44 protein-coding genes and 4 tRNA genes are annotated in these 47,833 nt (G+C 67.3%); 22 read left to right on the top strand and 26 right to left on the bottom strand.

Annotation, left to right across the window (positions count from 1 at the left end; genetic code table 11):
• The 6 genes from AC5P60_RS20135 to AC5P60_RS20110 all read right to left on the bottom strand — a co-directional run.
• On the bottom strand, positions 1-321 hold a 321-nt coding region (locus tag AC5P60_RS20135; protein ID WP_495201811.1), incomplete at its 3' end, for a GTP-binding protein.
• A gap of 41 nt (positions 322-362) precedes the next feature.
• Positions 363-438: transfer RNA gene (locus tag AC5P60_RS20130), tRNA-Thr, on the bottom strand.
• Positions 439-487: 49 nt separating this feature from the next.
• Positions 488-561: transfer RNA gene (locus AC5P60_RS20125), tRNA-Gly, on the bottom strand.
• Between the two features lie 24 nt (positions 562-585).
• Positions 586-671 (bottom strand) — tRNA-Tyr (locus AC5P60_RS20120).
• A 137-nt stretch (positions 672-808) separates the two neighbouring features.
• A complete protein-coding gene (locus tag AC5P60_RS20115; RefSeq protein WP_049430290.1) occupies positions 809-1,825 on the bottom strand; it encodes an isoaspartyl peptidase/L-asparaginase family protein in 1,017 nt (338 codons plus the stop codon).
• 105 nt (positions 1,826-1,930) lie between these two features.
• Positions 1,931-2,950 carry a cyanophycinase gene (locus tag AC5P60_RS20110; RefSeq protein WP_005408200.1) on the bottom strand — a complete coding sequence of 340 codons (1,020 nt, stop codon included), beginning with the start codon at positions 2,948-2,950 and terminating at the stop codon, positions 1,931-1,933.
• 170 nt (positions 2,951-3,120) lie between these two features.
• Here AC5P60_RS20110 and AC5P60_RS20105 point away from each other — a divergent pair, with 170 nt between their 5' ends.
• Positions 3,121-5,859 (top strand): TonB-dependent receptor plug domain-containing protein, encoded by a 2,739-nt coding sequence (locus AC5P60_RS20105; protein ID WP_483693532.1) that lies wholly within the window; start codon positions 3,121-3,123, stop codon positions 5,857-5,859.
• Positions 5,860-6,451: 592 nt separating this feature from the next.
• On the opposite strand, the gene ychF is transcribed toward AC5P60_RS20105, so the two are convergent.
• The 8 genes from ychF to AC5P60_RS20065 all read right to left on the bottom strand — a co-directional run bounded on the left by ychF (position 6,452) and on the right by AC5P60_RS20065 (position 13,434).
• Positions 6,452-7,543, bottom strand: coding sequence for a redox-regulated ATPase YchF (gene ychF / locus AC5P60_RS20100; RefSeq protein ID WP_005408193.1), 1,092 nt, complete (start codon positions 7,541-7,543; stop codon positions 6,452-6,454).
• 141 nt (positions 7,544-7,684) lie between these two features.
• Positions 7,685-8,263 (bottom strand): aminoacyl-tRNA hydrolase, encoded by a 579-nt coding sequence (gene pth, locus AC5P60_RS20095; RefSeq protein WP_033833050.1) that lies wholly within the window; start codon positions 8,261-8,263, stop codon positions 7,685-7,687.
• Positions 8,264-8,311: 48 nt separating this feature from the next.
• A complete protein-coding gene (locus AC5P60_RS20090; RefSeq protein ID WP_005408191.1) occupies positions 8,312-8,929 on the bottom strand; it encodes a 50S ribosomal protein L25/general stress protein Ctc in 618 nt (205 codons plus the stop codon).
• Positions 8,930-9,038: 109 nt separating this feature from the next.
• On the bottom strand, positions 9,039-9,998 hold the full coding sequence (locus tag AC5P60_RS20085) for a ribose-phosphate diphosphokinase (RefSeq protein ID WP_005415400.1): 960 nt from the start codon (positions 9,996-9,998) through the stop codon (positions 9,039-9,041).
• Positions 9,999-10,138: 140 nt separating this feature from the next.
• Positions 10,139-10,215 (bottom strand) — tRNA-Gln (locus AC5P60_RS20080).
• 11 nt (positions 10,216-10,226) lie between these two features.
• Complete coding sequence (gene ispE, locus AC5P60_RS20075; protein ID WP_033833051.1) at positions 10,227-11,096, bottom strand: 4-(cytidine 5'-diphospho)-2-C-methyl-D-erythritol kinase; 870 nt, start codon at positions 11,094-11,096, stop codon at positions 10,227-10,229.
• Complete coding sequence (gene lolB / locus AC5P60_RS20070; RefSeq protein ID WP_033833052.1) at positions 11,093-11,752, bottom strand: lipoprotein insertase outer membrane protein LolB; 660 nt, start codon at positions 11,750-11,752, stop codon at positions 11,093-11,095. Before lolB ends, ispE begins: the two co-directional genes overlap by 4 nt.
• Positions 11,749-13,434 carry a tetratricopeptide repeat protein gene (locus AC5P60_RS20065; protein WP_172958434.1) on the bottom strand — a complete coding sequence of 562 codons (1,686 nt, stop codon included), beginning with the start codon at positions 13,432-13,434 and terminating at the stop codon, positions 11,749-11,751. Before AC5P60_RS20065 ends, lolB begins: the two co-directional genes overlap by 4 nt.
• Positions 13,435-13,497: 63 nt before the next feature.
• On the opposite strand from AC5P60_RS20065, the gene hemA reads away from it, so the two are divergent.
• The 4 genes from hemA (at position 13,498) to ppk2 (ending at position 18,532) form a co-directional block, all read left to right on the top strand.
• Positions 13,498-14,781: a glutamyl-tRNA reductase gene (hemA, locus tag AC5P60_RS20060; protein WP_005408187.1), complete on the top strand. Its 1,284-nt coding sequence runs from the start codon at positions 13,498-13,500 to the stop codon at positions 14,779-14,781.
• Complete coding sequence (prfA, locus tag AC5P60_RS20055; RefSeq protein ID WP_024957328.1) at positions 14,759-15,841, top strand: peptide chain release factor 1; 1,083 nt, start codon at positions 14,759-14,761, stop codon at positions 15,839-15,841. The genes hemA and prfA overlap by 23 nt, the downstream gene beginning before the upstream one ends.
• 5 nt (positions 15,842-15,846) lie before the next feature.
• The gene (locus AC5P60_RS20050) at positions 15,847-17,559 is read left to right on the top strand and encodes an O-linked N-acetylglucosamine transferase, SPINDLY family protein (protein WP_049430277.1); all 1,713 of its coding nucleotides are present in this window, start codon (positions 15,847-15,849) and stop codon (positions 17,557-17,559) included.
• Between the two features lie 190 nt (positions 17,560-17,749).
• Positions 17,750-18,532: a polyphosphate kinase 2 gene (gene ppk2 / locus AC5P60_RS20045; RefSeq protein WP_049404320.1), complete on the top strand. Its 783-nt coding sequence runs from the start codon at positions 17,750-17,752 to the stop codon at positions 18,530-18,532.
• A gap of 517 nt (positions 18,533-19,049) precedes the next feature.
• Here ppk2 and AC5P60_RS20040 read toward each other — a convergent pair.
• Positions 19,050-19,619, bottom strand: coding sequence for a TlpA family protein disulfide reductase (locus tag AC5P60_RS20040; RefSeq protein WP_005408183.1), 570 nt, complete (start codon positions 19,617-19,619; stop codon positions 19,050-19,052).
• Complete coding sequence (locus AC5P60_RS20035) at positions 19,616-20,890, bottom strand: YihY family inner membrane protein (RefSeq protein WP_005408182.1); 1,275 nt, start codon at positions 20,888-20,890, stop codon at positions 19,616-19,618. Before AC5P60_RS20035 ends, AC5P60_RS20040 begins: the two co-directional genes overlap by 4 nt.
• 77 nt (positions 20,891-20,967) lie before the next feature.
• Between AC5P60_RS20035 and wrbA the strand changes: the two genes are divergently transcribed.
• The 3 genes from wrbA to AC5P60_RS20020 all read left to right on the top strand — a co-directional run bounded on the left by wrbA (position 20,968) and on the right by AC5P60_RS20020 (position 22,458).
• Complete coding sequence (gene wrbA / locus AC5P60_RS20030; protein WP_005408181.1) at positions 20,968-21,561, top strand: NAD(P)H:quinone oxidoreductase; 594 nt, start codon at positions 20,968-20,970, stop codon at positions 21,559-21,561.
• Positions 21,558-21,893 carry a DUF2069 domain-containing protein gene (locus tag AC5P60_RS20025; RefSeq protein WP_005408180.1) on the top strand — a complete coding sequence of 112 codons (336 nt, stop codon included), beginning with the start codon at positions 21,558-21,560 and terminating at the stop codon, positions 21,891-21,893. The genes wrbA and AC5P60_RS20025 overlap by 4 nt, the downstream gene beginning before the upstream one ends.
• 79 nt (positions 21,894-21,972) lie before the next feature.
• Positions 21,973-22,458, top strand: coding sequence for an asparaginase domain-containing protein (locus AC5P60_RS20020; RefSeq protein ID WP_010481766.1), 486 nt, complete (start codon positions 21,973-21,975; stop codon positions 22,456-22,458).
• Between the two features lie 121 nt (positions 22,459-22,579).
• On the opposite strand, the gene AC5P60_RS20015 is transcribed toward AC5P60_RS20020, so the two are convergent.
• From AC5P60_RS20015 to sufT, 3 genes are all read right to left on the bottom strand, one after another.
• On the bottom strand, positions 22,580-24,322 hold the full coding sequence (locus AC5P60_RS20015; protein WP_005408178.1) for a S8 family peptidase: 1,743 nt from the start codon (positions 24,320-24,322) through the stop codon (positions 22,580-22,582).
• Positions 24,323-24,773: 451 nt separating this feature from the next.
• Positions 24,774-25,868, bottom strand: coding sequence for a branched-chain amino acid aminotransferase (locus tag AC5P60_RS20010; protein WP_049431421.1), 1,095 nt, complete (start codon positions 25,866-25,868; stop codon positions 24,774-24,776).
• Positions 25,869-25,927: 59 nt separating this feature from the next.
• On the bottom strand, positions 25,928-26,479 hold the full coding sequence (sufT, locus tag AC5P60_RS20005; protein ID WP_012479222.1) for a putative Fe-S cluster assembly protein SufT: 552 nt from the start codon (positions 26,477-26,479) through the stop codon (positions 25,928-25,930).
• Between the two features lie 122 nt (positions 26,480-26,601).
• Here sufT and AC5P60_RS20000 point away from each other — a divergent pair, with 122 nt between their 5' ends.
• Entirely contained in the window at positions 26,602-27,021 is a 420-nt protein-coding gene (locus AC5P60_RS20000) for a hypothetical protein (RefSeq protein ID WP_033834160.1), read from the top strand.
• A gap of 132 nt (positions 27,022-27,153) precedes the next feature.
• Here AC5P60_RS20000 and AC5P60_RS19995 read toward each other — a convergent pair whose 3' ends face one another.
• On the bottom strand, positions 27,154-28,614 hold the full coding sequence (locus AC5P60_RS19995; RefSeq protein ID WP_005408174.1) for an NAD(P)(+) transhydrogenase (Re/Si-specific) subunit beta: 1,461 nt from the start codon (positions 28,612-28,614) through the stop codon (positions 27,154-27,156).
• The gene (locus AC5P60_RS19990; RefSeq protein ID WP_033834162.1) at positions 28,611-28,931 is read right to left on the bottom strand and encodes an NAD(P) transhydrogenase subunit alpha part 2; all 321 of its coding nucleotides are present in this window, start codon (positions 28,929-28,931) and stop codon (positions 28,611-28,613) included. Before AC5P60_RS19990 ends, AC5P60_RS19995 begins: the two co-directional genes overlap by 4 nt.
• Positions 28,932-29,029: 98 nt before the next feature.
• On the opposite strand from AC5P60_RS19990, the gene AC5P60_RS19985 reads away from it, so the two are divergent.
• Genes AC5P60_RS19985 through AC5P60_RS19975 form a run of 3 tightly spaced genes read left to right on the top strand, consistent with a single transcriptional unit; the run spans position 29,030 to position 30,402 of the window.
• Positions 29,030-29,614 carry an RNA polymerase sigma factor gene (locus AC5P60_RS19985; protein ID WP_483693533.1) on the top strand — a complete coding sequence of 195 codons (585 nt, stop codon included), beginning with the start codon at positions 29,030-29,032 and terminating at the stop codon, positions 29,612-29,614.
• Positions 29,611-29,937: a hypothetical protein gene (locus tag AC5P60_RS19980; RefSeq protein WP_012479218.1), complete on the top strand. Its 327-nt coding sequence runs from the start codon at positions 29,611-29,613 to the stop codon at positions 29,935-29,937. Before AC5P60_RS19985 ends, AC5P60_RS19980 begins: the two co-directional genes overlap by 4 nt.
• Before the next feature lie 3 nt (positions 29,938-29,940).
• Complete coding sequence (locus AC5P60_RS19975; protein WP_012479217.1) at positions 29,941-30,402, top strand: DUF3106 domain-containing protein; 462 nt, start codon at positions 29,941-29,943, stop codon at positions 30,400-30,402.
• A 121-nt stretch (positions 30,403-30,523) separates the two neighbouring features.
• Here the strand turns inward: AC5P60_RS19975 and AC5P60_RS19970 are convergent, their stop codons facing one another.
• Both AC5P60_RS19970 and pacR read right to left on the bottom strand, forming a co-directional pair.
• A complete protein-coding gene (locus tag AC5P60_RS19970) occupies positions 30,524-31,603 on the bottom strand; it encodes an NAD(P) transhydrogenase subunit alpha (RefSeq protein WP_483693534.1) in 1,080 nt (359 codons plus the stop codon).
• A gap of 51 nt (positions 31,604-31,654) precedes the next feature.
• Positions 31,655-33,976, bottom strand: coding sequence for a PacR family protein (gene pacR / locus AC5P60_RS19965; protein WP_483693535.1), 2,322 nt, complete (start codon positions 33,974-33,976; stop codon positions 31,655-31,657).
• 331 nt (positions 33,977-34,307) lie between these two features.
• On the opposite strand from pacR, the gene AC5P60_RS19960 reads away from it, so the two are divergent.
• The 4 genes from AC5P60_RS19960 to AC5P60_RS19945 are packed head-to-tail and all read left to right on the top strand — an operon-like array spanning position 34,308 to position 37,162.
• Positions 34,308-34,889 carry a nitroreductase family protein gene (locus AC5P60_RS19960; protein ID WP_005412319.1) on the top strand — a complete coding sequence of 194 codons (582 nt, stop codon included), beginning with the start codon at positions 34,308-34,310 and terminating at the stop codon, positions 34,887-34,889.
• A complete protein-coding gene (locus AC5P60_RS19955) occupies positions 34,886-35,821 on the top strand; it encodes a 5'-3' exonuclease (protein WP_005408166.1) in 936 nt (311 codons plus the stop codon). Before AC5P60_RS19960 ends, AC5P60_RS19955 begins: the two co-directional genes overlap by 4 nt.
• Positions 35,818-36,372, top strand: coding sequence for an NUDIX hydrolase (locus AC5P60_RS19950; RefSeq protein WP_005408165.1), 555 nt, complete (start codon positions 35,818-35,820; stop codon positions 36,370-36,372). The genes AC5P60_RS19955 and AC5P60_RS19950 overlap by 4 nt, the downstream gene beginning before the upstream one ends.
• On the top strand, positions 36,365-37,162 hold the full coding sequence (locus tag AC5P60_RS19945; RefSeq protein WP_049402841.1) for an N-formylglutamate amidohydrolase: 798 nt from the start codon (positions 36,365-36,367) through the stop codon (positions 37,160-37,162). Before AC5P60_RS19950 ends, AC5P60_RS19945 begins: the two co-directional genes overlap by 8 nt.
• Before the next feature lie 138 nt (positions 37,163-37,300).
• On the opposite strand, the gene AC5P60_RS19940 is transcribed toward AC5P60_RS19945, so the two are convergent.
• Positions 37,301-38,719, bottom strand: coding sequence for an MFS transporter (locus tag AC5P60_RS19940; protein WP_049402842.1), 1,419 nt, complete (start codon positions 38,717-38,719; stop codon positions 37,301-37,303).
• Between the two features lie 105 nt (positions 38,720-38,824).
• Here AC5P60_RS19940 and AC5P60_RS19935 point away from each other — a divergent pair, with 105 nt between their 5' ends.
• Complete coding sequence (locus AC5P60_RS19935) at positions 38,825-39,709, top strand: LysR family transcriptional regulator (protein WP_033834184.1); 885 nt, start codon at positions 38,825-38,827, stop codon at positions 39,707-39,709.
• 375 nt (positions 39,710-40,084) lie between these two features.
• Here AC5P60_RS19935 and pip read toward each other — a convergent pair whose 3' ends face one another.
• Positions 40,085-41,026 carry a prolyl aminopeptidase gene (pip, locus tag AC5P60_RS19930; protein WP_014646006.1) on the bottom strand — a complete coding sequence of 314 codons (942 nt, stop codon included), beginning with the start codon at positions 41,024-41,026 and terminating at the stop codon, positions 40,085-40,087.
• A gap of 48 nt (positions 41,027-41,074) precedes the next feature.
• Positions 41,075-41,932 carry a peptide chain release factor N(5)-glutamine methyltransferase gene (gene prmC / locus AC5P60_RS19925; protein ID WP_033834170.1) on the bottom strand — a complete coding sequence of 286 codons (858 nt, stop codon included), beginning with the start codon at positions 41,930-41,932 and terminating at the stop codon, positions 41,075-41,077.
• A 354-nt stretch (positions 41,933-42,286) separates the two neighbouring features.
• Between prmC and ahpC the strand changes: the two genes are divergently transcribed.
• The 5 genes from ahpC to AC5P60_RS19900 all read left to right on the top strand — a co-directional run bounded on the left by ahpC (position 42,287) and on the right by AC5P60_RS19900 (position 47,249).
• Positions 42,287-42,850 carry an alkyl hydroperoxide reductase subunit C gene (gene ahpC, locus AC5P60_RS19920; protein ID WP_005408159.1) on the top strand — a complete coding sequence of 188 codons (564 nt, stop codon included), beginning with the start codon at positions 42,287-42,289 and terminating at the stop codon, positions 42,848-42,850.
• A 223-nt stretch (positions 42,851-43,073) separates the two neighbouring features.
• Positions 43,074-44,666: an alkyl hydroperoxide reductase subunit F gene (gene ahpF / locus AC5P60_RS19915; protein ID WP_033834171.1), complete on the top strand. Its 1,593-nt coding sequence runs from the start codon at positions 43,074-43,076 to the stop codon at positions 44,664-44,666.
• Positions 44,667-44,751: 85 nt separating this feature from the next.
• Entirely contained in the window at positions 44,752-45,714 is a 963-nt protein-coding gene (locus AC5P60_RS19910) for a LysR substrate-binding domain-containing protein (RefSeq protein ID WP_005412310.1), read from the top strand.
• A 123-nt stretch (positions 45,715-45,837) separates the two neighbouring features.
• Entirely contained in the window at positions 45,838-46,242 is a 405-nt protein-coding gene (rnk, locus tag AC5P60_RS19905) for a nucleoside diphosphate kinase regulator (protein ID WP_005408156.1), read from the top strand.
• Positions 46,243-46,292: 50 nt separating this feature from the next.
• Positions 46,293-47,249 carry a transaldolase gene (locus AC5P60_RS19900; RefSeq protein ID WP_111172415.1) on the top strand — a complete coding sequence of 319 codons (957 nt, stop codon included), beginning with the start codon at positions 46,293-46,295 and terminating at the stop codon, positions 47,247-47,249.
• Positions 47,250-47,833 lie beyond the last annotated feature (584 nt).

Here is a 47,833-nt window from a genome sequence, read left to right as displayed (position 1 = left end):
CGAGCACACCAGGATCGCGCCGTCCATCTGGGCGGCACCGGTGATCATGTTCTTGACGTAGTCGGCGTGGCCCGGGCAGTCAACGTGGGCGTAGTGACGGATCGGGGATTCGTATTCGACGTGCGCGGTCGAGATCGTGATACCACGAGCCTTTTCTTCCGGAGCGGCGTCGATCGAGGAGTAGTCCTTGAACTCGCCACCGAAGCGCTCGGCACCGATCTTGGTCAGTGCGGCGGTCAGCGTGGTCTTGCCGTGGTCGACGTGACCGATGGTGCCGACGTTGACGTGCGGCTTGGTGCGCTCGAACTTACCCTTGGCCATGGCTGCTTATCTCGAATTCGTCTGAGAGGTGATGCTTAAGATGGTGCTCACGAAAGGAATCGAACCTTCGACCTCTTCCTTACCAAGGAAGTGCTCTACCGACTGAGCTACGTGAGCCGAGTTTTGCATTATGACATGAACTCGATAATATTCAAAGTTCATTCAATGGAGCGGGAGACGGGAATCGAACCCGCACCATCAGCTTGGAAGGCTGAGGTTCTACCATTGAACTACTCCCGCGCCGGGAATGTCACAACGTGAAACTGGTGGAGGGAGGTGGATTCGAACCACCGAAGGCGTAAGCCAGCAGATTTACAGTCTGCCCCCGTTGGCCGCTTGGGTATCCCTCCTTACCACCCCATTCCGTTGCCGCCGAAGCGTTGCGGTGCGTGGTGGTGAGCCGCTTATTCTGCTGATGGGACGGGGGGCTGTCAACGCTTTTTTCCATTTTTTTCACACGCTGTCGCAAACCCATTGATACGCAAGGTTATTGCCCGGGAAGCGGCAGGGTCTCGTTGGCGAAAATTGCGACATGAGGGACGCCGTCGCCGCCGATCCAGCCCCGATACATGCCCTGGGTGTTGAACGGCGTGGCCATTTTTCCGTCTGCGCCGAGCACGATCGCACCGCCGTCGCCGCCCATCTGCGGAATCGTCTCGTTGATCACGCCCTTGCCGGCCTGCTCCGGGCTCTGCCCCTGGTAGCGCATGCGCGCACAGATCTCGTGCGCGGCCGCAGTGCGGATGTAGTACTCGCCCCACCCGGTGCCGGACACCGCGCAGCGTGCGTCGGCCCAGGTGCCGGCACCGATGATCGGCGAGTCACCGACCCGGCCGTAACGCTTGTTGGTCATGCCCCCGGTGGAGGTGCCGGCGGCCAGATGCCCCTGCGCGTCCAATGCGACCGCACCAACGGTACCGAAGTGCTTTGCAGTCTCCAGGTCGGCATGCGCCTGGCCGCTGGCCTCTTCCTTCAGCGCGCGCTGCAGCTGCTGCCAGCGCTTCTCTGTACGGAAGTAGGAGGGATCGACCAGAGGAATGCCCTGCTCGGCCGCGAAGGCTTCGGCGCCCTGCCCGACCATCATCACGTGGCGGGATTTCTGCATCACGGTCTGCGCCAGCAGGATCGGGTTGCGCACCCGCTGCACGCCCGCCACCGCGCCCGCCGCCTGGTTCGCGCCATCCATGACCGCCGCATCCAGCTCGTTGCGGCCGTCATGGGTGAACACTGCGCCCTTGCCGGCGTTGAAGGTGGGATCGTCCTCCAGCACGGTGATCGCGGCGGTGACTGCGGCCAGCGCGGGGCGCCCCGCCGCCAGTTCCGCATGACCCTTCAGCAGTGCCGCCCGCAGCGCGTCACGTGCGGCCTTTTCCTCGGCCGGCGACAGGTCCTTGCGCTCGACGCCGGCGCCGCCGTGGATGACCAGCAGCGGTGAAGTGGCCGGTGCGGCCTGGGCAAGCATGGGCAGGGACAGCAGCATAGACAGCGCCAGGCGCAGTTTCATCGGATACGTCTCCAGCAGTAACGGGGAATGGATTGCAGGGTAGTGCCGGCCGCTGGCCGGCGAGGGGCGTATCAGGAAAGGTGGGTTGCCGGCGAGCGGCCGGCACTACCGAAGCGTGAACTCAAGCTCGCCATCGCTGACGTCGGCCACGGCCTGATAGTCGGCCTCGGCCTGGACGTCATCCAGGCGCATGCGGCTGCCGCTGGCGACCACCGTTACCGGCACCGCGCGGAAGCGCAGCGGCTCGCCCTCGACCAGGCGGTCGGCATCGCGACCGGGGCTGACCACCCAGACCTTGCCCTCGCCATCAGCGCTGTAGACCTGCGCCTGGCCATCGGGCTCCACGCACAGGGCGGTGTCCTCGTCGACGCCGATGCCGACGATGTCGGGGTCGCCACTGTCCTGTGCGGCGCGCGCCACGAACACGATCAGGCGACCGAGCCGGTCGCGCTTGTCGAAGTGCGTGTCGGTGACTACGCGCTGCAGGTAGGGCATCTGCAGGAAGCCGCTGTCCATGGTCACCGCGCTGCCCATCGGGTCCGCCAGGGCACCGGCAGAGGTGATGCTGCCACCGTCCATCGCGCCGTAGGCATAGCCACCGAGGATGGCGAGCCCCGCACTGGTACCGGCAATCGGCTTGCCAGCGCGCACGTGGGCGTTCAGCGCGCGGTTGAGCGCAGTGCCCTTCCAGAAGCGGATGTAGCGCGATTGGTCACCACCGGCAATGAAGATGGCATCAGCTGCGGCAACCACGCGCAGCACGGCCGGATCGTCGGCGCCGCGGCGGCTGTCGAAGACCAGCGTCTGCACTGCGGTGGTACCGCCGATCTCGCGGTACAGGCGGTCCTGCAGCTCATCACTGCCAGAAGCGCGCAGGATCAGCACGCGGCCATTGCCAGCCTGCTTCAGCCACCAGTGGAAAGCCTCCGGCACCCATTCGCCACCGCCCATCAGCATCATGGCCGGTGCGCGCGGGCCGGGCCGGGGCGCGTCGAGATCGCCGGCTTCGTAGTAGGCGAAGCCCGGGCCCTGCAGGTCCTGCGCAAGGGCGACCAACGGCACGGCCAAGACCAGCAGCGCCAGCCAGGCGAAGGGGGCACGCAGGGTCCGATGGAGGCGTCGCATCTTGATCTCCCTGAACAAAATCGACTTGCAAGCGTTTCCACTCTTTGCCAGATAGGGACCCAGTAGTCAAGGACATGAAAAAGGCGTTAAATGCGCGCGCCCGTTCCGGAAATCTGAATGGGGGACAGGGCCCCTCCTCTGCGGGCCGGCTTCATTTCCGAGAATTCCTCATGCGTAGAAAGGCGATGGCGTGGTCGATCCAGCTGGCGTTGATGGGCGTGGCTGCTTCCGCGGCGGCCCAGGCACCGGCTTCCTCCCCGGTTCAACAACTGGATGCGGTGCAGGTCACCGGATCGCGCATTCCGCGCGCCCAGGTGGAAGGCCCCGCCCCGATCACGGTGATCAACGCCGAACAGATCCGCTCCAGCGGCTTCACCAGCGTGCCGGACGTGCTGCGTGCAATAACCCAGAACGGCGGTGAGACCCAGAGCCAGCAGTCTTCCAGCGGCGCCGACTTCTCGCCGGGCGCCCAGCAGGTGGACCTGCGCGGCCTGGGCCCGAACCACACGCTGGTGCTGGTCAATGGCCGCCGCATCGCCGACTTCCCGATGCCGTTCAAGGGCCGCAGCAACTTCACCGATGTCTCCAACATCCCGCTGGGGATGATCGAGCGCATCGAAGTGCTGACCGGCAGCGCCTCGGCCATCTACGGCTCGGACGCGATCGCCGGCGTGGTCAACTTCATCCTGAAGAAGAAGGCCGACGGCACCACGATCGACATGCGCATGGGCACCACCAGCGAAGGCGGTGGCGAGTCGTTCGACATGAGCCTGGCCAGCGGCTTCAGCCGCGGCAACTTCAACGCCGTGTACAGCGTCGAGCTGCAGTCGCAGACCCCGCTGTGGGCCTATGAGCGCGACATCCAGGATTCGACCCAGGACGGCCCCACCGAGGGCTCGCGCATCGCCCGCCGCGCTTACCTGCGTACGGACTACAACGACGACTACCTGGATCCGGGCGCGGCCACCTGCGAAGCGCTGGCCGGGCAGAACCAGGGCAGCACCTACCGCGCCTACCGCCCGCGCTACGGTTACTACTGCGGCAGCGACGGCTCGATCGGCTACGGCACCATCCTCAGCAAGCGCCGCGGCGCCAATGGCTACGCCTCGCTGAGCTACGACTTCGACAACGGCCAGCAATGGTTCGCCGATGTGCAGCTGGGCTACCACACGATGTCGCTGATGCGCGACGTCACCAAGTGGGGCCGCATGGACGCCAATGGCGATGAGTCGGGCTATTTCAACAACCAGGCCACCGGCGAGATCGAGTTCTGGCAGCGCCAGTTCTCACCCGAGGAAATGGGGGGCCTGCGCAATGCGATGGTACGCAGCACGCAGAAGACCTTCAGCGTGACCACCGGCTTCAAAGGCAATCTGGCCGGCAACTGGGACTACGAAGCGGCGCTGAGCCATTCTCAGTACCAGTCGCGGATCAGCTGGGCGCAGATCATCGCCGCCAAGGCCAATGACCTGTTCCTGGGCCCGCAGCTGGGCGTGGACGACGACGGTTTCCCGATCTACAACGCGGACCCGTCGCGGCTGTACCGGCCGCTGACCCGCGCCGAGTACGATTCGATTGCCGCACGCACTACCTATTCGCCGAAGTCGCGCACCGAGACGGCTGCATTCACGCTGACCAATTCCGCGCTGTTCGGCCTGCCAGGCGGTGATGCCGGGTTCGCCGCGACCGTGGAAGTGGGCCAGCAGGCCTATGCACTGAATCCCGATCCGCTGGCCACCCAGTACTACTACTACAGCTGGAAGGATTCGGACGGCCAGGGCTCGCGCAACCGCTGGGCGACCGCCGCCGAGCTGCGCATGCCGCTGCACGAGACGGTCAACCTGAGCGTGGCCGGCCGCTACGACCAGTACCGCTATTCCGGCCACACCATCGGCAAGGCGACCTGGAGCGGCGGTCTGGAATGGCGCCCGATCGACACGCTGCTGGTACGCGGTTCGTATGGCACCGCGTTCCGCGCGCCGGACCTGCACTACGTGTTCGCCGGACCGGGCAACGACGAGACCACCGCCGAAGACCTGTACAGCTGCCGCGCCGATGGCGCCAGCGACTGTTCCGACTACGAGCGCAACCTGATCCGCAGCCGCACCGGCAACCGCCAGCTCGACCCGGAAACCAGCACCTCGTGGAGCGCAGGCTTCGTCTGGTCGCCGGCGATCGGCCTGGACCTGTCGGTGGACTGGTTCGACATCGACATGCGCAAGCAGGTGCAGGACATGGATGTGCGCACCCTCCTGGCCAACGAAGCGAACTGCCGGCTCGGCAGTGCCGACATCAGTTCGCCGACCTGCGTGGACGCGCTCGACCGCATCACCCGTACCAGCGACGGCCGCCTGTACGGCGTGCGCGTGGCGCCGATCAACGTCGCCCGCGAGTCGACCTCCGGCATCGACGTCGGCCTGCGCTACCGCCTGCAGACCGGTATCGGCGACTTCATCCTCAATGGCACCCACACCTGGGTGAAGAAGCACGATTTCCAGCGCTACCCCGGCGATCCGACCCTGGACCAGTTCGCGGTCAACAGCGGATTCGACATCCCGCGCACCAAGACCAGCCTGAGCGTGACCTGGGAGAAGGACGCGTGGGCGGCCACGGTCTACGGTTCGCGCCTGGGCAAGCTGCCGACCTCGGACAACTACGACCAGTCGTTCGACTGGGAAAGCGGTGACAGCCCCTACGTGAAGGCGACCTACCGCTACAACGCCTCGGTGCAGTATCGCTTCGACGACCATTCGCGCCTGTCGCTGTCGGTGGTCAACGTGTTCAACAAGATGCCGCCGAAGGATGCCACCTACACCGCGTATCCGTACTACGACGTGTCCTGGTTCGACAGCGTCGGCCGCACCATCAACCTGCAGTACACCCACAAGTTCGGTGGCAGCGCGCTGTAAGGCACACCGTATTGCAGAACGTGGACAACAAGGCCCGCCACTGGTGGGCCTTGTTGTCCATGCACACTGCACCCGGTAGATGCCCACCTTGGTGGGCATTCGTTGCAGCGCACCCGCCCTGGGTTTTCCACACCGCACGTGGAAAGCGATGGGGGTTTGGTGTGGACAAGTCCCTGCGAGCCACGCATTGCAATGGTTTCGAAGGGTGGCAATTTTTTGTCCAGACAGAATCCGGGTTTTCCACATGCGCCGTGGAAAGCGATGGGAACTAGGTGTGGACAAGTAGGTGGGAGTGTTGCCACGCAAGCGTTTCGAAGCATGGCGAAAATTTATCCGCGCTGCGCGGGCAATCCCTGCAGAGCCGAGCCCACGCTCGGCTCCTGCTGGCATCAGCCGAGCATGGGCTCGGCTCTGCAGCGATACGCAGGGTTTTCCACACCCGACGTGGAAAGCGATGGGAGTTTGCTGTGGACAAGTGCCGGCGAACATCACACCACAAGCGTTTCGCAGCGTGGTGTTTTTTTGTCCATTACCGGAAACGCGAACGCCCCGCACAGGGCGGGGCGTCCGGGGTCGATCCGATGCCGCTGGATCAGACGTTGAAGCGGAAGTGCAGGATGTCGCCTTCCTGCACGCGGTATTCCTTGCCTTCCAGGCGCAGGCGACCGGCTTCCTTGGCGCCGGCTTCGCCCTTGTACTTGATGAAGTCGTCATACGCGATCGTTTCGGCGCGGATGAAGCCCTTCTCGAAGTCGGTGTGGATGACGGCGGCAGCCTGCGGGGCGGTGGCGCCCTTGCGTACGGTCCACGCGCGGACTTCCTTCACGCCGGCAGTGAAATAGGTCTGCAGGCCGAGCAGGCTGTAGGCCGCGTTGATCACGCGGTTCAGGCCCGGCTCGCTCAGGCCCAGATCGGCCAGGAAGGTGTCGCGGTCTTCGTCGTCAAGCTGGGACAGCTCTTCTTCGATCGCGGCCGACACCGGCACCACCTGCGCGCCTTCGGCGGCGGCGTGCGCGCGCACGGCTTCCAGGTGCGGGTTGTTCTCGAAGCCGTCTTCCAGCACGTTGGCGATGTACATCACCGGCTTCAGGGTCAGCAGGAACAGGTCGCGCACCAGCGCCTTCTCTTCCTCGTCCAGGCCGACCGAGCGACCGGCCTTGCCGTCCGACAGCGCAGCCTGCAGCTTGGCCAGCACCGGCTTGCGCGCCGCTGCGTCCTTGTCGCCGCCCTTGGCCGCACGCTCGGCACGGTTCAGCGCCTTCTCGACACTGTCCAGGTCAGCCAGCGCCAGCTCGGTGTCGATGGTTTCGATGTCAGAGATCGGATCGACCTTGCCAGCCACGTGCACGATGTCGCCGTGCTCGAAGCAGCGCACCACGTGGGTGATCGCGTCGACTTCGCGGATGTGCGCCAGGAACTTGTTGCCCAGGCCTTCACCGCTGGCGGCACCGGCCACCAGGCCGGCGATGTCGACGAACTCGACCGCGGTCGGGATGACCTTCTGCGGATTGATGATGCCCGCCAGCTCGTTCAGGCGCGGGTCCGGCACCGGCACGATGCCGACGTTCGGCTCGATGGTGCAGAACGGGAAGTTCGCCGCGGCGATACCCGCCTTGGTCAGCGCATTGAACAGGGTCGACTTACCGACGTTGGGCAGGCCGACGATGCCGCATTTGATACCCATGGGTGACAGCTCTCTGGGGTGAAAGTGATTGGGGAAACAGCGGCCTGGGCGCTGCTTTTCCAATCATTCTCCGTACCGACCAACGGTCGGTACCTACCGGATTGGATGGTTCCACACCGACCAACGGTCGGTACCTACAGCTTATTTCGGGGTGTGCAGCCGCTTCATCGCTTCGCTGAAATCGCCCTGTACCGCCAGCGGCATCACGTCGACCGCATCGTCGATGGCGCGTGCGATCAGCACGTCGTCCTCCTTGGACGGGCGCCCCAGCACCCAACCCACTACGCGGTCCTTGTGGCCGGGATGGCCGATGCCCACGCGCAGGCGATGGAACTTGCCGTGGCCGAGCAGGCGGATGGTGTCGCGCAGGCCGTTCTGGCCGCCGTGGCCACCGTCGAACTTCAGCCGCGCCACGCCGGGCGCCAGGTCCAGTTCGTCGTGTGCGAGCAGGGTTTCTTCCGGTTCGATCTTCCAGAACCGCTGTGCGGCGGTGACCGACTTGCCGCTGAGGTTCATGAAGGTGGCGGGCTTGAGCAGCCACACCGTCTGCCCGGCGATCTCGACCTTGGCGGTCTCACCGAACAGTTTGCTGTCCACATTCCATCGCGCACCGGCTTTCTCCGCCAGGGCCTCAACGAAATGAAACCCGGCATTGTGCCGGGTCCGGGCGTGTTCCGATCCGGGATTGCCCAGACCGACGATCAGTCGCAGTCCTGCCATGGTTCCTTCCAGTACGGTGCCTGCCCGGAGGCAGGCACCGTAACGGTATTACTCGGCGGCAGCCGCTTCTTCGTCAGCCTCGTCGGCCTTGCCGGCCTTGGCGGTGACGATGGCGTCGTCGTGGTCCTTGCCCAGCGCCAGGGCCGGGATTTCCACGCCCTTCGGCAGCTTGATGTCGGACAGGTACACCACGTCACCGGCCTTCAGCTCGCCCAGGTCGACTTCGATCGACTCCGGCAGGTCCTTCGGCAGGCAGGTGATGGTCACTTCCTTCAGTTCGTGGGTGACCACGACGTCGGCAGCCTTGCCGGCCGGCGAGGTGTCTTCGTTGACGAAGTGCAGCGGGACCGAAGCGGTCAGGGCTTCGTTCTCGTTCACGCGCTGGAAGTCCAGGTGCATGATCAGCTGCTTGTACGGGTGGCGCTGCATGTCACGCAGCAGGACCTTCTGCACCTGGCCATCCAGGTTCAGGTCCAGGATCGAGGCATAGAACCACTCGTTCTGCTGGGCCAGCCAGATTTCGTTGTGGTCCAGGCTGATGGCGACCGGCTCGGCGTTGCCGCCGTACACGATGGCCGGGATCACACCGGCGTGACGCAGGCGGCGGCTCGCACCCTTACGCTGCAGTTCACGCTTGGTGACCTTGATTTCATGGGTCTTCGACATTTTCGACTACTCAGGTTGTTGCCGCGCCCTGCGGCGTGGCGGTTGAAGATGCTTCCGCGACCAGAAGCATCCGGGTATGCCCCCGCCGTTGCCGGCAGGGGCGAAAAACTCAGTCGACGTACAGCGAGCTGACCGACTCGCCGAAGGCGATGCGGCGCATCGTTTCGGCCAGCATTTCCGCCACGCTCAGCTGGCGGATCTTGCTGCACACCCGCGCCGCGTCCTTCAGCGGGATGGTGTCGGTCACCACCAGCTCGTCGAGCTGGGAATTGGTGATGTTGTCCACCGCCGGGCCCGACAGCACCGCGTGGGTGCAGTAGGCGGCGACCTTGAGCGCACCGCGCGCCTTCAGGGCAGCGGCAGCGGCGCACAGGGTGCCGGCGGTGTCGACGATGTCATCGACCATCACGCAGGTCTTGCCTTCGACGTCACCGATGATGTTCATCACGGTGGAGACGTTGGCGCGCGGGCGGCGCTTGTCGATGATCGCCAGGTCGGCGTCATCCAGGCGCTTGGCCACGGCACGGGCGCGGACCACGCCGCCCACGTCCGGCGACACGACGATCAGGTTCTCGGTGCCGTAGGCGCGCCAGATGTCGGCCAGCAGCAGCGGGGACGCATACACGTTGTCCACCGGAATATCGAAGAAGCCCTGGATCTGGTCGGCGTGCAGGTCGACGGTCAGCACGCGATCAGCGCCAGCGGTGCTGAACATCTTCGCCGCCAGCTTGGCGGTGATCGGCACGCGCGAGGAACGCATGCGGCGATCCTGCCGCGAGTAGCCGAAGTACGGCACCACGGCGGTCACGCTGGCCACCGATGCGCGCTTGAGCGCGTCGATCAGCACCAGCAGTTCCATCAGGTTTTCCGCGCTCGGCGCGCAGGTCGGCTGGATCACGAACACGTCCTGCTTGCGGACGTTCTCTTCGATCTCCACCTGCACTTCACCATCGGAGAAGTGCGAGACCAGCGCCTTGCCCGGGCGAACCCCCAGTTCCTTGCAGATGTTCTGCGCCAGACGTTTGTTGGCGTTGCCGGAAAAGACCAGCAGGTTCGGGGACTCTTGCATCATGATTGTCTCGGGCGGGGACGAGTGGCGGGGATCCGGAGTCGGCAAGGACCCCGATGGACCCTTGCTGCTGACAACACCGCGGTTGTTTCCACGTCCCGCGCGGGCGATGCGCTGGAAGGCGCGGACACAGCCGCTATTGGCAGGGGCGGTAGGATTCGAACCTACGAATGCCAGGATCAAAACCTGGTGCCTTGGGCCTCTTGGCGACGCCCCTGCATTGATAAATCAGTGTTGCTCGAGTGCATCCAGCAGTGGCGAACGCGCAACGCCCGCTGCCACCCTTGCCCGCAACTCCTTCGGCAACTTCGACCGTCCCTGCTCTGCGGCAGACTGCGATGCGAACTCGACGAAACAACCACTTCCCGAACCGGTCAGCCGCGCCGTGCCGATATTGCTCAACGCGGCGAACGCTGCCTCGACGGCAGGCTCACGGCGGCGCAGCACCGGTTCGAACGCGTTCCCGACCAGGGTCCCGGAAGCGAAGTCCTCTATTTTCGCCACTGGGCTGCCGCGCGTCAAATCCGGGTCTGCGAACAGAGCCGGGGTGGGAACATGAACACCCGGTTCAACCACCACATACCAGGCCGGCTCCAGCACGATCGGCTGCAGGCGCTCACCCACCCCTTCGGCCCAGGCATTGCGCCCGCGCACGAACACCGGCACGTCAGCGCCCAGGCGCAGGCCCAGCGCAGCAAGCGCGTCCTCATCCAGACCGGCACGCCAGAGCCGGTTCAGCACCACCAGTACGGTAGCCGCGTCGGACGAACCGCCGCCAAAGCCACCGCCTGCAGGAACGTGTTTTTCGACGATGATGTCTGCGCCTTGCACGATATTGGCCACATCTTTCAGAAGCCGCGCGGCGCGGACCGCCAAGTCATCCGCCTCGGCCACGCCAGCCAGCCCCTCGCCCTGCCGGCGCACCTGGCCGTCTTCACGCAGGCGCAGACCGATGCGATCGCCCCAGTCCAGCAGGCGGAACACGGTCTGCAGCTCGTGGTAGCCATCGGCACGGCGGCCGTTGATGTGCAGGAACAGGTTCAGCTTGGCCGGGGCCGGCCACCAGGACCAGCCCCTATCATCGCGCCCGGCACTCATGGGGTGCCCTGCCCCCATTGGTCGACCAGCAGGCGCACCTTGGCGTCGCCATTGCCGGCCTCGATCCGGCGCGGCAGCGCCGGGCGCCCGGCCTCGGCCGGGTACCAGTCCAGGTACTGCACCTGCCAGCCCATCTGCTGCATGCGACGCGGCCGGCCTTCACCATCACGCTCGACCTTCTCCGGACCGGCCGCATCACCGGCCACCAGGCCACGGATCCACGCCGGCAGCTGGTTGACCGGGATGTCCCAGCCGGTCGCCTCCAGCAGCAGTTGCTGGGCGTCTTCGCCGTCACGCGGCCCGCCGGCCAGTCCTTCCAGGCGACCGGCTTCGGAATGGGTATCGCCGGTCAGCTTCCAGCTCTGTCGGGTCACCGGCGCACTCAGCTCAACCACATAGCGGCGTCCTTCCTGCTTCCAGTCGATGCGTCCGCTGCCGCCGTCCTTGCCCTTGCTGACCGCGACCCGGCCCTGGAAAGTCCAGTCCGGCTGTGCCTGCAGCGCGGCCACGCGCGCCGCCTCGGCCTGCGCCGCCTCGGCCGAAACAACCTCGACCACCGCCGGCGCCGGGGTCTTCTGCGTGCCCACGCTGGTACAGGCGGTCAACGCCAAGGCCGCAGTTGCCAACAGCAGCGGCCGGATCAGGGAAACACTCATGGATTGAATTTCTCGCGGGCGCGCAGCAGCGCGCGGTTTTCGGGGTCGAGCTTGGCCGCTTCGTCGAAGAAATGGCGGGCCTCGTCATGCTTGCCCAGCACCCACAACACTTCGCCGACATGGGCGGCGATCTCGGGGTCCTTGGCCAGGGTCCAGGCACGGCGCAGCTGCACCAATGCTTCTTCCTTGCGGCCCAGGCGGTACAGCACCCAGCCATAGCTGTCGACGATGGCAGCGTTGTCCGGTTCGGCTACGCGGGCGCGGTCGATCAGCTCCAGCGCTTCCTGCAGGCGACCGGTGCGATCGGCCAGGGTGTAACCCAGCGCGTTCAATGCCGGCACGTTCTCCGGGTCGGTCACCAGGATCTTGCGCAGGTCGGCCTCGGCGCGCGGGATCTCGTCGCGGCGTTCCCAGGTGAGCGCACGGGCGTACAGCAGGCCGTTGTCATCCGGGTAGGCGGCCAGGCCGCGGGCCAGCGCATCCAGCTCCCCGGCACTGTCGTCAGCACGCTGGCGCAGTTCGGCCTCCAGCAGGTAGGCATCGCGGCGCACATCGTCGTCGACCACCGCATCGGACTGGATCGCGTGCACTTCATCCAATGCCTGCGGCAGGCGCCCGGCCAGGGCCTGGGCGTTGGCCGCGCGCAGGCGCGCCTCGCTCAGTTCATCGCCACCGGGCACGCTGTGGTACCACTGCACCGCCTCGGGATAACGCTTCAGGTATTCGGCGATCTTGCCCAGCAGCAGGCGCTGCGCCGGGTCCGGCTTGGCCGCCTGCCGCGACAGTTCGTTGTAGAGGTTGGACAGCGCCGCCTTGTCGCCCTGCTTGGCCAGCAGCGAGGCGCGCATGCCCCAGGTCTGCACGTCCTGCGGGCCGAACGCGAGCACGCGCTCGGCGGCGGACGGCTGGCCGAGGCTGTCGTAGGCGATGGCCACTGCATTGCGCAGTTCCGGGTCCTGTCGGGTCTTCGGCTCCACATCGTGCAGCAGCGACAGCGCCTTGCCGGTCTCCCCGGCCTGCTGCAGCTGGCTGGCGCGCAGCAGCGCCACACGCGGTTCCTCGGGGAAGCGCTTGACCACTTCATCGATCATGCGCCGCGCCAGCTCGGGCTTGTCCATGCGCAGGGCAAGGCGTCCGAACTCCTGCCACGCCTCGATCTTCGGCGGAATGGCGTTGGCGTCGACCAGCTCGCCCAGCACCTGCGCCGGCACTGCCGGGTCACGGCCGCCGCCGATCAGGGCGGCCAGGGCGAACTTCCAGCCACGTTCATCCGGGTCGGCCAGCAAGGCCTGCAGATCGCCACGCGCTGCCTTCACATCGCCCTGGCGCATGGCCAGCGCGGCAGCGGCACTGCGCATGGTCAACGAGCTGGGCGCGCGCTGCTGCCACAGGGCCAGGCCCTTGGCGGCGCTGGAGTCATCGTTGGCGAGCATGGAAATGCGGGTCGCGCGCTCGGCCAGGCCGGCGTCGCCGTCGGTCTGCTGGGCGGCCTGCAGGTACCAGCGGGCCGCCTCGGCCAGCTTGCCGGCCTGCAGCGCGAACTCACCGGCCATCACCGGTTCCAGCGCCAGTTCCTCAGTGGCCGGGGCCCGTACGGGGGCCTTGGCCGGCACCGCCGCCAGGGCCTGGCTGCAGGCCAGGGACAGCAGCAGAACACTGGGGATGCGAATCAATGCGGGCATCGTCGGCATCGGGGCCTTAAAATGTCGTCCAATGGCCAGCAGCTTATCGCAAGCAACTGAACAATGACCCTGTGGGTGCTCGGACTGAATCACCAGACCGCACCGGTGGAGCTGCGCGAGCGCGCGGCCTTCGCCGGTGAGGCGTTGCCGCGCGCGCTCGGTTCGCTGCGCGACACTCCGCAGATCGCCGAGGCGGTGCTGCTGTCCACCTGCAACCGCACCGAGCTGTATGCCGTGGCCGATTCGGCACAGGCACTGGACCAGTGGCTGCAGGCCCAGGCCGGCGACCTGCAGGGCTACCTGTACCAGCATGCCGATGCAGAAGCCGTACGCCACCTGTTCCGGGTCGCCACCGGCCTGGACTCGATGGTGCTGGGCGAACCGCAGATCCTCGGCCAGGTGAAGGACGCATGGTCGACCGCGCGTGACCACGGCCTGCTCGGCCAGCGCCTGGACCGCCTGTTCCAGCAGACCTTCTCGGTGGCCAAGCGTGCGCGCACCGATACCCAGGTCGGCGCCAACCCGGTATCGGTGGCGTCGGCGGCGGTGCGCCTGGCGCAGAACGCGTTCGCGCGGCTGGACGATTCCACCGTGCTGCTGGTCGGTGCCGGCGAGACCATCGAACTGGCTGCACGGCACCTGAGCGAAGGCAAGGTACGCCGGCTGCTGATCGCCAACCGCACCCTCGCCCACGCGCAGGAACTTGCCAGCCGCCATGGTGGCGTAGCCCTGCCGCTGACCGAACTGGACCGCCACCTGGGCGAGGCCGACGTGGTGTTCTCGGCCACCGCTGCGCGCGAACCGGTGATCCACCGCGAGATGGTGGCCAAGGCCCTGCGCGCGCGCCGGCACAAGCCGATGCTGCTGTTTGACCTGGCCGTGCCGCGTGACATCGAGGCGGAGGTCGGCACGCTCAACGACGCCTTCCTCTACACCGTCGACGACCTGGAGCGCGCGGTGGAAGACAACCGCCGCGGACGCCGCGAGGCGGCCGCCGAGGCCGAGGCGATCATCGACCTTCAGGTATCGCGTTTTATCGAGACCCAGCAGGCCAGCGCCCACCAGGCGCCGCTACGACAGCTGCGTGCGTTCGGCGAGGCCACCCGCACTGAACTGCTGGAACGCGCGCGCCAGCAGCTGGCCAACGGCAAGCCGGCCGACGAAGTGCTGGAACTGCTGGCCCACGGCCTGACCAATCGATTGCTGCATCCTCCTACCGCTGCCCTGCGCGCTGCCGCACTGAGCGGCGATGCCGACCTGACCCGCGCCGCCGAGCGCCTGTTCCCGGCAACGCCGGGTTACCGCCACCCACCCGTGAGACCCGATGACGCCGACCCTGCGCCGTAAGCTGGAAGCGCTGGCCGAGCGCCGCGAAGAACTGGAACGCCTGCTCGCCGAACCCGACGTGGTCGCCGACAACACCCGTTTCCGCGACCTTTCGCGCGAATTCGCCCAACTTGAACCGGTTGCCACTGCACTGGCCGATGAAGCACGTGCCAAGGCCGATCTGGCCGCCGCCGAAGGCATGCGCGCCGACCCCGACCTGCGCGAGCTGGCCGACGAGGAAATCGCCGCCGCGCAGGCGCGCCTGCTGGAACTGGAGCAGGAGCTGGCGTTGCTGCTGGTACCGCGCGACCCGCGCGACGAAGGCAACCTGTTCCTGGAAGTGCGCGCGGGTACCGGCGGCGATGAAGCGGCGATCTTTGCCGGCGACCTGTTCCGCATGTACGCCCGCTATGCCGAGCGCCAGGGCTGGAAGGTCGAGATCGAATCGGACAATCCCGGCGAGCACGGTGGCTACAAGGAAGTGGTGGCACGGGTGGTCGGCCGTGGTGCGTTCTCGCGCCTGAAGTTCGAATCGGGCACGCACCGAGTGCAGCGCGTGCCGGCCACCGAATCGCAGGGCCGCATCCATACCTCGGCGGCCACCGTGGCGATCATCCCGGAGGCCGACGAAGTCGATGACATCGTCATCAACCCGGCCGACCTGAAGGTGGATACGTTCCGCTCCTCCGGCGCCGGTGGCCAGCACGTCAACAAGACCGAGTCGGCGATCCGCATCACCCACGTACCGACCGGCGTGGTGGTGGAATGCCAGACCGAACGCAGCCAGCACGCCAACCGCGACAAGGCGATGAAGCGCCTGAAAGCGCAGCTGCTCGACGCCGAGCGCCAACGCCAGGACGCGGCCCAGGCCGAGTCGAGGCGCCTGCAGGTCGGCAGTGGTGATCGCAGCCAGCGCATCCGCACCTACAACTTCCCGCAGGGGCGCATCACCGATCACCGCGTGGAGGGTCTGACCCTGTACGACCTGCCCAACATCCTGGCCGGCGACCTCGATCCGCTGCTGCAGCGGCTCAGCCACGAACACCAGGTCGACGCCCTGGCCCAGCTGTCGGCAGGCTGAGCACGATGTCGGCCTGGCAGCAGCGACAGCAACTGCAGCAAGCGATCGCCCGCCAGCCCGACGACTTCGTCGCCTGGGTGATGCTGGCCGACGTGGAACTGGAAGCCGGCGACATCGCTGCCGGCGAACAGGCCGCGCGACGTGCGCTGCAGCTGCGCCCGAATCACCCCGAAGCGCTGGCACGGCTGGGCCGCGTGGCGTGGATGGCCGGTGCACATGGCGATGCGGCCAAGCTGCTCGGCCAGGCCTCGGCATTGGCACCGCAGCATCCCGGCATTGCGCTGTGGCTGGGCCATGCACTGGAAGATGCCGATGATGCCGAAGGCGCGTCGGCGGCCTATCGACGCGCGCATGGGCTGATGCCGGCCGAGCCGTACATCGCCGCCCAGCGCCTGGCCTGGCAGCGTCGCCTGTGCGATTGGCAGGACCTGGACACGCTGGCGGCACAGGTGCGCGCCGCCGTTGCCAGCGGCCAGGGCGTGGTCGAGCCGTTCGCCTTCCTCAGCGAGGACGCCAGCGCTGCCGAACAGTTGGCCTGCGCGCACACCCGTGCGCTGGCCGTGGCTGCCTCGGTGCGGCCATTGCCGCCGGCAACGGTGTGCCCGCACGGCCCGCTGCGCGTCGGCTTCCTCTCCAATGGGTTCGGCGCACATCCGACCGGATTGCTGACCGTGGCGCTGTTCGAGCAGCTGCGTCGCGACCCCGCACTGCAACTGCATCTGTTCGCGCTGAACCGCGACGACGGCAGCCGCATTCGCCAGCGCCTGCAGGCAGCGGCGCAGCTGCATGATGTGGCTGGCCTGCGACACACCGATACCGCCGCACGCATCCGCGCACAGGGCATCGACCTGCTGTTCGACCTGCGCGGCTGGGGCGGTGGCGGCACGCCGGAAGTGTTGGCGATGCGCCCTGCCCCGCTGCAATTGAACTGGCTGGCCTATCCGGGCACGTCGGGGGCGCCGTGGATGGACGCGGTGGTCGGCGATGCCTTCGCCCTGCCGCCGGCACTGGAGCCGTGCTACAGCGAACGCGTGCTGCGCCTGCCACGAGCCTTCCAGCCGTCAGACAATACGCGCGTGCTGGAGCCTGCGCCGACCCGTGCGGACTGCGGCCTGCCCGCGCAGGGCGTGGTGTTCTGCTGTTTCAACAACAGCTACAAGCTCAACCCGCGCAGCATGGGCCGTGCCTTCGCAGTGCTGCAGGCAGTGCCCGGCAGCGTACTGTGGCTGCTGTCCGGACCGGGCCAGGCCGACGCCCGCCTGCGCACTGCCGCGCAGGCTGCCGGCCTGGACCCGGCGCGCCTGGTGTTCATGGCCAAGCTGCCGCATCCGCAGTACCTGGCCCGTTACCCGCTGGCCGACCTGTTCCTCGACACGCATCCGTACAACGCGCACACCACCGCGTCCGACGCACTATGGGCCGGCTGCCCGGTGCTGACCTGCCCGGGTGACACCTTCGCCGCGCGCGTGGCCGGCAGCCTCAACCACCATCTGGGAATGGCACGGATGAATGTCGCCGACGATGCGGCGTTCATCACCACCGCCAGCACGCTGGGCAACGACCCTGCAGCACTGGCGGCGTTGCGCGCTGAACTGGCACAGGCGCGCGAGCGCAGCGGGCTGTTCGACATGGGCGGGTTTGCCCGCGATCTGTCGGCGTTGGTGCAGCAGCTGGCGCGCGAACACGGCTGGCTGGGAACAACCGAACCGACTGGGTAATGTCGGCTGGGTAACGTCCATTGGATGACGTCGACTGGGTAGAGTCGACTGCTGGTCGACTGCCCTCGGCAGGAAGCCGAAAACCCCGCGCTGCGCGCGATAGTCGACTGACCGTCGACTGTACCCGGCGTCGACATCGCCTGGGCAGCCCCTGCGCTACGCTCGGGCTTCCTCCCCGCGTGGTGTGACGATGGCCAAGCTCAAGCGCAAGGACTACGACGAACTGCTGCTGCCGCTGCAGCTGGAACTGACCGCCATGGCGCGCTGGGTGCAGCACAGCGGACAGCGCCTGCTGGTGCTGTTCGAAGGCCGTGATACCGCAGGTAAAGGCGGCGCGATCCAGGCCATCAGCCAGCACCTCAACCCGCGCCAGTGCCGGGTGGTCGCGCTGCCCAAGCCCACCGACCGCGAAGCCACGCAGTGGTACTTCCAGCGCTACGCCTCGCACTTGCCCGCCGCCGGCGAGATCGTGCTGATGGACCGCAGCTGGTACAACCGCGCAGGCGTCGAACGGGTGATGGGCTACTGCAGCGAGACCGAGTACCAGAAGTTCCTGCGCCAGGCGCCAGTGTTCGAAGAGCTGCTGGTGGACGACGGCATCCTGCTGTTCAAGTACTGGCTGTGCGTGGACCAGGAGCAGCAGGAGAAGCGCTTCGCCGAGCGCCATCTCGATCCGCTGAAGGGCTGGAAGCTCTCCCCGGTGGACCTGAAATCCCGCAGCAAGTACAGCGCCTACACCGAGGCGCGCGAGGCGATGCTGCGCGCGACCCATCGCGAGGCGGCACCGTGGACACTGGTGGATTTCAACGACCAGCGGCTCGGCCGGCTGACGCTGGTGCGCAACCTGCTGGACCGGCTGCCGGACACGCGCGTGGATGCGCCGTTGCCGGAGCTGCCGAAGCTGAAGGGCAAGCTGCATCGCGAGCACTACGATGTGCTGAAGCCGATCGAGGACTTCCCGGTCGAGGATTAGGGTGGGTCGGCAGGGCCTGCGGCCCTGCACCTGCAGGGGCCAGAGCAACGGCAACAGCAACAGCAACGGCGGGCTTCCTGAGGGATGGCGGGGCGGGTCCGGGTGCGGGGGGCGCTGCAAGTACGTCCATGTAAGCTCGGTCGCCGCATCCATGCGGCTCACGCCCCCGCACCCGGACCCACCCCGCCTTCGACAGATTCTCGCGATCTGTCGTTGATCCACACCATGCGTGGATGCTCCTCATTCGATTGTCGAAATATTCGATTTGTCTGGAGAATCATCCACGCATGGCGTGGATCTACCAGACATGAGAAATCTGTCAGAGGCGGGGCGGTGTCGGAGTGCGGGGTGTCAGCCGCATGGATGCGGCTGCCAAGCCTACATGGACGTACTTGCGGCGTCCCCGCACTCCGACACCGCCCCGCCACAACACGGAAATCGCACTTTGGCTGTTGCTGTTGCCGTTGCTTGAATGTTTCGGCGGGTGCAGGGCCGCAGGCCCTGCCGCCCAACCCCATTACTTGGCAGCAGCGATCTGCTTTTCGATGTCGGCGGCCGTCACCGGGCCGAGGAAGGTGTGCGCCAGCTTGCCCTGTGGATCCAGCAGGTGCGTCAGCGGCAGGCCGCGCGGCGTGGCGAAATCGGCCGGCGGATCGAACGGGTCCACGATCACGATCGGATAGGTGACCGGATGCTTGGTCAGGAACGACTGCATTTCCGGCACTTCGATGTCCTCATAGGCCAGGCCGACCACTTCGATGTTGCTGCGCATCGCATGCAGCGCCGACAACTCCGGCATCTCCTTGCGGCACGGGGCACACCAGGTCGCCCAGAAGTTCACCACCACCCACTTGCCGCGGTGCGCGGCCAGGTCGTAGTCGCTGCCATCCACCGCCTTCATCTTCAGCGTCGGGAACTCGGCGGTGGTGCGCTCGGCCGGGGTTTCCTCGACCGGTGCCGGTGCGGTCGGCGTCGGTGCCTGCGCCGGCGGTTGGCTGCTGGCCGGCGTCGGCTCCTGGGCCGGCTTGCAGGCCGACAGTGCCAGCAGCAGGGCCAGCGGGAGCAGCAACGGGGTCTTGCGGGTCATGGCATGTCTCCAGAGTCGGTATAGATATCGCTGACCTTGCGCTTCAGGCGTTCACGCAGGGGCAGTCGCAGATCATCCAGCGCCGCCAATGCGGCACGGCCCAGGCTGTCGTCGCGATACGGCAGATGCTGCTCGGCTACCGGAATGCGCAACTGGGTACATTCGTAAAGATCGGCAAGGCTGACCTGGTCCAGGTCGCGCGAGAGCAGCCATTCGCCGCGTTCATCGCGGCGCAGCAGGCCGATCTCCTGCAGGTTGCAGGCCAGGTCCTGCAGCAGCGAATCGGTCAGCATCGGCTCCAGCCGCAGGATTTCATCGTCGGCCAGGCCCTTGCCCTTGGCACGGGCGTGGTGGAAGCGGCCGAGCAGGCGCAGCAGGCCATAGAACTCGTAGCCCTGCGGCAGGCGCAGTTCCACCGGCTGGTAGCGGAAGGCCGCCATCGACGAAGACAACGATGCGCCCAGCAGCACCGCCACCCAGCACAGGTAGATCCACAGCAGCAGGATCGGCACGAAGGCCACCGTGCCATACAGCTTCTGGTAGGACTGGAAGCTGCCCAGGTAGGCGCCGATACCCCACTTCACCAGCTCCAGGATCACCGCGGCCAGAATGGCGCCAGGCACTGCATGCCGCCACTTCACCGTGTGGTGCGGCACCACCCGGAACATCAGCGTGATGCAGACGAACTCGATCAGGATCGGCGCCAGCCGCAGTGCCAGTTCGGCCAGCCAGCGGCCCTCCTGGGTGCCGAATAGCGGCATCGCGAACACCCGCGCCGACACCGCCAGCGAAGCCGCCGCGAGCATCGCGCCCAGCGTCAGTACAGTCCAGTAGACCAGGAAGCGGGTCAGCTTGGGCCGGGTCGAGCCGACCCGCCAGATCTGGTTGAAGGTTTCTTCAACACTGTTGAGCGTGATCAGCAGCGACACCACCAGCGCGATGAAGCCGGCGGCGGTGAGCTGACCGGCACTGGCCGAGAACTGCCGCAGGTAGCCCTCGGCCGCGCGCGCGGCATTGGGCACGAAGTTGGAGAAGACGTAATCGCTGAGCTGGTCGCTCCAGCGGTCGAAGACGGGGAAGGCCGACAGCACGCCGAACACCACGATCGCCAGCGGTACCAGCGCGAACACCGTGGTGTAGGCCAGCGCCGCCGCTGCCTGGAACAGGCGGTCGTCGAGGAAGCGATGCCACAGGAAGCGGCCGAAACTGATGGCCCGTGCGCGATCCCGCGCGCGCTCCATCCACAGGTTGAGCGTATCCAAAGGTTCCATCGGTGGAAGGGTACCCGATGCGGAATGCTGGCAGGATAGCCATACTGGCGACCACACGACGAGGAGAAGCGGGCACGATGGGCGAGATTCTGGTGCTGTACTACAGCCGGGGCGGTTCGGTGGCACGGCTGGCGCGCCAGATCGCGCGGGGCATTGGCGAAGTGCCGGGCATGAGCGCGCGCCTGCGCACGGTGCCGCCAGTGGCCGCCGTGACCCAGACCGCGCAGCCGCCGGTACCCGACGACGGCGCCCCCTATGTGAGCGTGCAGGACCTGGTGGAATGCCAGGGCCTGCTGCTCGGCAGCCCGACCCGCTTCGGCAACATGGCAGCCCCGGTCAAGCACTTCCTGGATGGACTGGGCGCCGAATGGGTCAATGGCACCCTGTCCGGCAAGCCGGCCGGCGTGTTCACCTCCACCGCCTCGATGCACGGCGGGCAGGAATCGACCCTGCTGTCGATGCAGGTGCCGCTGCTGCACCATGGCTGCGTGATCGTCGGCATCCCGTTCACCGAACCGGCGTTGAGCCACACCACCAGCGGCGGCACGCCCTATGGCGCCAGCCACGTGGCCGGTGCCGCCGATGACCCGCAGCCGACCGACGACGAGGCCGTGCTGGCCCGCGCGCTGGGCCGCCGGGTGGCCGACATCGCGCAGCGGTTGGCCCGATGAGCCGCCCGCCGCGCACGGTCCTGCTGCTGGCCCTGATGGGGCTGGCCGCGCTGTTCGCCGGCTGGTTCATCAATGACAAGCACTGGCTGGCCACCCAGCTGGTGTTCACCGCGCCGCCGCTGGCGCTGGCCTTTGCGCTGCGCCTGGGCTGGCGCAAGGCCGGGTTCTGGGCCTCGGTGCTGGCGCTGGGCTGGTTCAGCCACGGCGTGATGAGCGCCTGGAGCCACCCGGAGACGCGCTGGCTGGCGCTGATCGAAATCGCCCTGGCCTTGCTGGTGATCTTCAGCGCCAGCCTGCCGGGGCTGCGCGCCCGCTTCGGCAAGCGACGCTGACGCTGCGCCCGCCGGGCCGTATCATCTGTGTCCCTGGCCCCGCGCCGCTGTACCTGTCCTGGTTTCGCGCATGCACATGATGGAAGAGCTCCTGGTCGTCACCACCGGTGGCACGATCGACAAGATCTACTTCGACGACAAGTCGGACTACCAGATCGGCGACCCCCAGATCGGCATGATCCTGCGCGAGCTGGGCGTGACGTTCCGCTTCAACGTGATTCCGATCCTGCGCAAGGATTCGCTGCACATCAACGATGAAGACCGCGAACTGATCCGCGCCACCATCGCCGCGCAGCCGACCCGCCACGTGCTGGTGACCCACGGCACCGACTCGATGGTGCAGACCGGCAAGGTGCTGGCGACGATCCCGGACAAGACCATCGTGATGACCGGCGCGCTCAGCCCGGCGCGGTTCCGTGGGTCGGATGCGGAGTTCAACATCGGCTGCGCGATCGGTGCGGTGCAGTCGCTGCCGAGCGGCGTATACATCGCCATGAACGGTCGTATCTTCGATCCGCAGCACGTGCGCAAGAACGTGGCCGCGAACCGCTTCGAGTCGGTCTGAGGAACAGCGTGCCGACCAAGGTCGGCACCCACCAAAGCGCTGCCCCTGCAAAGCCGGCACCTGCCCAAAGAGAAAACGCCCCGGCCTGAGCCGGGGCGTGCCCATGGAGAGGGGCTTGGGCTCAGTACTGGGCGTTGAGGGTCAGGCCCGAGAAGGTGCTGTAGGCCTTCACCCGCACATACCAGGTGCCAGCGGCAGGACTGTTGATGGTGCAGGTCTCGCTGTTGCCGCTCAGGTACGGACGGCAGGTGTAGGTGGTATCGGTCGGGGCACTGCCCTGGCGCACATACAGGTCGGCATCACCGCTGCCGCCACTGATCGCGACGCGCAGCTGGGTGCTGCCGGCCGGAACCGCGACGGTGTAGTTCAGCTCGGCACCGGTCGCAGCGCCCAGGCCGGTCACCGGCACGTTGTTCTGCAGCACGTTGCCACCCGGGTTCGGGTTGCCGCCACCGTTGATCGCCGCGGCCACGGCGGCATTGGCGTCGATGATGCCGGCGCCGCAACCACCCGAGCAGGCGCCCGGCAGCGGACGTGCCGTGCTCTTGATGATGCTCTCGACCTGCGCCGGGCTCAGCGGGCTCGGAGCGACCGACTGCATCAGCGCGACCACGCCGGCCACGTGCGGCGCCGCCATCGAGGTGCCGTTGTACGACGCGTAGGTCGCGCTGCCCGGCGTGGTGGTGCCGGTGTTGAGGGTGGACAGGATGCTCTGGCCCGGTGCCGAGATGTCGATGCCGGTACCGTAGTTGGAGAAGCTGGCACGTGCACCGGCCGAGGTGGTCGCCGCCACCGCGATCACGTTCGGGCAGTTGGCCGGCACCGACGAGGACACGTTGGTGTTGCTGTTGCCGGCGGCGACCACCACGGTGGTGCCACGGCCGACCGCGCCGTTGATCGCGTTCTGGTAGGTGGTCGAGCAGCTGCCACCGCCGCCCAGCGAGAGGTTGATGACTTCGGCCGGATTGGCGTTGGCCGGTACGCCGCTGACGGTGCCACCGGACGCCCACACGATCGCATCGGCGATGTCGGAGGTGTAGCCGCCGCACTTGCCGAGCACGCGCACCGGCACGACCTTGGCATTGAACGCGGTACCTGCCACGCCGGTACTGTTGTTGGTCACTGCCGCCACGGTGCCGGCAACGTGGGTGCCGTGCCAGCTGGAGTTGGAGGCCGGGATGCCCGAGCCACACTCGTTGGCGCCGTACCAGTCGCCTTCGTCGTTCGGATTGTTGTCGCGGCCGCCGCCATCACGCGCCATCGCGGCGTCGCTGATGAAGTCATAGCCCGGCAGGATGTTGGCGTTGAGATCGGCATGGTTGGTGATGCCGGTATCGATCACGGCCACCACCACGCCGGTGCCGGTGGCCTTGTCCCAGGCCGGCCGGATGTTGATGCCGGCATTTGAGGTGCCGAAGCCCCATTGCTCGCTGAAGCGGGTGTCGTTCGGGGTCAGCGTCGCGCGCATGATCTGGTCGACTTCGACGTATTCCACGTTCGGGTCGGCGGCCAGCTTGCGCATCAGCAGTTCGGATTCGGCCTGGTCGAGCGGACGGTCGGTCTTGACCAGGGTCGGGCCGACGGCCAGCTTGCGGACCTGCTGCAGGCCCAGCGCGCGGCCTTGGCTGCTGGCCAGGCCGGCGGCGGCCGTCTTCAGCGACGAAGCCAGCGCAGTAGTGTTGGCCACGGCGGCGCTGCCGTCGCGGTACTTGACGATGAAGCGCTGGTGCGTCGGCGCGGACTGCAGGCCGCTGAGCTGGACATCACCGGCCAGCGCAGGCGTGGCCAGCAGCAGCGATGACAGAACGGACGCACCAAGGACCACCCACACTCGACGCACACGCGGTTGCGTTACCTGGGACATCGTATTTCCCTTTCTTGTGGTGTGAATGCCGGAATCGGCAGAAGCACCGGCCCGAACCCTGGGCTGGCTTGCATTGGCGAGGTTCGAAGTCCGGTGAGTCAGCGGATCCCCCTAACGATCCGCCGTGCACATGACGCTAATGGCCGAAACCGGACACCACAAGATTTTCAGCGTCTTTTCAGCAAGATGAAATGTTCGTTCTGAGACTTTTCGGGTCGAGGGTTTGTGAAGGTGAAGGAACTTTCTCGTGTCCTGCACAGACCTGACTGGGCCGTCACGTGTCCCGGAATGACTATGCCGACATCGGCGTTCGCTGATTCGGGGTCAGATCCCTTTTCCCATGGAAAAGGGATCTGACCCCAGGCCGATAACGCAGAAAGCCCGTCACGGGGGACGGGCTTTCCGGAAGCGCAGTCGAGCGTGGCTAGACGCTACAGTTCAGCGTGGGCGATCAGCCCAGCTTGACCAGCCAGTTGTGGCGGTCCGGCAAGCGGCCGTACTGGATGTCGGTCAGTTCCTTGCGCAGCGACATGGTCACTTCGCCGGCCGGGGCGTTGATGTCGCCCACCGAGAAGCCCTCGCCCTTCAGCTGGCCGATCGGGGTGACCACCGCGGCGGTGCCGCAGGCGAACACTTCGGCGATCTCGCCGGAGGCCACGCCCTGCTTCCACTCGTCGATGCTGACCTTGCGCTCTTCGACCTTCATGCCGCGGTCGCGGGCCAGCTGCAGGATGCTCTCGCGGGTGATGCCCTCGAGGATGCTGCCCGACAGTTCCGGGGTCACCAGCGTGCCGTCCTTGTAGACCAGGAACACGTTCATGCCACCCAGTTCTTCCAGGTACTTGCCTTCGACCGGGTCGAGGAACAGCACCTGCGAGCAGCCCTGCGCCTGCGCCTTCTGCTGCGGCAGCAGCGACGCCGCATAGTTGCCACCGCACTTGGCGGCACCGGTGCCGCCCTTGGCCGCACGCGCGTATTCGGTGGACAGCCAGATCGACACCGGGGCAACGCCCTTGGCGAAGTACGGGCCGGCCGGGCTGGCGATGACGTAGTAGCCGGCCTTGTGCGCGCCGCGCACGCCGAGGAAGGCTTCGTCGCCGATCATGAACGGACGGAAGTACAGGCTGGACTCATCGGCCGACGGCACCCAGTCACTGTCGACCGCGATCAGCTGCTTCAGCGATTCGACGAAGATCTCCACCGGCAGTTCCGGCAGCGCCAGGCGCTGCGCCGAACGCTGCAGGCGACGGCCGTTGGCATCCGGACGGAAAGTCCAGATCGAGCCATCGGCATGGCGGTAGGCCTTGATGCCTTCGAAGATTTCCTGGCCGTAGTGCAGCACCGCCGCGGCCGGATCCAGCTGCAACGGGCCGTAGGCACGCACGTTGGCGTTGTGCCAGCCGGCATCCTTGTCCCAGCGCACTTCCACCATGTGATCGGTGAAGTGCAGGCCGAAGCCCGGCTTCTCCAGGATCTTGGCGCGCTCTTCAGCGCTGCGCGGGTGGTCCGAACGGGTAACGGCGAAGCTGGGGATGGACTGGGACACCGGAGGATTCCTGTTCTGGTTGCGGGTAGTGCCGGGCCCGCGTCACTGCGGGCCCTGGGTCAAAGCATGCCGGTCTCGAGCCGGGCCGCCTCGGACATCATGTGCTGGTTCCACGGCGGGTCGAACACCAGGTCGACGTCGGCCTCGGCCACCGTCGGGATCATTTCAAGCTTGCTGCGCACGTCGTCGACCAGGATGTCGCCCATCCCACAGCCCGGTGCGGTCAGGGTCATCTTCACGTCGATCTCGCGCTGGCCTTCGTCCAGGTGCTTGATCTCGACCTCGTAGACCAGGCCCAGTTCGACGATGTTCACCGGAATTTCCGGGTCGAAGCAGGTGCGCAGCTGCTGCCACACCAGCTGTTCCACCTGTTCATCAGTGGCGTCGGCCGGCAGTTCCAGCGGTGCCGGTGCCTCCTTGCCGATGGCGTCGCCGTCCTTGCCGGCGATGCGGAACAGGTTGCCCTCGACGAACACCGAATAACTGCCGCCCAGCGCCTGGGTGATGTACCCATAGCTGCCGGCGGGCAGGGTCACGGTATCGCCCTGCGGGACCATCACGGCCTCGCAATCGCGCTCGAAGTGGACAGGTTCGCTGCTACGGGAATACATGGGGACCGATATGGGGCCGTGGCCGGGGCCACGCAAGACGGCATTCTAGCCCAGCCGCTCCGGCACCGCCGGTGCACCGCCGCAAACCACAGTATCCTGTGGGTGATCTTCAGGGAGCTTCGATGTCCTCCAATGCCGCGCGTGCCAGGACCGTGACCTGGCTCTGGCCCATCATGCTGCTGCTGGGCCTGGTTGTTGCTCCCCTTGCCTGGATGGTGCTGGCGCTGATGACCGGCCGGCAGGTCGGCTGGATGGCGGTACTGACCGCCCTGGAACTGGTGTTCATGCTGCGCATGGGTACGCTCGGCCCGGGCCGGCTGCGCATCGTGCTGGTCGTGGTGGGCACCCTGCTGGTGGCCGCCGTGGCCAACTGGACCATCGCCAGCGCCTGGATGGGCGGCTCGATCGGGCTGGACCTGTGGGACGCCACGATGCGGATGGGCCCGCGCCTGGCCTGGACCCTGATCACCCTGGCCAATGGCGCGGTGGAGTGGCTGTGGCTGGCCGTGGCCGTGGCCGTAGGCGCCTGGCTGGCGCGCTGAGCGCGCCGGTTGCCACGCCCGCCGGGGACATGCAGGTAGATCCACGGATGCGTGGATGGGATGGTAGTGCCGGCCGCTGGCCGGCAAAGGGGTCAAAGCCCATTCCTGCGGAAAGGGATCCGCCCCCGGTCCTCAATGCCCGCCGTCGAGCGCCTTCAACTCGCTGACCAGCGAGGCTGCCGCTTCGGCACCGTCGCCATACAGCATGCGGGTGTTGTCGGCGTAGAACAGCGCATTCTCGATGCCCGCGAAGCCCGTGCCCTTGCCGCGCTTGATCACCACCACGTTGCGCGCATTGACCACGTCCAGCACAGGCATGCCGTAGATCGGGCTGGCCGGATCGGTTCGTGCGACCGGATTGACCACGTCGTTGGCGCCGATCACCAGCACCACGTCGGTGTTGGCGAACTCCGGGTTGATGTCGTCCATGTCCGCGATCAGGTCGTAGGGCACGCCCGCTTCGGCCAGCAGCACGTTCATGTGCCCCGGCATGCGCCCCGCCACCGGGTGGATCGCGAACTTCACCTTGACCCCGCGCTGGCCCAGCCGCTGCGCCAGTTCCCATATCTTGTGCTGCGCCTGCGCCACGGCCATGCCGTAGCCGGGCACGATCACCACGCGCTCGGCGAAGGCCATCATCGCGGCGACGTCAGCCGCTTCGATCGGCTTCTGCGAGCCGCTGATCGCCTGCGCTTCGCCACCAGCACCACCGCCGAAGTTGGAGAACAGCACGTTGCGGATCGGCCGGTTCATCGCCTTGGCCATCAGCCGGGTCAGCAGGATGCCCGCCGCGCCGACCATCATGCCGGCGATGATCAATGCTTCGTTGCCCAGCACGTAACCTTCGAACGACACCGCCAGGCCGGTGAACGCGTTGTACAGCGAGATCACCACCGGCATGTCGGCGCCACCGATCGGCAGCGTCATCAGCACGCCCAGCGCCAGCGCAAGTACGAAGAAGGCAACGATCGCCCAAGTGCTGAGCGTGCTAGCGGCGATGATCGCCAGTACCACCACCGCCAGCGCCACGAGCAGGTTCATCACCTGCTGGCCCGGCCAGGTCACGCGCTTGTCCAGGCGTCCATCCAGCTTGGCCCAGGCGATCACCGAGCCGGACAGCGACACCGCGCCGATCGCTGCGCCGACCACCGCCAGCAGCAGCACCGTGCCCGAAGGCTGGCGCGCGGCCAGATCGGCCAGCGCCTGTGCGCTCCAGTGGCTGGTATCGCGGTTGGCAAGGAAGGCGTAGCGCAGCAGCTCCACCGCGCCGATCGCCGCCGCCGATCCACCGCCCATGCCGTTGTACAGCGCCACCATCTGCGGCATGTCGGTGATGGCAACCTTGCCGGCCGACCACCAGGCCAGGCCCGCGCCGAGCAGCAGCGCCACCAGGATCAGCGGCACGTTGTGCAGTTCGGGAAGCAAGAAAGTGGCCGCCGTGGCCAGCAGCATGCCCAGCCCGGCCCAGCGGATGCCGCTGCGCGCGGTCAGTGGCGAGGCCATGCGCTGCAGGCCCAGCAGGAACAGCGTGGCGGCGACGAGGTAGCTGGCCTTGACCAGCCAGTCGAGCAGTTCGACGGTGCTGATGTTCAAGCCTGCGGCTCCTTCGGCTCGTCCTTGCCGGCCTTGGGCGCGCTCGGCTTGAACATTTCCAGCATGCGCGCGGTGACCACGTAGCCACCGGCGGCATTGCCGGCACCCAGCACCACGGCGAGGAAGCCCAGGGCCTTCTCCAACGGTGTCTGTGCGTGCCCCAGCACCACCATCGCGCCGATCAGCACGATGCCGTGGATGAAATTGGAGCCCGACATCAGCGGGGTATGCAGGATTACCGGCACCCGCGAAATGATCACGTGGCCGGCGATGGCGGCCAGCATGAAGATGTACAGCGCTACGAACCCGTCACTCACTGGCAACGCTCCCGCTCTGTCTTCGTCGGCCCATCATAACCATGGGCTGAACCCGGCGTGCACCCGGCGTCAACCGAAGCGGCGCTCACGCGTTGTCGATGGTGACCCCGAGCGAGGAACCGTACCCTGTGCTGGTGAGCAGCCCCGTCCCCCCGAGCGCCGAGACCGATGCCCTGCCGGCATCGCTGGAAGCGTTCCTGGCCAGTGTTGGCCCGCGTGCGTTCCGCTTCGCCGAGGCCGGCCTGCGCCAGCGCGAAGACGCCATGGACGCGGTGCAGGACGCGCTGCTGCGCATGCTGGACTACGCCGACAAGCCGGCAGCCGAATGGGCGCCGCTGTTCTGGAGCATCCTGCGCCGGCGCGTGATCGACGTGCAGCGCCGGCGCCGCTTCCGCCTGCCGTTCTGGCGCGACAACCAGGACGCGGAAGGCGGCGAGATCGACTGGGCCGATCCCGGCCCGGACCCGGCACAGGCGCACGAACAGCGCCAGCAGTACCAGCAGCTGGTGGACGCGTTGCGCCGCCTGTCCGCCCGCCAGCGCGAGGCCTTCACCCTGCGCGTGCTGCAGGACCTGGACGGGGCCACCACCGCCCGCGCCATGGGCTGCAGCGAAGGCGCGGTAAAAACCCATCTGGCACGCGCCCGGCAGGCGCTGCAGGACTACCTGGAGATCCACCCGTGAACCGCTCCCTGCCTTCCGATGACACCCTGCGCAGCCTGCACGCGCAGTCGCTGCACGCGCTGTCGCCGGCCACACTGGCACGCCTGCGCCAGGCCCGACACGGCGCCAGCGCGACCCGGCACGGGCGCCTGCGCTGGTGGCTGGCCAGCGCCTGTTCACTGGTGGTGGCGCTGGGTATCGGCCTGCAGTTCACTGGCCATGGCACGCTGACGGGCCCCGCGCCGGCACCTGTGCTGGCCTCGGTGGAAGACAACAGCGCGCTCTACGACGAAAATCCCGATCTGTACCTGTGGCTGGGCGATACCGACCTGGCGATGGAGTGAATCATGTCCCGACTGCACACCCTGCCCCTGCTGATGACCCTGTTGCTGCTGCCGGCCCTCCCGGCGCTGGCGCAGAGCGCCGCCCCCGCCCCTGCGGCACGCCCTGCGCCGGCCACGCCGCTGCCGGCCTGGGAACAGTTGAGCGAAGCGCAGCGGGAATCGCTGCTGGCGCCACTGCGCGACCGCTGGAACAGCGCCGATGCCGGCCAGCGCCAGCGCATGCTCTCGCATGGCCAGCGCTGGCAGACGATGAGCCCGGAGGAGCGCGACAAGGCCCGCCGTGGCCTGCGCCGCTTCGAGCACATGAGCCCGGAACAGCGTGAGCAGGCCCGGGCCCTGTTCGGCCAGATGCGGGAACTGCCGCCCGCGCAGCGCGATGCACTGCGCGAGCGCTGGTCGCAGATGACGCCGGAACAACGCAAGGACTGGGTGCGCGACAACCCACCGCCGGCGAAGCCGCGCTGAAACGCCGCGGGGAACGGGGTCAGAGCCCTTTGCTGAGGCAAAGAGATCCGCCCCCTGGCAGATTCCGGGAACCAGGGTCAGATCCCTTTGCCAGAGGCAAAGGGATCTGACCCCATGTCGTTCATGCCTGCCAGCGTGTCTTCGCCAGCAGCTCGTCGTCCCAGTCGAACGCCAGCTGCCCCTCGCGCACGAACAGCGCGACGAAGTTGAGCAGGTTGCGCGCATACATCTCGCTGGCCTGGGTCGCGCCCCGGCTGGCCAAGCCCAGCGGGCCGTCGATGGTCACGCCCTGATGCTCGATGCAATGCCCCGGTTGGGTCAGTGCGCAGTTGCCGCCGCTCTCGGCAGCCAGGTCCACGATCACGCTGCCGGTGGCCATGCCTTCCACCATCGCGGCAGTCACGATCGTCGGCGCCGGTCGCCCCGGTACCGCTGCGGTGCAGATCACCACATCCACGCTGCGCAGGTGGTCGGCCAGGCGGCGCTGCTGCTCGGCACGCTCTTCATCGGTCAACGCGCGCGCGTACCCGCCTTCGCCCGCCGCGCTCACCCCCAGGTCGAGGAAGCGCGCGCCCAGCGACTGGATCTGCTCGCGGGTTTCCGGACGCACGTCGAAACCTTCCACCTGTGCACCGAGACGCCGGGCAGTGGCAATGGCCTGCAGCCCCGCCACGCCGGCACCGATCACCAGCACCTTGGCCGGACGCACGGTGCCGGCAGCGGTGGTCAACATCGGGAAGAACCGTGGTGCGCGTTCGGCGGCGATCAGCGCGGCCTTGTAACCGGCCATGCCGGCCTGCGAACTGAGCACGTCCATCGCCTGCGCACGGGTGGTGCGCGGCAGCTGCTGCAGCGGGAACAGGTGCAGGCGGTCATCGGCAGCCAGTGCCGTCAGGCCCGGATCACTGGCCGGGGTCAACAGGCCAACCACGGTGGCACCCGGCTTGAGCTGTTCAAGCACCGCCGCCGGCGGCGCCTGCACGCACAACAGGATGTCGATTTCGGCCCAGCGGCCGGCGTCGAATGCGCGGGCACCGGCATCGTCATAGGCTGCATCGGTGAAACCTGCGGCCAGACCGGCACCGGCCTCGTACCAGACGGTAATGCCGAGGGCGCCGAGCTTGCGCGCGGTTTCCGGCGTCAGCGCCACGCGCCGTTCGCCCGGCGCGGTCTCCTTGATCCCCAGCAACGCCACGGCCATGCAGGTCCCCGCTGATCGGTGAGTTTTCCCGATCCTAGCAGGCGGCTCCACTCAGTGCAGCGTGGCGCTGCCCGGGTCCAGCCGATCGATCACACCCTGCATCGCGCTGTCGAACGCACCGTCATCCACATGGGCGCGCAGACGTCCCAGCCGCACCATCACCGCCAGTTCTTCCGGCGAGGCCACGCAGAAGCGCACGCCGCGACGGTTGACGAACAGCAGTCGCGAGGAAATCGGGCTGACCCAGGACAGCTTGCCGGCCTGCACCTTGCCGTCCTTGTCGACGAAGTCCAGCCAGTTGCCGATCTCCATGCGACGGAAGCGATCGGCGTCGGCATTGTCGAAATCATCGGCATCGATCTGCCCGCCCAGCTCGACCGCCGGCGATTCGGCCACCGGCGGGGCCGGTAGTGCCACCTGCGGCAGTTCCGGCAGCGCGCGTTGCAGTTCCGGCCGCGATTCGGCAATGCCCTGCAGGGTGTCATGCAGGGCATCGATGGCGCCGGTGGCGGCGTCGCCATGCACGCCCACGCTGGCGAACACCTTGGCCAGCACCGGCTGCCAGGCCTGCAGCCACGGCTTGCCGACAATCTGGCGGCGGGCCTCGGCAACTTCCTCCAGCAGCCCGTCGCCCAGGCTCAGCGCTTCGGCCACCGATGCGCCCTCCTCGCCCTCGCGCAGCAGCGCCAGGGTCAGGTGGTGCTGCCATGGCTGGCGCAGGAATTCAGCGATGGCCGGCGGCAGGGTGGCATCACCAATGCGGCGGTCCAGCTCGGCACCGGCACGGGTACGGGCCATTTCCAGCTTTTCCTGGCCACGCTGCGTTTCGGCGGCGCGACGCTCGGCGATTTCCACGCGGCGACGATGCTGCACGAGGAACTCGCGGAATTCTTCTTCCAGGGTCAGGAAGATCGCCAGGTTCTCGTTGAACTCGGCGACCAGGCGCTCGATGATCTCCTCGACCTTGGCCATCAGCATGCGCTCGGCCTGGCTTTCGCCGGTGTTGCCTTCGCAGGCCTCGGCCAGCGAGTTGAGCAGCTTGCGCGCCGGATGGGTCTTCTGCACGAACATGCGGCGGTCGAGCATGGCGACCTTGACGAACGGCACCACCAGGCGGCCGATCAACTCGCGGGAGCGGCCTTCCAGTTCGCGCTCGTCCAGCATCACGTCGAACAGCATGCCCACCAGGTCGATCGCATCCTCGTCCTGCGGGTCCAGCCGGGTCTGGCCCGGGTCGACACCGAGACGGGTGGCGCTGGACAGCACTTCGCTCTTCAACCGCTGCGCGAGTGATTCGCCGTCCTCGCCGATCGCTGCACGCAGGGTCGCACTGGGCGTGGCCTGCAGCAGCGACAGCACCGACATCATCTCGCGCTGGCTGAGCGGACGCTGCTGGCCGATCGCCACCTGTGCGGCCGACGTCGCGTCCTCGCGCACGTGGCGGGTCTGCTGCAGCAGTTCGTGCAGCGCCTCCAGCAGCATGCCCTGCTGGCCCGCATGGGCCTCGGCGGTGCCGCTGCCTTCGGCGCCCAGGTGCTGCTGCATGTGGCCACGCCGCTCGGACCAGCGTGCGGCAAAGCGCTGCGCCCAGGCCGGCGCGGCCCGCTCGTCATCACCGAATTCGCCGTCCAGGCCCGAGCCCGGGCGCTGCTCCACCAGGTCATCCAGGCCCGAGGCCATGCGCGGGTCGGGCGCGGCCGACGGTGGACGCCGCGGCGCCCCCATCTGCGACATCACCCCGGCCGCGGCCAGTTGCTCGTCCAGCTTCTCGTAGATGCGACCCACCGGCGCGCGCAGGTCACGCTCGCACAGCTTGATCAGCACCAGGTGCACTTCCGGGGCCAGTTCACAGCCGGCAAAGGCTTCGTGGATGGCCACGCCCAGGTGTTCGGGGCTGATGGGATTATGGTCGGCATCCAGTTCGGCGCCACCGACCAGACGGCCCAGGCGACGGTCGAGCCGCGCCAGCACCGGCTTGAAGTCACGCAGCAGCACCGTAGCGAAATTGCGCACCGCCAGCCGCGACTCCAGCACGTGCTCGGCCAGCAGGCTCAGGCCATCCTCGGCTGGGCCGGACAGCGTCGATTCGGCCGACATGGGCTCACCACTGGCCAGCGCATCCCAAGCCCGCTGCAGGTGGCCAGAGAAGGCACCGGCAATGTCCTCGCGGCGGCGGCGCAGTTCGCGCATCGCATCCAGGAACAGCAGCTGCGACGAACCGGCATTGCCGGCCCGGTCGAACAGGGCATCGTCGAAGCGCGCCAGTGCCGCGCCAAAGGCCTGGCACAGCGCGGGCAGGACCATGTCCCGGGCACGCTGGAGCTGGGCCGGGTCACGGCCCGGCGATCCCATCGGTGTGGGCGCGCTCATCATTCGGGAAGGCTCCCCACCTTCTCTGGTACGACAGACAACGTGGACATCGCGACAACCGGCACACCCCATGTACCGGTACGTCGATGGTAGGCCGGCCAGCCCGTCACGGACAGTGAAACAGTCCTCACTTCAAACCTCATGACCGGCGGCCCGGCAAGGTAGATATCGTAAGCCGTGCAAGGCCTGCGAGGCGAGGGGAAGCGGCCGCCCGTTTCCCGCCAGTGGCATGACGTTCATCACAGTTTGGTATTCAAAGGCCAGACGCGACACAGACGGTGTCTTTGACCACCCCGACTATAATCAAACCTTCGTGATGACCGGTTCAGACTCCATGCCCGATCCCGCCGCCCTGCTCGCCCTGGATGCCCGCCGCTCAGTGCCTTCGCGGCAACTGGCCGAGCCCGGCCCGGACCCGGCCACCCTGCAGCGGATGCTGGCTTCGGCAGTGCGCGTGCCCGATCACGGCAAGCGCGTACCGTTCCGCTTCCTGAAGATCGCTGGCGATGCACGTCACACTCTGGGCGACTTCCTGGCCGAGCGCAGCCGCCAACGCGACCCGCATGCGGGCGAGGCCGTGTTCGAGAAGGATCGCCAGCGTTTCAGCCATGCGCCACTGGTGATCGTGGTGGTGGCCAGCCCGCGCCCGGACCCGAAGGTCCCCGAACAGGAGCAGCTGATGACCGCCGGCTGCGTCTGCTTCGCCCTGCTGCAGGCCGCACAGGCGCTGGGCTTCGGCGCGCAGTGGCTGACCGCCTGGATGGCCTTCGACCCCGCCGTGCACGCCTACCTGGGCCTGGCCGAGGGCGAAGGCATCGCCGGTTTCATCCATATCGGCACGCCGAAGGCCGCCGTGCCAGAGCGCGAGCGTCCGGACCCTGCCACCCTGCTGCGCGACTGGACGCCTCCGGCATGACCCTGCCGGTACCACCGCCGTCGCTGTACCTGGTCGACGCCAGCATCTATGTGTTCCGCGCGTGGCATTCCCTGCCCGACCAGTTCCAGGACGCGCAGGGCTGGCCGACCAACGCCGTGCACGGCTTCGCCCGCTTCCTGCTGGACCTGCTCGAGCGCGAACGCCCGCGTCACATCGCCATCGCCTTCGACGAAGCGCTGGACAGTGGCTTCCGCCACCGCCTGTACCCCGCCTACAAGGCCAACCGCGACCCGGCGCCGGAGGCGCTCAAGCGCCAGTTCGTGCACTGCAAGGCGCTGTGCGCGGCGTTGGGCCTGGCGGTGCTGGCGCACCACGAGTACGAGGCTGACGACCTGATCGGAAGCGCCCTGCATGTGCATCGTGGCAGCCACCGCGGCGTGATCATCTCCGCCGACAAGGACCTGTCGCAGCTGCTGCTGGATCACGACGAGCAGTGGGACTACGCACGCAACCAGCGCTGGAACGTGGCCGGAGTGAAGGCGCGGCACGGCGTGCACGCGCACCAGATTGCCGACTACCTGGCGCTGTGCGGCGATGCGGTGGACAACATTCCCGGTATCAGTGGCGTCGGCAGCAAGTCCGCCGCCGTGCTGCTGGCCCATTTCGGCAGCATGGATGCACTGTACGAACGCCTGGACGAAGTGCCTTTCCTGCGCCTGCGCGGCGCCGCCCAGATGGCGGTGCGCCTGCGCGAGCAGCGCGAGCACGCCCAGCTCTGGCGCCAGCTGACCACCATCGCGCTGGACGCGCCACTGGAAGGCAGCCAGCCCGGCCTGCTGCGCCAGGCGGCCGATCCCGAGCTGCTCGGCGGCCTGTGCCAGACCCTGCGCTTCGGCCCGATGACCCGCCGCCGGCTGTTCGATGCCGCCGGCGTGCCCGATATTCTTCCCACCCACAGCGAGCCCGCATGAGCCAGCGCAACACCGAAGCCCCGCGTGTCGTCTATGAAGGCAAGTACCAGCGCATGCTGGTGCGCGGCACCTGGGAATACAGCGAACGTACCCACGCCGGTGGCCTGGCCGCGATCATCATCGCCGTCACCCCCGAGGACAAGGTGCTGTTCGTAGAGCAGTTCCGCGTGCCGCTGCAGGCACCCACCATCGAGATGCCGGCCGGCCTAGTCGGGGACATCCACGCCGGCGAATCGATCGAAGTCTCGGCCGTGCGCGAACTGGAAGAAGAAACCGGCTGGACCGCCGATCACGCCGAAGTGCTGCTGATCGGCCCGACCTCTTCCGGCGCCAGCAGCGAGAAGATCGCCTTCGTGCGCGCGACCGGCCTGCGCCGCGTTGGCGAGGGCGGTGGTGACGACAGCGAAGACATCATCGTGCACGAGATTCCGCGCAGTGAGGCAGCGGCTTGGCTGGTGCAGAAGATGGGCGAAGGCTACGAGCTGGACGCCAAGCTCTGGGCCGGGCTGTGGATGATCGAGCATCACCTGGACGGACGCCCGCGTGGCTGACGCCGACCTGCATGCGCTGCCGGCGCTGCTCGGCGCCGACGACCCAGCGATCTACACCCTCCACCGGCCGCATGGCGCCTCGCCGTACCTGCTGCTGGCCGATCATGCCGGCCAGCAGGTGCCGCGTGTCCTCGCAGGCCTGGGCTTGCCGCAGGCCGAACTGGACCGCCATATCGGCTGGGACATCGGCATTGCCGGCACCACCCGCGCACTGTCCGAACGGCTGGATGCCTGGGCCATCGAACAGACCTATTCGCGGCTGCTGATCGACTGCAACCGCCCGCTGGCCTCGCCGACGCTGATTCCGGAGGTGAGCGACCACACCGTGGTGCCGGGCAATGCCGGGCTGTCGGCGGCACAGCGGCAGCAGCGTATCGATGCGATCCACGCGCCCTACCACGCGCGCATCGACGCGGAACTGGATGCGCGCCGAGATGCCGGCCGCCCCACCCTGCTGGTGATGATGCACAGCTTCACTCCGGCGATGAACGGCGCGCAGCGACCGTGGCATGCCGGCGTGCTGTACCACCAGGACACGCGCTTCGCCCATGCCTTGCTGCAGGCACTGCGCGACGAAGGCGACCTGGTGGTCGGTGACAACGAACCGTATTCGGTGAGCAGCACCAGCGACTACGCGGTGCCGGTGCATGGCGAAGGCCGCGGGCTGGTGCACGTGGAACTGGAGATCCGCCAGGACCTGATCGCCGATGTGGCTGGGCAGCAGGCGTGGGCGGAGCGGCTGGCGCGGATCTTCAGCGCATTGCAGCCGCAGTTGCTGGCGTTCGGTTGAACGCGCGTGGATCCATTCCGGATCGGTAGTGCCGGCCGCTGGCCGGCAACCTCAGGGTAGTTGGATCATTGCATTGCCGGCCAGCGGCCGGCACTACCGCAGGCGTGGCACATCCACCACCCACGCCAGCGCCTTCAATCATGCCTCGCTGACCGGGCAGACGGTGGCGGCCGATTCGACCGGCGCCGGGCGCAGGCCCAGCGCGATCACCACGCCGAGCGCGGCGAACAACGCGGCGCCGTACTGTGCATTGACCATGCCCTGCAGGGCGTCGGCACTGGTTGCGGCCTGCGTGCCCCGCGCGGCGTTGGCCACCATCACCAGCACCGCCAGTCCCAACGCGCCGCCGATCTGCTGGGCGGTGGCCGCCATGCCGGACGCGACGCCTTGCTGCGGACCGGGCACGCCCTGCCCGGCCACGATCCACATCGCTGTCCAGCTCATGCCCTGGCCGATGCTGAGCACCACGATGCCCGGCAGCAGCGGCCAGTAGCTGGCACCGTGCGGCATCGCCAGCGCCACCGCGGCAATGCCGATGGCACCGGCGGCGAAGCCCCAGGCCAGTACCTGCCGTGGCGAACGGCGCCGCAGCATGCGTTCGGCAATACGGATGCCGAAGGTGCACACCAACGTCGGCAGCAGGAAGGCCATGCCGGCCTGCAGCGGGCTCCAGCCATAGCCATCCTGGAAGTAGAGCGCCAGGAAGTAGTACTGCACGCCATAGCTGCTCATGAAGGCGAAGGTCAGGCCGAGTGCCGCGCGCAGGCCCGACAGGCGCAACAGCGAAAACTGCATCAGCGGGTCACGGCTGCGTTTTTCGATCTGTACGAACACCGTCAACAGCACGGCTGAAAGCAGCAGGCAGATCAGCGTGGCCGGTGCCGTCCAGCCCCACTCCGGTCCTTGCACCAGGGTGGTGACCAGCAGGCTGCCGCCGGCGGTGACAGTGAGGCAACCGGCCAGATCGAATGAACGGCCCTGCACCCGTGGACCATCGGACGGCAACCACGCACCGGCTGCGACCGCGCACGCCGTGGCCAGCGGCACGATCACCGCCAGCACCGCCGGCCAGCCGAACGCCTGGGTCAGCACGCCACCGAGCAGCGTGCCCAGCGCCAGGCCGACCGCGCTGGCCATGCTCCAGATCGCCAGCGCGCGGTTGCGCACCGGGCCTTCGGCGTACAGCGTGTTGATCAGTGCCAGCGTGGCGGGGAACAGCAACGCGGCACCGACGCCCTGCGCGGCGCGCGCGATGATCAGCCAGGTCGCATTCGGCGCCAGTGCGCCAAGCAGCGACGCCAGTGCGAACAGCAGCATGCCCAGCCGGTAGAAACGGCGACGGCCGATCAGGTCGGCGGCGCGGCCGCCCAGCAGCAGGCTGCCACCGAACGCCACGGTGTAGGCACTGACCACCCACTGCAGCTGCTGCGCGTTGATCTGCAGCGCGCGGCCCATGTCATGCAGGGCGACGAAGATGATGGTGGCGTCCAGCGCGATGATCAGCTGCGCGGTGGCCAGCAGGGTCAACGCCCAGCGCGGGTATTTAAGGGGAGGCATCGGCGGTCTGGATCGATGGGGGAGCGCAGTCTCATTGATGCGACCGAATCAATAAACCCCCTGCCCACCATTTCTGTCATGATTTTCCGCATGAATGCAGCCTCGATGGACCTCAATGCGGTGCGCATGCTGGTGCAGGTGGCCGAAGCGCGCAGTTTCACCGTGGCCGCCGGCCAACTCGGCCTGAGCCAGTCCGGCCTGTCGCGCGCGATCGGGCGGCTGGAAGCCACGCTGGGGGTAAAGCTGCTGCAGCGGAACACCCGCAACGTGGCGTTGACCCCGGATGGCCGCCAGTTCGTGGAACAGGTGGCACCGCTGCTGGCCGGCCTGGACGATGCCGAGCGGCAACTGGCCGACCGCCCGTGCACGCCCTCGGGTACGTTGAAGATCAGTGCGCCGTCGATGTTCGGGCGCAAGGTGCTGGTGCCGATGCTGGCGCCATTGCTGGAACAGCATCCGCAACTGCAGGTGGAAGCCGTGCTCAGCGACCGCCTGGTCGATCTGGTCGAGGAAGGCTTCGATGCCGCGCTGCGCACCGGCGTCATCGCCGACCAGCGCATCGTCGCGCGGCCATTGCGGCCGCTGCGCTGGGTGACGGTGGCCAGCCCCGCTTATCTGGCCCGCTGTGGCGCACCGGACGATGTGGCCGCGCTGCAGGATCATGCTTGCCTGGCGGTGCGCAACCTGCGCAGTGGCCGGCTGGTGGACTGGCAGTTCCTGCAGGACGGGCAACTGCGCGAGTTCACGCCGCCGACGCGGATGGTGTTCGACAGCGGCGATCCGCTGGTGGAAGCGGCCATCGCTGGCATCGGCATCGTGCAGGTGATGGATTTCGCGGTGGCTGATGCCTTGGCCGACGGCCGCCTGCAGCGCGTGCTGCAGCCTTTCGAAGGCCGCAGCCGCGCGCTGTCACTGATCTACCCGCCGTCGCGCCAGCATTCGCCGAAGCTGCAGGTGCTGGCCGACGCGTTGCTGGCCGGGGATTGGTAGCGCCGGCCACTGACCGGCGTCTGCAGGAATCCACCCGTTTCAGGTTTGCCGGCCAGCGGCCGGCACTACCAGGCTGTGGTCGATCCACGCCATGCGTGGATGAGGGTTGGTAGCGTCGCGCATCGCCCGGCGCTACCGGTGCGGCGTTGCCGGCCAGCGGCCGGCACTACCAGGCTGTGGTCGATCCACGCCATGCGTGGATGAGGGTTGATAGCGCCGCGCATGACCCGGCGCTACCGGTGCGGCGTTGCCGGCCAGCGGCCGGCACTACCAGGCTGTGGTCGATCCACGCCATGCGTGGATGAGGGTTGGTAGCGCCGCGCATGGCCCGGCGCTACCGGTGCGGCGTTGCCGGCCAGCGGCCGGCACTACCGATCAGGCGAAGCTATCGGTAGCGCGTACCAGCGCGTCCACGTTCTCGGCCTCGAACGCAGAGTGGCCCGAGGCCGGGGTGATTTCCAGCTTCGCCTTCGGCCAGACCTTGGTCAGGTCCCAGGCGTTGGCCAGCGGGCAGACCACGTCGTAGCGGCCGTGCACGATCACGCCGGGAATATCGGCGATGCGGTGCGCGTCGCGCAGCAGCTGGTCTTCCACCTCGAAGAAGCCGCCGTTGACGAAGTAGTGGTTCTCGATGCGGGCAAACGCCAGCGCGAAGTGCGGGTCTTCGTGGCTGTTGATGAAGTCATCATCGACATGCAGGAAGCTGGTCGCGCCTTCCCAGACCGCCCAGGCCTTGGCCGCTTCCAGGCGGGTGGTTTCGTCGTCGCTGGTCAGGCGGCGGTGGAAGGCCGAGATCAGGTCATGGCGCTCCACCGACGGGATCGGCTTCAGGTAATGCTCCCACGCATCCGGGAACAGGCGGTTGGCGCCTTCCTGGTAGAACCATTCCAGTTCCCAGCGACGCAGCATGAAGATGCCGCGCAGGACCAGTTCGGTCACGCGCTGCGGATGGGTTTCGGCATAGGCCAGCGCCAGGGTCGAACCCCAGCTGCCGCCGAACACCTGCCAGCGATCGACCTTGAGGTGCTCGCGCAGTTTTTCGATATCGGCAACAAGGTCCCAGGTGGTGTTGTCCACCAGGTCGGCGTGCGGGGTGGAACGGCCGGCACCGCGCTGGTCGAACAGGATGATGCGGTACTTGGACGGGTCGTGGAACTGGCGCATCTTGTCGCTGCAGCCACCGCCCGGGCCACCGTGCAGCATCACCACCGGCTTGCCGTCCGGGTTGCCGCACTGCTCGAAGTACAGCGTGTGGCGGTCGTCGACCTTCAGGGTGCCGACGTCATAGGGGGTGATGGCGGGGTACAGCGTACGCATGCTTGCAGCTCCAGGGTGATGCCCTGCCGTGGCAGGAGAACCTCCATTCTAGGCCGGACGCCGGCCCAGGGTGATGCGGTCGCGTTGCTCCAGATCCTGCACGGTCTGCACCTCGGCAAAACCCGCCGCGTCGAACAGCGCGCGGATCGCCTCGCCCTGGTCCCAACCGTGCTCGATCAGCAGCCAGCCGCCGGGCAGCAGGTGGGCCTGGCCACCGTCGACGATGCGGCGGATGTCATCCAGGCCATCCGGACCCGAGGCCAGTGCGGTGGCCGGCTCGAAGCGCAGGTCACCCTGCTCCAGATGCGGATCGTCGCTGGCGATGTACGGCGGGTTGCTGGCAATCAGATCAAGACGCGCACCCTGCAGCGGCGCATACCAGTCGTGCCCGCCTTCGGCGAAGCGGACGTTGCGCAGATCATGGCGGGCGGCATTGCGCGCGGCCACGGCCAGCGCGCCCGGGCTGGCGTCGGTGGCCAGCACCTGCGCCTGCGGCCGTTCGCTGGCCAGTGCCAGTGCAATCGCACCACTGCCGGTGCCCAGGTCGGCCAGCTGCAGCGACTGGTCTGGCGGCAGGCGCTCCAGCGCCAGCTCGACCAGCAGCTCGGTTTCCGGACGCGGGATCAGCGTGGCCGGGTCGACCTCCAGGTCCAGCGTCCAGAATCCGCGACGGCCGGTCAGGTAGGCCACCGGCTCACCGGCCACGCGGCGGGCCAGCAACGCCTCGAAGGCGGCCTGGTCATTGGCGGCCAGCGGATCGGTGGCGTGGGCGAACAGCCAGCTGCGCGGGCGGTCCAGTACGTGAAGCAGCAGCAGTTCAGCCTCGTGGCGGGCTTCGATGCCGCCGAGACGGGCACTGGCCTCGGCCACGATCTGGCGCAGGGTGGGTTCGGTTTGGAAAGACATTCCGCAATTGTAGAGCCGTGCCCATGCTCGGCTGCTTCTGGAACAGCGGAGCATGGGCTCGGTTCCAGAGATCCGCGGTCGAGCGTGGCTCGACACTACAAAAAGCTGCAATCCGTTCAGGTTCTGCCGGAGGGAATAAGGAGGGGCTATCGGCCCCTTTTCGCGCCTCCGGGAGATTTCCCTTGTCACACAGCCAGTGGCAGGATGGGAGCGGCAAGGTTCAGTGCCTGCTCATGGCCAAATGATAGACTTCATCTATCAAATAGATGCAATCAATGGATTGTTCTTATCGCCAGCGAGTCGGTAACCTAGCTCCTGTCGATTCACCCACTCCCCTTCACCAGAGGAAAAACGATGTCCCTGATCAACACCCAGATCCAGCCGTTCGAAGCCAACGCTTACCACAATGGCGAGTTCATCAAGGTTTCCGACGCCAGCCTGAAGGGCCAGTGGTCCGTCCTGATCTTCATGCCGGCCGCCTTCACCTTCAACTGCCCGACCGAGATCGAAGACGCGGCTGACCATTACGCCGAGTTCAAGAAGGCTGGCGCCGAGGTCTACATCGTCACCACCGATACCCACTTCTCGCACAAGGTGTGGCACGAAACCTCGCCGGCCGTCGGCAAGGCCCAGTTCCCGCTGGTCGGCGACCCGACCCACCAGCTGACCAACGCCTTCGGCGTGCACATTCCGGAAGAAGGCCTGGCCCTGCGTGGCACCTTCATCATCAACCCGGAAGGCGTGATCAAGACCCTGGAGATCCACTCCAACGAGATCGCCCGTGACGTTTCCGAGACCCTGCGCAAGCTGAAGGCTGCCCAGTTCACCGCCGCCAACCCGAACCAGGTCTGCCCGGCCAAGTGGAAGGAAGGCGAGAAGACCCTGACCCCGTCGCTGGACCTGGTCGGCAAGATCTAACGCAGCACCGGCCTGCCGTGGCCCCACGCCACGGCGCGCCCATCATCCCCATGCCGGTGCCCTACCGGCGTGGGGGTGAACCCAAGACAGCCAACGCTCGCCCGCCTTGGCCAGCCAGCCCCTTCCACGGTCGCTGTCTTGGGTTCACCCCTACCCCCAGCTGGTCCGCTACCTTGTACAGCGGTGCCACGCCCCCTGTTTGCCTGAAGCCAGGAGAAGACCGATGTTGGACGCCAACCTGCAGTCGCAGCTGAAGACCTATCTGGAGCGCGTGACCCGCCCGATCCAGATCACCGCGCACGCCGACGACGGCGCCAAGTCGCAGGAGATGCTGGAACTGCTGCAGACCCTGGAAAGTCTGTCGGACAAGATCTCGCTGCGGGTGCTGCGCGATGGCCAGGGCCGCGTGCCGTCCTTCGACCTGGGCACCCCGGGCCAGGACATCCACCTGACCTTCGCCGGCCTGCCGATGGGCCATGAGTTCACCTCGCTGGTGCTGGCGCTGCTGCAGGTGGGCGGTCATCCGTCCAAGGCCACCGCCGAGCTGATCGAGCAGGTGCAGAACCTGGAAGGCGAGTACAGGTTCGAGACCTACTTCTCGCTGTCCTGCCAGAACTGCCCGGACGTGGTGCAGGCGCTGAACCTGGCGGCGGTGCTCAACCCGCGCATCCAGCACGTGGCCATCGACGGTGCCCTGTTCCAGGACGAAGTCGAGAAGCGCGAGATCATGTCGGTGCCGACCGTGTACCTCAACGGCGAAGTGTTCGACCAGGGACGCATGACCCTCGAGCAGATCGTGGCCAAGCTGGACACCAATGCCAGCAAGCGCGATGCCGAGAAGATCGCCGCCAAGGACGCCTTCGACGTGCTGGTGGTGGGCGGTGGCCCGGCCGGTGCTGCAGCGGCGATCTACGCCGCACGCAAGGGCATCCGCACCGGCATCGCCGCCGAGCGTTTCGGTGGCCAGGTGCTGGACACCATGGCGATCGAGAACTTCATTTCGGTGAAGGAGACCGAAGGCCCGAAGCTGGCCACGGCACTGGAACAGCACGTGCGCGAGTACGAGGTGGACATCATGAACCTGCAGCGCGCCAGCGCGCTGGTGCCGGCCGGCGAAGACGGCCTGGTGCGGGTGCAGCTGGAGAACGGCGCGGTGCTGAAGTCGCGTTCGGTGATCCTGTCCACCGGCGCGCGCTGGCGGCAGATGAACGTGCCGGGCGAAGACCAGTACCGCAACAAGGGCGTGGCCTATTGCCCGCACTGCGATGGCCCGCTGTTCAAGGGCAAGCGCGTGGCGGTGATCGGCGGCGGCAACTCCGGCGTGGAAGCGGCCATCGATCTGGCCGGCATCGTGTCGCATGTAACCCTGCTGGAGTTCGATTCCAGCCTGCGCGCCGATGAAGTGCTGCAGAAGAAGCTGCGCAGCCTGGCCAATGTCACCGTGCTGACCAGCGCACAGACCACCGAAGTGCTGGGCGACGGCAGCCGTGTCACCGGCCTGGTCTACAAGGACCGCGTCGGCGGCGACGCCCACCGCGTCGAGCTGGAAGGCATCTTCGTGCAGATCGGCCTGCTGCCCAACACCGAGTGGCTGAAGGATGTGGTGGCGTTGTCGCCGCGTGGCGAGGTCGTCATCGACGACCGCGGCCAGACCAACCTGCCGGGTGTGTTCGCTGCTGGCGATTGCACGACGGTACCCTACAAGCAGATCATCATTGCCATGGGCGCCGGTTCGACCGCCGCACTGAGCGCGTTCGACCACCTGATCCGCTCGTCGGTGAGCAACAGCAGCGGTGCCGTTGCTGAAGCGGCCTGATCCACCGTTCCCAGATCACCGGGAACATTGTCTGCCTGTCGGGTAACCACGCCGTCAGCCGGTCCGTTACCCTTGGGGTGTAAGGATGAACCTACGTGATCTGAAGTACCTGGTAGCCCTGGCCGACCACAAGCATTTCGGCCGGGCTGCCGCCTCCTGCTTTGTCAGCCAGCCCACGCTGTCCACGCAGATCCGCAAGCTGGAAGAAGAACTGGGCCTGCCGCTGGTGGAACGCGCACCGCGCAAGGTGATGCTGACCCCGGCCGGCCAGGAAGCGGCGGCACGGGCACGGGTGATCGTGTCCGAAGTGGAGCAGCTGAAGGAAGCGGCGCGACGCAGCCGCGACCCGGAAGCCGGGACGGTGCGCCTGGGGATCTTCCCGACCCTCGGTCCGTACCTGCTGCCGCATGTGATCCCACGCATCCGCGAGCGCTTCCCGGAGCTGGAACTGCTGCTGGTCGAGGAAAAGAGCGATGTGCTGCTGGACCGCCTGCGCGAAGGCAAGCTGGACGCCGCGCTGCTGGCGCTGCCGGTAATCGACGACCAGCTGCACGCCGAGTTCCTGTTCGAGGAACCATTCCTGCTGGCGGTGTCCGGGCGCCACCCGCTAGCCCGCCGCGAACACCTGGATGTGCAGGAACTGGCCACGCAGAAGCTGCTGCTGCTGGAAGATGGCCACTGCCTGCGCGACCAGGCGCTGGAAGTGTGCCGCCTGTTCGGCGCCAACGAGAAGTCCGAGTTCCGCGCCACCAGCCTGGAGACGCTGCGGCAGATGGTTGCCGCCGATGTCGGCATCACCCTGCTGCCCAGCCTGTCGGTGCAGCCGCCGGTGCCGCGCTCGAACAACATCCGCCTGCTCGACTTCACCGGCGAGGGCCGTCCCAGCCGTCGCATCGCCATGATCTGGCGCCGCAGCTCGGCCATGAACGACTTCCTGATGGAACTGGCCGACCAGTTCAAGCGCCTGCCGCAGGCGCTGTTCACCCTTGATGCGGTGAATGCCACCGGCGAAGCGACCGCCCTGCCCGGCCCCGCCCTGAACGGCTGAACCCCCGCAGCACCGGCCTGGAATCGGCAGGAGTCGATTCCGGCCGCATTTGTCCCCACAATACAGACAGGCGGCGCCAGCAGGTGCCGCCTTTTGCATGGCTTTCAACCAAGGAGCTTCACCATGAGTACCGCCAGCGGCCTGCCGCCGTCGATCACCGTTTCCACCTTCGACATGGACCGCCTGGACGCCATGCTCGAATCCCCTGCGCTGAGCCAGACGCCTGCCGCGCTCGCGCTTGCTGAAGAACTCAACCGGGCCACCGTGCTGGCACCGGACCAGATTCCCGAAGGCATCGTCATGATGCATTCGCGCGTGGAGTGCGAAGATGAAGTGTCGGGCGAGAAGCACGTCCTGACCCTGGTCTTCCCCCGCGAAGCCAACGTCGATGAAGGCAAGGTTTCCGTGCTGGCCCCGGTCGGCAGTGCCCTGCTCGGCCTTTCGATCGGCCAGAGCATCGACTGGAACGCGCCCGGCGGCCGCAAGCTGCGCCTGCGCGTGACTGCGGTCCACAACGACCGCCCCTGATTACCGCTGCGCACCGCGCGCGATTCGATCCCCCTGCACCAGGAGCCGTAATGAGTACCCCGTCCAAACTGTCCCAGCTGCGCGAACTGTCCGTGGTCGTTGCCGATACCGGTGACTACGAGGCGATCAAGCGCCTGCAGCCGGTGGACTGCACCACCAATCCGACCCTGGTGAAGAAGGCGCTGGACCTGCCGGTCTACGCCGAGCTGATCGAACGCGAACTGGCCTGGGGCCGCCAGCAGAGTGGCGACCGCGAAGCCGTGGTGCACGCCGTGGCCGACCGCCTGACCATCGGCGTCGGCGCGCTGCTGAGCACGCTGGTGCCGGGCCGCGTGTCCACCGAAGTGGACGCCGACCAGGCCCACGACACCGCCGCCACCGTGGCCAAGGCCCGCCAGTTCATCCAGATGTACGCCGATGCCGGCGTGCCGCGCGAGAAGATCCTGATCAAGATCGCCGCGACCTGGGAAGGCGTGGAAGCCACGCGCATCCTGCAGGCCGAGGGCATCGACTGCAACCTGACCCTGATCTTCAACCCGACCCAGGCGCTGGCCTGCAGCGAAGCCGGCGCGTTCCTCATCTCGCCGTTCGTCGGCCGTATCCTCGATTGGTACGTGGCCAACGGCCAGACCCCGGCCACCATCGACGAAGACCCGGGCGTGAAGTTCGTGCGTGGCGTGTATGCCGAATTCAAGCGCCGCGGTTCGCCGACGGTGGTGATGGGCGCCTCGTTCCGTTCGACCGCGCAGATCGAAGCGCTGGCCGGCTGCGACCGCCTGACGATTTCGCCGGACCTGCTGGAGAAGCTGGACGCCGACCACGGCGAGTTGCCGCGCAAGCTGGTGGCCGGTGCCGCCGATGGCACGGCGGTGACCCCGATCGACGCGGCGAAGTTCGCGGCGGACCTGGCGGCCGATCCGATGGCCACCGAGAAGCTGGCGACCGGCATCGAGGCGTTTGCCAAGGATCTGGAAGCACTGCGCGAGCGGATCCGCGCGGCACTGTGATTCCGGCCAACGGCTGAGCCCCTCGTGGCGGGGGGCTCAGAGCAAAAGCCGTGCTGGGTCGGGCGGGTTGGGTTCGCGGGAGACGCCGTGAATCCATCCCTGGAGGCTTGGCCGCCGCATCCATGCGGCGGACACTACCGCGAACCCAACCCGCCCGCCCTCTGACAGTTTCCTGTGGCCGCCCGCCACGGAAGAAAGAAAGAAGAGCAACAGCGGGTCGCGCGCTTCGCTTGCTCGGAGCTGAGCATGGCTATGCCGGTCGTCCTGACCGGCACCCTCCGGGCCGTCGCGCAAGCGACGTTGGCAGCGGCTCCTGCCGCTGCCTTCAGCTCTACAGAAAGCACTGCAGGATCAAACAAAAAGGACGCGGCGAACGCCGCGTCCTTTTTGTTTTTCTTCAGTTCGTCAGTAACCAATGCTCTCGCCCACCGTCACCGGGAAACTGTCGAAGGTGGGACGGGGGCGGCTGGCAGGACCGTTGGCGCCATGGATGGCGCCATCGAGCCCCCAGGGGTGAGGGCGCTTTGCTTGCGAAGCACTGCTTCGCAAGCGCCCGAACGCACAGCCGCCAGCGGCTGGGCCGG

The sequence above is a fragment of the Stenotrophomonas sp. YJH_SMC_120 genome (assembly GCF_059368675.1).
This window is presented reverse-complemented; position numbering and strand designations above follow the sequence as displayed.

Bases quoted from the DNA above. Each gene is read 5' to 3' on its own strand.
- AC5P60_RS20115 (WP_049430290.1), bottom strand. From the start codon at position 1,825: ATGAAACTGCGCCTGGCGCTGTCTATGCTGCTGTCCCTGCCCATGCTT.
- AC5P60_RS20110 (WP_005408200.1), bottom strand. From the start codon at position 2,950: ATGCGACGCCTCCATCGGACCCTGCGTGCCCCCTTCGCCTGGCTGGCG.
- AC5P60_RS20105 (WP_483693532.1), top strand. From the start codon at position 3,121: ATGCGTAGAAAGGCGATGGCGTGGTCGATCCAGCTGGCGTTGATGGGC.
- ychF (WP_005408193.1), bottom strand. From the start codon at position 7,543: ATGGGTATCAAATGCGGCATCGTCGGCCTGCCCAACGTCGGTAAGTCG.
- pth (WP_033833050.1), bottom strand. From the start codon at position 8,263: ATGGCAGGACTGCGACTGATCGTCGGTCTGGGCAATCCCGGATCGGAA.
- AC5P60_RS20090 (WP_005408191.1), bottom strand. From the start codon at position 8,929: ATGTCGAAGACCCATGAAATCAAGGTCACCAAGCGTGAACTGCAGCGT.
- AC5P60_RS20085 (WP_005415400.1), bottom strand. From the start codon at position 9,998: ATGCAAGAGTCCCCGAACCTGCTGGTCTTTTCCGGCAACGCCAACAAA.
- ispE (WP_033833051.1), bottom strand. From the start codon at position 11,096: ATGAGTGCCGGGCGCGATGATAGGGGCTGGTCCTGGTGGCCGGCCCCG.
- lolB (WP_033833052.1), bottom strand. From the start codon at position 11,752: ATGAGTGTTTCCCTGATCCGGCCGCTGCTGTTGGCAACTGCGGCCTTG.
- AC5P60_RS20065 (WP_172958434.1), bottom strand. From the start codon at position 13,434: ATGCCCGCATTGATTCGCATCCCCAGTGTTCTGCTGCTGTCCCTGGCC.
- hemA (WP_005408187.1), top strand. From the start codon at position 13,498: ATGACCCTGTGGGTGCTCGGACTGAATCACCAGACCGCACCGGTGGAG.
- prfA (WP_024957328.1), top strand. From the start codon at position 14,759: ATGACGCCGACCCTGCGCCGTAAGCTGGAAGCGCTGGCCGAGCGCCGC.
- AC5P60_RS20050 (WP_049430277.1), top strand. From the start codon at position 15,847: ATGTCGGCCTGGCAGCAGCGACAGCAACTGCAGCAAGCGATCGCCCGC.
- ppk2 (WP_049404320.1), top strand. From the start codon at position 17,750: ATGGCCAAGCTCAAGCGCAAGGACTACGACGAACTGCTGCTGCCGCTG.
- AC5P60_RS20040 (WP_005408183.1), bottom strand. From the start codon at position 19,619: ATGACCCGCAAGACCCCGTTGCTGCTCCCGCTGGCCCTGCTGCTGGCA.
- AC5P60_RS20035 (WP_005408182.1), bottom strand. From the start codon at position 20,890: ATGGAACCTTTGGATACGCTCAACCTGTGGATGGAGCGCGCGCGGGAT.
- wrbA (WP_005408181.1), top strand. From the start codon at position 20,968: ATGGGCGAGATTCTGGTGCTGTACTACAGCCGGGGCGGTTCGGTGGCA.
- AC5P60_RS20025 (WP_005408180.1), top strand. From the start codon at position 21,558: ATGAGCCGCCCGCCGCGCACGGTCCTGCTGCTGGCCCTGATGGGGCTG.
- AC5P60_RS20020 (WP_010481766.1), top strand. From the start codon at position 21,973: ATGGAAGAGCTCCTGGTCGTCACCACCGGTGGCACGATCGACAAGATC.
- AC5P60_RS20015 (WP_005408178.1), bottom strand. From the start codon at position 24,322: ATGTCCCAGGTAACGCAACCGCGTGTGCGTCGAGTGTGGGTGGTCCTT.
- sufT (WP_012479222.1), bottom strand. From the start codon at position 26,479: ATGTATTCCCGTAGCAGCGAACCTGTCCACTTCGAGCGCGATTGCGAG.
- AC5P60_RS20000 (WP_033834160.1), top strand. From the start codon at position 26,602: ATGTCCTCCAATGCCGCGCGTGCCAGGACCGTGACCTGGCTCTGGCCC.
- AC5P60_RS19985 (WP_483693533.1), top strand. From the start codon at position 29,030: ATGGTGACCCCGAGCGAGGAACCGTACCCTGTGCTGGTGAGCAGCCCC.
- AC5P60_RS19975 (WP_012479217.1), top strand. From the start codon at position 29,941: ATGTCCCGACTGCACACCCTGCCCCTGCTGATGACCCTGTTGCTGCTG.
- AC5P60_RS19970 (WP_483693534.1), bottom strand. From the start codon at position 31,603: ATGGCCGTGGCGTTGCTGGGGATCAAGGAGACCGCGCCGGGCGAACGG.
- pacR (WP_483693535.1), bottom strand. From the start codon at position 33,976: ATGATGAGCGCGCCCACACCGATGGGATCGCCGGGCCGTGACCCGGCC.
- AC5P60_RS19960 (WP_005412319.1), top strand. From the start codon at position 34,308: ATGCCCGATCCCGCCGCCCTGCTCGCCCTGGATGCCCGCCGCTCAGTG.
- AC5P60_RS19955 (WP_005408166.1), top strand. From the start codon at position 34,886: ATGACCCTGCCGGTACCACCGCCGTCGCTGTACCTGGTCGACGCCAGC.
- AC5P60_RS19950 (WP_005408165.1), top strand. From the start codon at position 35,818: ATGAGCCAGCGCAACACCGAAGCCCCGCGTGTCGTCTATGAAGGCAAG.
- AC5P60_RS19940 (WP_049402842.1), bottom strand. From the start codon at position 38,719: ATGCCTCCCCTTAAATACCCGCGCTGGGCGTTGACCCTGCTGGCCACC.
- AC5P60_RS19935 (WP_033834184.1), top strand. From the start codon at position 38,825: ATGGACCTCAATGCGGTGCGCATGCTGGTGCAGGTGGCCGAAGCGCGC.
- pip (WP_014646006.1), bottom strand. From the start codon at position 41,026: ATGCGTACGCTGTACCCCGCCATCACCCCCTATGACGTCGGCACCCTG.
- prmC (WP_033834170.1), bottom strand. From the start codon at position 41,932: ATGTCTTTCCAAACCGAACCCACCCTGCGCCAGATCGTGGCCGAGGCC.
- ahpC (WP_005408159.1), top strand. From the start codon at position 42,287: ATGTCCCTGATCAACACCCAGATCCAGCCGTTCGAAGCCAACGCTTAC.
- ahpF (WP_033834171.1), top strand. From the start codon at position 43,074: ATGTTGGACGCCAACCTGCAGTCGCAGCTGAAGACCTATCTGGAGCGC.
- AC5P60_RS19910 (WP_005412310.1), top strand. From the start codon at position 44,752: ATGAACCTACGTGATCTGAAGTACCTGGTAGCCCTGGCCGACCACAAG.
- rnk (WP_005408156.1), top strand. From the start codon at position 45,838: ATGAGTACCGCCAGCGGCCTGCCGCCGTCGATCACCGTTTCCACCTTC.
- AC5P60_RS19900 (WP_111172415.1), top strand. From the start codon at position 46,293: ATGAGTACCCCGTCCAAACTGTCCCAGCTGCGCGAACTGTCCGTGGTC.